Annotated in this window: 52 protein-coding genes (2 of these 52 running past the window's edge); 18 read left to right on the plus strand and 34 right to left on the minus strand. The window is 68.7% G+C overall.

Going from position 1 to position 57671, the window contains the following annotated elements; translation table 11 throughout:
• From IEV93_RS16070 to IEV93_RS16105, 8 genes are all read right to left on the minus strand, one after another.
• Positions 1-1017 carry the 5' portion of a LysR family transcriptional regulator gene (locus IEV93_RS16070; RefSeq protein WP_188490973.1) on the minus strand. The gene continues 66 nt to the left of window position 1, outside the view, so 1017 of the gene's 1083 nt are visible here — the first part of the coding sequence; it begins with the start codon at positions 1015-1017; its stop codon lies off the left edge, out of view.
• 117 nt (positions 1018-1134) lie between these two features.
• Positions 1135-1395 carry a hypothetical protein gene (locus IEV93_RS16075; RefSeq protein WP_188490974.1) on the minus strand — a complete coding sequence of 87 codons (261 nt, stop codon included), beginning with the start codon at positions 1393-1395 and terminating at the stop codon, positions 1135-1137.
• 356 nt (positions 1396-1751) lie between these two features.
• Positions 1752-2447, minus strand: a complete 696-nt coding sequence (locus IEV93_RS16080) for an MspA family porin (RefSeq protein ID WP_188490975.1) — start codon at positions 2445-2447, stop codon at positions 1752-1754.
• A gap of 73 nt (positions 2448-2520) precedes the next feature.
• Positions 2521-3129: an MspA family porin gene (locus IEV93_RS16085; RefSeq protein WP_188490976.1), complete on the minus strand. Its 609-nt coding sequence runs from the start codon at positions 3127-3129 to the stop codon at positions 2521-2523.
• 652 nt (positions 3130-3781) lie between these two features.
• On the minus strand, positions 3782-4459 hold the full coding sequence (locus tag IEV93_RS16090; RefSeq protein WP_229705234.1) for a MogA/MoaB family molybdenum cofactor biosynthesis protein: 678 nt from the start codon (positions 4457-4459) through the stop codon (positions 3782-3784).
• Positions 4459-6141, minus strand: coding sequence for a trypsin-like peptidase domain-containing protein (locus IEV93_RS16095; protein ID WP_188490977.1), 1683 nt, complete (start codon positions 6139-6141; stop codon positions 4459-4461). The genes IEV93_RS16090 and IEV93_RS16095 overlap by 1 nt, the downstream gene beginning before the upstream one ends.
• 189 nt (positions 6142-6330) lie before the next feature.
• The gene (locus IEV93_RS16100) at positions 6331-7749 is read right to left on the minus strand and encodes a HAMP domain-containing sensor histidine kinase (RefSeq protein WP_188491668.1); all 1419 of its coding nucleotides are present in this window, start codon (positions 7747-7749) and stop codon (positions 6331-6333) included.
• 185 nt (positions 7750-7934) lie between these two features.
• Complete coding sequence (locus tag IEV93_RS16105) at positions 7935-8618, minus strand: response regulator transcription factor (protein ID WP_188490978.1); 684 nt, start codon at positions 8616-8618, stop codon at positions 7935-7937.
• Between the two features lie 251 nt (positions 8619-8869).
• Between IEV93_RS16105 and IEV93_RS16110 the strand changes: the two genes are divergently transcribed.
• Positions 8870-9802: a hypothetical protein gene (locus IEV93_RS16110; protein ID WP_188490979.1), complete on the plus strand. Its 933-nt coding sequence runs from the start codon at positions 8870-8872 to the stop codon at positions 9800-9802.
• Positions 9803-9894: 92 nt separating this feature from the next.
• On the opposite strand, the gene rpmF is transcribed toward IEV93_RS16110, so the two are convergent.
• Genes rpmF through mrf form a run of 3 tightly spaced genes read right to left on the minus strand, consistent with a single transcriptional unit; the run spans position 9895 to position 11676 of the window.
• Positions 9895-10068, minus strand: coding sequence for a 50S ribosomal protein L32 (gene rpmF / locus IEV93_RS16115; protein ID WP_188490980.1), 174 nt, complete (start codon positions 10066-10068; stop codon positions 9895-9897).
• A gap of 23 nt (positions 10069-10091) precedes the next feature.
• On the minus strand, positions 10092-10355 hold the full coding sequence (locus IEV93_RS16120; protein WP_188490981.1) for a type B 50S ribosomal protein L31: 264 nt from the start codon (positions 10353-10355) through the stop codon (positions 10092-10094).
• Positions 10356-10380: 25 nt separating this feature from the next.
• A complete protein-coding gene (gene mrf / locus IEV93_RS16125) occupies positions 10381-11676 on the minus strand; it encodes a ribosome hibernation factor-recruiting GTPase MRF (protein ID WP_188490982.1) in 1296 nt (431 codons plus the stop codon).
• An 88-nt stretch (positions 11677-11764) separates the two neighbouring features.
• Between mrf and rpmB the strand changes: the two genes are divergently transcribed.
• From rpmB to IEV93_RS16150, 5 genes are all read left to right on the plus strand, one after another.
• On the plus strand, positions 11765-12001 hold the full coding sequence (gene rpmB, locus IEV93_RS16130; RefSeq protein WP_188490983.1) for a 50S ribosomal protein L28: 237 nt from the start codon (positions 11765-11767) through the stop codon (positions 11999-12001).
• Positions 12001-12171, plus strand: coding sequence for a 50S ribosomal protein L33 (gene rpmG, locus IEV93_RS16135; RefSeq protein ID WP_188490984.1), 171 nt, complete (start codon positions 12001-12003; stop codon positions 12169-12171). Before rpmB ends, rpmG begins: the two co-directional genes overlap by 1 nt.
• Before the next feature lie 3 nt (positions 12172-12174).
• The gene (gene rpsN / locus IEV93_RS16140; protein WP_188490985.1) at positions 12175-12480 is read left to right on the plus strand and encodes a 30S ribosomal protein S14; all 306 of its coding nucleotides are present in this window, start codon (positions 12175-12177) and stop codon (positions 12478-12480) included.
• A 111-nt stretch (positions 12481-12591) separates the two neighbouring features.
• Positions 12592-12849, plus strand: coding sequence for a 30S ribosomal protein S18 (rpsR, locus tag IEV93_RS16145; RefSeq protein WP_188490986.1), 258 nt, complete (start codon positions 12592-12594; stop codon positions 12847-12849).
• A gap of 95 nt (positions 12850-12944) precedes the next feature.
• Positions 12945-13718, plus strand: coding sequence for an acyl-CoA thioesterase (locus IEV93_RS16150; protein WP_188490987.1), 774 nt, complete (start codon positions 12945-12947; stop codon positions 13716-13718).
• A 9-nt stretch (positions 13719-13727) separates the two neighbouring features.
• On the opposite strand, the gene IEV93_RS16155 is transcribed toward IEV93_RS16150, so the two are convergent.
• Together IEV93_RS16155 and IEV93_RS16160 are read right to left on the minus strand one after the other, a co-directional pair.
• Positions 13728-14732, minus strand: coding sequence for an acyl-CoA dehydrogenase family protein (locus tag IEV93_RS16155; protein ID WP_188490988.1), 1005 nt, complete (start codon positions 14730-14732; stop codon positions 13728-13730).
• Positions 14729-15982 (minus strand): acyl-CoA dehydrogenase family protein, encoded by a 1254-nt coding sequence (locus tag IEV93_RS16160; protein WP_188490989.1) that lies wholly within the window; start codon positions 15980-15982, stop codon positions 14729-14731. Before IEV93_RS16160 ends, IEV93_RS16155 begins: the two co-directional genes overlap by 4 nt.
• Positions 15983-16109: 127 nt before the next feature.
• Here IEV93_RS16160 and IEV93_RS16165 point away from each other — a divergent pair, with 127 nt between their 5' ends.
• Entirely contained in the window at positions 16110-17045 is a 936-nt protein-coding gene (locus IEV93_RS16165; RefSeq protein WP_188490990.1) for an AEC family transporter, read from the plus strand.
• 142 nt (positions 17046-17187) lie between these two features.
• A complete protein-coding gene (locus tag IEV93_RS16170; RefSeq protein ID WP_188490991.1) occupies positions 17188-17838 on the plus strand; it encodes a DUF1707 SHOCT-like domain-containing protein in 651 nt (216 codons plus the stop codon).
• Positions 17839-17848: 10 nt separating this feature from the next.
• Here IEV93_RS16170 and IEV93_RS16175 read toward each other — a convergent pair whose 3' ends face one another.
• Genes IEV93_RS16175 through IEV93_RS16185 form a run of 3 tightly spaced genes read right to left on the minus strand, consistent with a single transcriptional unit; the run spans position 17849 to position 22131 of the window.
• Positions 17849-18664: a DUF72 domain-containing protein gene (locus IEV93_RS16175; protein WP_188490992.1), complete on the minus strand. Its 816-nt coding sequence runs from the start codon at positions 18662-18664 to the stop codon at positions 17849-17851.
• Positions 18664-20664, minus strand: coding sequence for a vWA domain-containing protein (locus IEV93_RS16180; RefSeq protein ID WP_188490993.1), 2001 nt, complete (start codon positions 20662-20664; stop codon positions 18664-18666). Before IEV93_RS16180 ends, IEV93_RS16175 begins: the two co-directional genes overlap by 1 nt.
• A gap of 51 nt (positions 20665-20715) precedes the next feature.
• A complete protein-coding gene (locus IEV93_RS16185; protein ID WP_371873851.1) occupies positions 20716-22131 on the minus strand; it encodes a sigma 54-interacting transcriptional regulator in 1416 nt (471 codons plus the stop codon).
• A gap of 171 nt (positions 22132-22302) precedes the next feature.
• Here IEV93_RS16185 and IEV93_RS16190 point away from each other — a divergent pair, with 171 nt between their 5' ends.
• Positions 22303-23205: a type IV toxin-antitoxin system AbiEi family antitoxin domain-containing protein gene (locus IEV93_RS16190; protein ID WP_229705236.1), complete on the plus strand. Its 903-nt coding sequence runs from the start codon at positions 22303-22305 to the stop codon at positions 23203-23205.
• A gap of 84 nt (positions 23206-23289) precedes the next feature.
• On the opposite strand, the gene IEV93_RS16195 is transcribed toward IEV93_RS16190, so the two are convergent.
• From IEV93_RS16195 to IEV93_RS16240, 10 genes are all read right to left on the minus strand, one after another.
• Positions 23290-24006, minus strand: coding sequence for a sulfite exporter TauE/SafE family protein (locus IEV93_RS16195; protein ID WP_188491672.1), 717 nt, complete (start codon positions 24004-24006; stop codon positions 23290-23292).
• Between the two features lie 64 nt (positions 24007-24070).
• A complete protein-coding gene (locus IEV93_RS16200; RefSeq protein WP_229705237.1) occupies positions 24071-24826 on the minus strand; it encodes a hypothetical protein in 756 nt (251 codons plus the stop codon).
• Positions 24827-24891: 65 nt separating this feature from the next.
• Positions 24892-25839, minus strand: coding sequence for an MlaD family protein (locus tag IEV93_RS16205; protein ID WP_188490995.1), 948 nt, complete (start codon positions 25837-25839; stop codon positions 24892-24894).
• Entirely contained in the window at positions 25836-26906 is a 1071-nt protein-coding gene (locus IEV93_RS16210; RefSeq protein WP_188490996.1) for an MlaD family protein, read from the minus strand. Before IEV93_RS16210 ends, IEV93_RS16205 begins: the two co-directional genes overlap by 4 nt.
• Entirely contained in the window at positions 26903-28039 is a 1137-nt protein-coding gene (locus IEV93_RS16215) for an MlaD family protein (RefSeq protein ID WP_188490997.1), read from the minus strand. Before IEV93_RS16215 ends, IEV93_RS16210 begins: the two co-directional genes overlap by 4 nt.
• 1 nt (position 28040) lies before the next feature.
• Positions 28041-29060: an MlaD family protein gene (locus tag IEV93_RS16220; RefSeq protein ID WP_188490998.1), complete on the minus strand. Its 1020-nt coding sequence runs from the start codon at positions 29058-29060 to the stop codon at positions 28041-28043.
• Positions 29057-30046, minus strand: coding sequence for an MlaD family protein (locus IEV93_RS16225; RefSeq protein ID WP_229705238.1), 990 nt, complete (start codon positions 30044-30046; stop codon positions 29057-29059). The genes IEV93_RS16220 and IEV93_RS16225 overlap by 4 nt, the downstream gene beginning before the upstream one ends.
• A gap of 11 nt (positions 30047-30057) precedes the next feature.
• Positions 30058-31149 (minus strand): MlaD family protein, encoded by a 1092-nt coding sequence (locus IEV93_RS16230; RefSeq protein WP_188491000.1) that lies wholly within the window; start codon positions 31147-31149, stop codon positions 30058-30060.
• The gene (locus tag IEV93_RS16235) at positions 31149-32015 is read right to left on the minus strand and encodes an ABC transporter permease (protein WP_188491001.1); all 867 of its coding nucleotides are present in this window, start codon (positions 32013-32015) and stop codon (positions 31149-31151) included. Before IEV93_RS16235 ends, IEV93_RS16230 begins: the two co-directional genes overlap by 1 nt.
• Positions 32015-32848 carry an MlaE family ABC transporter permease gene (locus tag IEV93_RS16240; protein WP_371873852.1) on the minus strand — a complete coding sequence of 278 codons (834 nt, stop codon included), beginning with the start codon at positions 32846-32848 and terminating at the stop codon, positions 32015-32017. Before IEV93_RS16240 ends, IEV93_RS16235 begins: the two co-directional genes overlap by 1 nt.
• A 204-nt stretch (positions 32849-33052) precedes the next feature.
• On the opposite strand from IEV93_RS16240, the gene IEV93_RS16245 reads away from it, so the two are divergent.
• The 3 genes from IEV93_RS16245 to IEV93_RS16255 all read left to right on the plus strand — a co-directional run bounded on the left by IEV93_RS16245 (position 33053) and on the right by IEV93_RS16255 (position 38872).
• Positions 33053-34294, plus strand: a complete 1242-nt coding sequence (locus IEV93_RS16245) for a CaiB/BaiF CoA transferase family protein (protein ID WP_188491003.1) — start codon at positions 33053-33055, stop codon at positions 34292-34294.
• A gap of 78 nt (positions 34295-34372) precedes the next feature.
• Entirely contained in the window at positions 34373-35092 is a 720-nt protein-coding gene (locus IEV93_RS16250; RefSeq protein ID WP_308691298.1) for a TetR/AcrR family transcriptional regulator, read from the plus strand.
• 198 nt (positions 35093-35290) lie between these two features.
• The gene (locus tag IEV93_RS16255; RefSeq protein ID WP_188491004.1) at positions 35291-38872 is read left to right on the plus strand and encodes an nSTAND1 domain-containing NTPase; all 3582 of its coding nucleotides are present in this window, start codon (positions 35291-35293) and stop codon (positions 38870-38872) included.
• Between the two features lie 484 nt (positions 38873-39356).
• Here IEV93_RS16255 and glpK (IEV93_RS16260) read toward each other — a convergent pair whose 3' ends face one another.
• Positions 39357-40874 (minus strand): glycerol kinase GlpK, encoded by a 1518-nt coding sequence (gene glpK / locus IEV93_RS16260; RefSeq protein ID WP_188491005.1) that lies wholly within the window; start codon positions 40872-40874, stop codon positions 39357-39359.
• A 28-nt stretch (positions 40875-40902) separates the two neighbouring features.
• Positions 40903-41673: an IclR family transcriptional regulator gene (locus tag IEV93_RS16265; protein WP_188491006.1), complete on the minus strand. Its 771-nt coding sequence runs from the start codon at positions 41671-41673 to the stop codon at positions 40903-40905.
• Positions 41674-41815: 142 nt separating this feature from the next.
• On the opposite strand from IEV93_RS16265, the gene glpK (IEV93_RS16270) reads away from it, so the two are divergent.
• From glpK (IEV93_RS16270) to IEV93_RS16295, 6 genes are all read left to right on the plus strand, one after another.
• Entirely contained in the window at positions 41816-43330 is a 1515-nt protein-coding gene (gene glpK, locus IEV93_RS16270; protein WP_188491007.1) for a glycerol kinase GlpK, read from the plus strand.
• Positions 43331-43403: 73 nt separating this feature from the next.
• Positions 43404-45140, plus strand: coding sequence for a glycerol-3-phosphate dehydrogenase/oxidase (locus IEV93_RS16275; RefSeq protein WP_188491008.1), 1737 nt, complete (start codon positions 43404-43406; stop codon positions 45138-45140).
• The gene (locus tag IEV93_RS16280) at positions 45137-45886 is read left to right on the plus strand and encodes an MIP/aquaporin family protein (protein WP_188491009.1); all 750 of its coding nucleotides are present in this window, start codon (positions 45137-45139) and stop codon (positions 45884-45886) included. The genes IEV93_RS16275 and IEV93_RS16280 overlap by 4 nt, the downstream gene beginning before the upstream one ends.
• A 26-nt stretch (positions 45887-45912) precedes the next feature.
• Positions 45913-47055, plus strand: coding sequence for an NAD(P)/FAD-dependent oxidoreductase (locus IEV93_RS16285; protein ID WP_188491010.1), 1143 nt, complete (start codon positions 45913-45915; stop codon positions 47053-47055).
• A 106-nt stretch (positions 47056-47161) separates the two neighbouring features.
• A complete protein-coding gene (locus IEV93_RS16290) occupies positions 47162-47494 on the plus strand; it encodes a hypothetical protein (protein WP_188491011.1) in 333 nt (110 codons plus the stop codon).
• A 63-nt stretch (positions 47495-47557) separates the two neighbouring features.
• Entirely contained in the window at positions 47558-49630 is a 2073-nt protein-coding gene (locus IEV93_RS16295; RefSeq protein WP_229705240.1) for an ArnT family glycosyltransferase, read from the plus strand.
• Positions 49631-49740: 110 nt separating this feature from the next.
• Here IEV93_RS16295 and purH read toward each other — a convergent pair whose 3' ends face one another.
• From purH to IEV93_RS16325, 6 genes are all read right to left on the minus strand, one after another.
• Entirely contained in the window at positions 49741-51294 is a 1554-nt protein-coding gene (gene purH, locus IEV93_RS16300; protein WP_188491012.1) for a bifunctional phosphoribosylaminoimidazolecarboxamide formyltransferase/IMP cyclohydrolase, read from the minus strand.
• On the minus strand, positions 51291-51914 hold the full coding sequence (gene purN / locus IEV93_RS16305) for a phosphoribosylglycinamide formyltransferase (protein ID WP_188491680.1): 624 nt from the start codon (positions 51912-51914) through the stop codon (positions 51291-51293). The genes purH and purN overlap by 4 nt, the downstream gene beginning before the upstream one ends.
• Before the next feature lie 81 nt (positions 51915-51995).
• Positions 51996-53525, minus strand: a complete 1530-nt coding sequence (locus tag IEV93_RS16310; RefSeq protein ID WP_188491013.1) for a cell division protein PerM — start codon at positions 53523-53525, stop codon at positions 51996-51998.
• A 137-nt stretch (positions 53526-53662) separates the two neighbouring features.
• Positions 53663-55072: a DUF5336 domain-containing protein gene (locus tag IEV93_RS16315; protein ID WP_188491014.1), complete on the minus strand. Its 1410-nt coding sequence runs from the start codon at positions 55070-55072 to the stop codon at positions 53663-53665.
• A gap of 147 nt (positions 55073-55219) precedes the next feature.
• Entirely contained in the window at positions 55220-56452 is a 1233-nt protein-coding gene (locus tag IEV93_RS16320) for an acyl-CoA dehydrogenase family protein (protein WP_188491015.1), read from the minus strand.
• A gap of 79 nt (positions 56453-56531) precedes the next feature.
• Positions 56532-57671 carry the 3' portion of an acetoacetate--CoA ligase gene (locus tag IEV93_RS16325; protein ID WP_371873853.1) on the minus strand. 867 nt of this gene lie beyond the right edge of the window, so 1140 of the gene's 2007 nt are visible here — the last part of the coding sequence; the start codon falls outside the window, past its right edge; it ends in the stop codon at positions 56532-56534.

The following is a 57671-nucleotide window of genomic DNA, read 5'->3' on the forward strand; positions in this document are numbered from 1 at the left end:
CGGCGGTCGCTTCGACCGCGGCGCACCGGGAGTCGACGCGCCGGGGGCCGACCCGGTCTCGGACCCGCGCTTGGACTCGGCCGCCCGCTTCGTCTCGGCTGCACGGTTGGACTCGGCTTCGGCGCACACGTCGTCGACACACTCGACGAAGGCGTCCACCGCGGAGTTGACCGTCGAGGCACTCCACACCATGTAGAGGTCGATGGTCGGGATCGGGTCGACGAGCTTGACCGCCACTGACGACGCGCCGACCGTCCCCATGCCCACCGCCGCCGCCCGCGAGAGCGACGCGAACGCCACGTACGGCTTGATCGCCACCATGTGCGCGGTGCCGCTGGGGTCGTCGGAGGTCTGCACGATGCTCAGGGTCGCCTGCGCGTCGGCCGCCGCCGAGACGATCGCGTCGTACATCGCCGGGCACTGATCACGGGCGAAGAGCACGCAGCGCTCGTTTGCGAGCTCGGCGCAGCGGACACTGGTCCGTCCGGCCCACGGGTGCGACCGACCGACCACCGCCACGATGGGGACCTTGGAGAGGATCTTGCGCGAGCGGAAACCGTCGGAGTGCGGTCGGCCGTAGACCAGCGCCACGTCCACCGAGCCGTTGGTCAGTCCGTCGAGCTGCGGTCCGGTGCGCTTCTCGCACAGAGACACAACGACTTTCGGGTGCCGCTCGTTCATCTTGGTCAGCGCCGACGGCAGCACGTGCCGGCTGGCCGGGAAGTTGTAGGAGACGTTCAGCGCACCGGACTGTCCGGCCGCGGTCGACTTGGTGACATCGACCGCCTTGTCCATCTGCGCGATGACCATGCGCGCCTGCTTCGCGAACTCGACACCCGAGGCGGTCAAGCGCACCTCGTGCGAGTTGCGGACCACCAGGCTCACGTCGAGAGACTTCTCGAGCTTCTGCAACTGCGCACTCAGCGACGGCTGCGACAGGTGCAGCCGCGCCGCGGCCCGCCCGAAATGCAGTTCCTCGGCCAGAGTTATGAACGAAACCAGATGTCTGAAATCCATGATTGCCCATCCATCACCACGCCCCGATGACGCTGGTTGAGACGGTAGGCGCGACGCGTTACCCGCGGTCAAACACCGGGTGCCCGCATCGTGTCGAGATGGGGCGGTCGGGAATGTTCAGCTCGCGCGGGCCAACCACAGACGCTTGCGGCACACGGCCTTCATCTGCTCGACGACCTGTACCGACATCGAGCCGTCGGCCGACTCGTCGAGGCGCGACCGGAGCCGGGTGAAGAACTCGACGTCGCCGAGGCCGAACTGCTCGCGGATCTTCTCGGCGGGACCGCCGCCGTGCTGGAACCATCCGAGCTCGAAGCCGATGAGATCGTCGTCGATCATCCGCTTGCCGCTCTGCCCGAAAGCGCTGTCCACGCTCATGTGCCTCACCCCGTCCGATTTCTCTGTCGCCGCGCGCCCCCGCCGGGCAACGCCACCATTGTGCACTCGGTCACGCAACCACGCCACCATTTTCGTCTGCATGGAGATTACGTTATCGACGCTAAATTACGGTGAGAAAAACGTTCCGTACCAGTGGGTTACGGACAATTCGGTGACTGCGCACGTCGGCGGCCGTTCCCGTCGGTGAGGGGTCCCAATCGCCGGGTCCGCGCAACCCCAGGTGTTCATGCGACCCACCGTGTCGGATATCGGCAGTAGGAGGAGAAATGCTCCGGACACGCAGTTGGGGAGCGACCCGAAGGTCGCTCCCCAACTGGAGAACTCAGATCAGACGATCAGCCGAGGCTGAACGGCTTGCCGTACAGGGTGACGTAGCCGTCGACCGCGTCGGTCGAGACCTTCACCGTGACCGAGGCCTTGGCCGAGGCGTAGCCCGCGCAACCGTTGACCTGGAAGGTCTCCTGGCTGTAGGCGATGCCGCCGCGCTTGCCGGCGAACGAGAACGTGCTGTCGGCCGTGTCGCCGCCGTTGTACTTGCCGACGCCGCTGTCGAGGACCGGCACGAACTTCGCGGCACCCGGCGCGATGGAGATCGACCCGGTCGGGGCGACGTTAGTGTCGCTGTTGGCGATCGCGTTGTCAGCCGGGTCCGCAGCGGTTCCGGGCTCGTAACCGAAGCTTCCGCCACTACCTGCACTGCCACCGTCGCTGAGATCGACCTGGCAGCCGACGATGTAACCCGCGTTGACGGAGCCACCGGTCGCGCCCGAGCCGCCGACGGTGACGAGCACCTTGCCGGAGGTCCACACGTTGCGGGTGGTGGCGTTGGCCGCACCCGAGCGGGCGCGGGTGACGAACTCGTCCTTGAGCTGCACGGTCACCTTGGTGCCGTCGGCGAGAGTCTGGGTGGTGAAGCCACCGGGCAGCTTGCCCGCGGCCGCGTTACCGGCGCCCAGGCTGGCCAGGGCCACGGCCGAGACGCTGGCGATGGCCGCGGCTGCTGCCACGGAGCGCATCTTGTTGTTCTTCATGATTCCCCTTACGGAATTCAGTCTGCTTGCGGCAGATAAAGTTTCGAGAGATTGGAAGGTTTTATCTGCAGCGTCAGTTCAGGCTGAACGGAGCGCCGTACAGGGTCGACTTGATGTAGTAATCACCCTTGACGGTGACCTGCGAGTAGGCACGCGCGGTGGCGTAGCCGCCGCACTGCTGCACGTCGATCTGCTGACGCTTGTACTGAATGATCGCCTGGCCACCCTTGATGGTCTTGGCGTCGGAGATCGGGACGAACACGGCCTGGCCGGGCTTGACCGGGAGGGAGAAGCTACCGCTCAGGATTGCTTCCGGGGCCGCGTCGAGCGTTCCGGTCAGACCGAGCGACAATGCGCCGATGTTGACCTGGCAACCGACGATGTAGCCGCTGACCAGTGTGGCGTCCGCACCCTTGGGGGCAGTGGCGACGATGGTGCCGCTGACCTCGGCCGCACGGCCGAGGCCGTTGTTGGCCTGCGAGGGAACGGGGTACGCGCTCTCACCGGCGCGCTTGAGGGTGACCTTCTCGCCGTCGACGCCGAAGGTGACCTTGGAACCATTCGGAAGAGGGCCCGCGGCGGCGGTGCCTGCGCCCAAGGAGGCCATACCGACCGCGGCTGCCGCGGCGATGGCGGCCGCGCCGGCCAGGCGGCGAAGGCCGGAGTTGCTCATCTTGCTCATTCGTTCCCTCTCACGGAAGTGCGTTATCCAGACGACATCGGAATGTTAGCCCGGAGTGACCTGACGGTTCTGCGAAATACTGACCTGGGTGATTGACGAGCACATTGCGCGCTGTTACCGCGAAGTTAATTCCCGGCCACTGCTCTGGTTCCCCCACCCGGGAGTGTTCTGCAGGACTCCGCACCACCGTCGGTGTGTGGTGCGTCATCACGGCGAACGTTAGCGGTACGCAACCGCCTGAACAACACATAGACGCGTCGTGTCGCAAAAGCCCAGTACGTTGATCGCAAATCGCGCATTCATCGGAGCGCACTATGTGGGTTCAGGACCGCCTGGGGCATATGTCCGTTGTGACCGCTGTGACGTGGGGCTATTCGTGATGCGGAGGCCGATTGCTGAGAAGCCACTCGTCCGACCTGGAGCCACCAGACCGGTGATCCTTGTCACTGTTGGTGAGGCTAGCCTCATCTGACGTCACGGCGGGCATGTCGTCGCCGAAGATCTCCGCCAGACGGCGGCGCTCGTCCCAATTCGTGCGATCGGTCATCGCCCCATTGTCCACCCGCCGCGGGTCGGCGGAAAACAGAAGAACCCGGACCTCCGCTGGGCGGGGATCCGGGTTCGTCGGTGGCGTGGAGCGCGTCGGCTCGAGTCAGAACTCGCTGATCGACTCGATGACGGCCTTGGCCAGCGGGGTCACGGTGGCCATGCCGTCGCGCACCGCGGCGCGTGAGCTGGCGAGATTGACCACCAGGGTCTGACCGGACATGCCGGCGACACCGCGCGAGAGGCCGGCGTCGGCCGCACCGGCGGCGAGACCCGAACTACGGACGGCCTCCTCGATCCCGCGCAGGTTGCGGTCGAGCAGTCCGGCGGTCGCCTCCGGGGTGACGTCGCGGGGCCGGACCCCGACACCGCCGACCGAGACGACCAGGTCGACACCGCCGATGACCGCCGTGTTGAGCGCGTTGCGGATCTCCACCTCGTCGGCAGAGACCGCGACCGTGGCGTCGACGTGGAACCCCGCCTCGGTGAGCAACTCCCCCACCAGCGGTCCGATCAGGGTCTGGTCCTCGCCGTGGGCGGCGCGGTCGTCGACCACCACCACCAGCGCACGGCCGAGATCCTGCGATTCGAGACTGACCGACATCTTCTGTCCCTCTCCGGTGCCCGCGGCCAGACGCTCGGCCGCGATCTCCGCGGCGACGAGGTCGTGCTGGGTGACGCCAGTGTCGTGGGCGAACTGCTGTTCGCCGTCGGCGATCACACTATCGGTGGTGATCGGGGGCAGGATCCGCAGGATTCCGGTGCGGTCGTCGGTGGTGGACATCAATTTCCCCCGGTGTTGAGAGTGTCGAGAGTGACCTGGACGGTTCGGGTCGAACCGTTGGCCGAGTAGGTGATCGAGACGGTGTCGCCGGGCGCGTTCGATCGGATCGCGGCGACGAGTGCGTCGCCCGAGCTGATGACGCGGTCGTTGACCTTGGTGATCAGCGCGCCTGCGGGGATGCCCGCGCGTGCCGCCGCGCCGCCCGCGGTGACGTCGGAGATCTGCGCGCCGGGCGTGCTGGCCGCGGTTCCGGCCGAGCGCACCGAGACACCGAGTCCGGCCTGCGTGGCCTTGCCCGTCTGCTGCAGCTCCTTGGCCACGCGCATCGCCTGGTCGATCGGGATCGCGAAACCGAGGCCGATGCTGCCGCTCTGGCCGCCCTCTCCGCCCGATCCGCTGGACAGGCTCGCGATGGCGGTGTTGATGCCGATCAGGGCGCCGTTGGCGTTGACGAGCGCGCCACCGGAGTTACCCGGGTTGATCGCCGCGTCGGTCTGGATCGCGTCGATCACCGAGGCGGTGCTGTTGTCCTCGCCTGCCGTCGACACCGGGCGGTTCAGCGAGGAGATGATGCCGGTGGTGACGGTGCCCGCGAGACCCAGGGGCGAGCCGACCGCGATGACGTTCTGGCCCACCGCGAGGTTGCCGGACGTGCCGACGGTGATCGGGGTGAGACCGGTCTTGTCGGCCTTGATCACGGCGATGTCGGAGATGGGGTCGGTGCCGAGGACCCGTGCGCCCGAGGTGCTGCCGTCGCTGTAGTTGACGGTGAGCTGGCCCGTGCCGCCGGACTCGGCGGTGACGACGTGGTTGTTGGTGAGGATGACGCCGTCCGCGCTGAGCACCACGCCGGAGCCCTCGCCCTCGCGGTTGCCCACCCGCACGTCGATGGAGACCACCGACGGCAGGACCTTGGCCGCCACGGCCTGCGTCGAACCGGCCGGGGCCGCGACGGGCTGGGCGGTGTCGCGGTCGCCGGCGATGGTGGAGCCGGTGAGCGAGGAGGAGTTGCTGTCGTTGTCGACGCTGGCGCCGACGACCCCACCGATGCCGCCCGCGAGCGCGCACGCCGCGATCACGGCGACGGCGAGCCCCGCCTTGGATCCGCCGGAGCGCTTCGCGGTATGCGTCGACCCGGGACCGCCCGACGAGCCGCCGGGGAAGTACGCGGGGCCCGCGCCGTAGGGCGACTGGCCGAACGACGACGTCTGCCCGGTCGGCGACGACTGGCCGTACTGGCCGTACGGCGAGGTCTGCCCGTAGGCGGACTGTCCGTAGCCGCCCTGTCCGTGACTGCCCGGCGGGAACTGGCTGGTGTCGGCGGACTCGTGCGCGCCGCCCTGCTGCGAGCCGAACTGTCCGGTCCCGTACTGACCCGATCCGTACTGACCCGAGCCGTACTGGCCCGTCCCGTACTGACCCGATCCGTACTGGGACGAGCCGTACTGGCCCGCGCCGCCCTGGTTCGAGCCGTACTGCGACCCCGACTGCGCGTCGTACCCGTACGGGTTCGCGCTGTAGGGGTTGGTGGTCGACGACTGATCGCCCGACTGATCACCGGACGGTTGGCCGTGAGCCCCGGCGGACGACGCTGTCGCACCGGTCTCGCCGGTCGACTCGCCGTGCTCGGATCCCGACCCACGCTCGTGCTCAGAACCCGGCCCGTATTGGCTGTCGGTCATGGAGAAGTGCCCTTCGACGTGGCGGTGACCTCGCGGTCACGCATGGAGGTGATCAATGAGATTAACCGTGCTCTATCGCCCTGAGAGGGGACTGAGACCAGCCCGCGTTTTTCCATGAGCATCCGAGATACACGGCGCCGGCGCGGTCGATGTCCGGTTTTTGCCGACGTGAAACGGCGTTGTCGCTGCTCAGGCGTCGATGACGGGCGGTTGCGGGTCCATCGGGGTGGGCCGACCGGGGAGCTCGATGCGGATCAACGCGCCGCCGAGATCCGACTCGCCCGCGGAGACGAGTCCGCCGTGTTTCACCACGACCTGCCGCACGATCGCCAGGCCGAGACCGGAACCGGGCATCGACCGGGCTGCGGTCGAGCGGTAGAAGCGGTCGAAGACCAGGGCGCGGTCCTCGAACGGGATACCCGGGCCGGCGTCGCTGACGGTGAGTTCGGCTCGCTCGGTGGATATCTGACGGAGTCGGACCGCCACCGGTCGGCCCGGCGGGCTCCATTTGGCGGCGTTGTCGAGGACGTTGAGCACCGCACGCGAGAGGCCGTTGGACTCGCCGAAGACGAACCACGGGGCCATTTGCACCGAGAACTCGACGTCGCTGCGACGGCGTCGGACGCGCTCGAGCGAACGGTCCACCACCTCCGACAGGTCGACCTCCTCGTGCACCACCTGTGGGGCGTCGTCGCGTGCGAGGTCGACGAGGTCGCCGACCAGGGTCGTGAGCTCCTCGATCTGCGCCATCACGTCGTGTCGCAGATCGGCCATGTCGGACTCCGGGATGGGCGGTGCCCCGGGTGCGCTGGTCGCGATGAGCAGCTCGAGGTTGGTGCGCATCGACGTCAGGGGCGTGCGGAGCTCGTGTCCGGCGTCGGCCACGAGCCGCGATTGTCGGTCCCGCGACTCGGCGAGCGCTCGCAGCATCAGGTTGAAGCTCTGAGTCAACCGCGCGAGTTCGTCGTTGCCGGTCACCGGGATCGGGTTGAGGTCGTCGGTGCGGGCGATGCGTTCGGACGCCTGGGTGAGTCGGGCGACCGGGCGTAGGCCGGCCCGCGCGACCGTCGTGCCCGCGACGGCGGCCAGGATCACCCCGCAGCCGCCGACGATCGCGAGCACCCAGGCGAGTCGGCCGAGGACCTTGTCGGTGGGGTCGAGGCTCTGGGCCATGATCAAGGTGTTGCCGTCCACCAGCTTTCGCGCCAGGACGCGCTGGTTGTTCACGGTGCGCAGGCTCGACGGGGACGTCGTGGCGGCGTCCCCGGCCATCACCACCGACCGCTCGGCGGCGCCGTAGGGCACGTCACCGATCTGGAAGGCGCGCCCGCTGGGCATCACCAGTGCGACGGAGATGTCGGTGGAGAAGACGGTCCCGGCGACGAGGTTCTCCGGCGCGTCGTCGAGGACGCCGTAGCGCGCGAGCTGGGTCATGCCCTCGGCGCGGTTCTCGAGCTGGGCGTCGACGTCGGCGTACATGGCGCGGTAGACCACGGCGTAGGCGCTGACCGCCATCACCGCCACCGCGATGCCCACCACGGTCGCCGCGAGGAGGGTGACGCGCAGTCGTAACGAGATCGACCGCGTCAGCAGCGAGGCGTCGCGCATCGTGCCGTGCGACTTGGTGTCGGTGGACGGGGTCGGTGGGGGGTCGGCGAAGGGGTCGTGCGACACCGGGGTCCAGCCCGGCGGTGCCTGGGTGGGATCCCCCTGACCCGGTTCGTTCTGCCCCAGATCGTGCTGTCCCGGATCGTTCGCCCCGGGTATGTCCTTGGGCGTCGGGCCCGGTGCGGTCACGGCGGCGTTTCGCGCAGGACGTACCCGATGCCGCGGACGGTGTGGATCAGCCGGATCTCCCCCTCGGCCTCGGTCTTGCGTCGCAGATAGCCGACGTAGACCTCCAGGGCGTTGCCCGACGTCGGGAAGTCGTAGCCCCAGACCTCCTCGAGGATGCGACTGCGCGTGAGGACGCGGCGCGGGTTGGCCATCAGCATCTCCAGCAGCGCGAACTCGGTGCGGGTCAGGCTGATGGGACGTTCGCCGCGGCTGACGTCGCGGGTGACGGGGTCCATCGTCAGGTCGGCGAAGGTCATCGTCTCGGAGTCGGCGGCGACGTCGGTGGCGCGGCGCATGAGCGCGCGCAGTCGGGCGAGGAGCTCCTCGAGGGCGAACGGTTTGGGCAGATAGTCGTCGGCGCCGGCGTCGAGGCCGGAGACCCGCTCGGAGACGCTGTCGCGGGCGGTGAGGACGAGGATCGGCAGGTCGTCGCCGGTGCTGCGGAGTCGGCGGCACACCTCGAGGCCGTCCAGGCGCGGCATCATCACGTCGAGGACGACGGCGTCGGGGCGCGAGGAGACGATCTGTTCGAGGGCCTCCACGCCGTCCCCGGCCGTCTCGACGGTGTAACCGTTGAACGACAGGGACCGTCGGAGCGACTCTCGTACCGCACGGTCGTCGTCCACAACCAGGATGCGCATGCGGTCCAGTGTGACGCGAACGTCTGAGAGCCGACTAAGACATGCCGGGCGCGCCGCTTTTTCGACGATCCGCGGCACTTATCTGCAGACGCGGCACCTGCAGGTGCCGCACCTGCGAGGAGCTGCCGCGGATAGGCCTCGAGAGGGGCAATTCCACCGTTCGGCGGCCGTCCACAGAACACCCACCGATCCCCGTGCGGACGCCCGATCGAGTCGGTTGCCGATGACCACCATGGGCCATGGACGAACTCATGAGCAGTACAGGCGGGTTCCTGACCCGTCGGAATGTGGTCGAGTCGGGGCTGGGGACCGACTCAGAACTGGCGGCCGCGGTGTGCAGCGGCGACCTCACGCGTGCGTGGCGCGGCGTCTATCACGCGGCCTCCGACGACCCCGATGGTGATGACGACGACCCCATCGCCGCCGCGTACCGGCGACGCGTGATCGGTGCGGCGATGTCGGGTGGGTCCGAGCGTGTCGTCAGCCACCAGTCCGCGGCGGCGCTGCACGGACTGCCCCTGCTGGGTCGGGAGGAGTCTGTCCACTTCACGGTGGACCGAAAAGCGGGCGGCCAACGTCGCACGGCCGTCATCCACGCCACGCCGCTCACGGGTCAGGACGTCGTCGAGATCCGAGGGCTGCCGGTCACTTCTCTTGCGAGGACCGCCGTCGACGTCGCACGGAGCGGCACGTTCACCCAGGCGGTGTGCGCGATGGACGGAGCGTTGGCGCTCGGTGTCACCGTCTCCGAGCTGACCGAGACGGTGCGACGAGGGTCGGGACGCTCGGGCATCGACACCGCGCGACGTGCCCTGCTCATCGCCGACGGCGACTCGGAGAGCGTCGGGGAGTCGTTCAGCCGGGTTCTCATGCACGGGTTCGCCGATGTCCCGTCCCCGCGTCTCCAGCACGAGTTCCGGACCGAGTCCGGGTTGTTCGTGGCGCGGTCCGACTTCGACTGGGAGGGCTGGCTGGTGGGTGAGTTCGACGGGCGGGGCAAGTACGAGCGCGATCTGCGTCCGGGCGAGAGCATCGCCGACGCGGTGTGGCGCGAGAAGAGGCGCGAGGACCGACTGCGCGACCTCGGGGTGATCGTGGTGCGGTGGACGTGGTTCGAGCTCACACATCCGCGGGCGCTGCACGCGTTGCTCTCGCACGGTCTACGTCGCGCCGGTCTTCTCTAGAGAACGCGAAAACGCGGCAGGTCTCCCGATTCGCGGCACCTGTAGGTGCCGCGTCTGGGGATACCTGCCGCGGATTCGGCGAAAGTGGGTGCCTAGCGGCGGTCGAGATCGACCAGGCCGAGCTTGACGGCCTTGACGAGACGACGAGGGATGCGCTGGCTGACGCCACCGACCTTCACCTCTTGCAAGGCCGGGTTGTCGGCCTTCCACTGCGAACGACGACTGCGGGTGTTGGACCGCGACATCCTGCGCTTCGGTACAGCCATGATTGAGCCCTTCTATCCATTGCTTAAGCCTGTGATGGACGTGCTCGGCGCCCATACCGGCGCTCGAACTTCTCCACTCGTCCTGCCGTGTCCATCACGCGGGTCGCACCTGTCCAGAACGGGTGCGAGTCGGACGTGACATCGACAACCACAAGAGGGTACCGGTTCCCGTCCTCCCACTCCAAAAGCACGTCGGAGGTGACGGTCGAGCGGGTGAGGAAGGTCTTACCCGTGGACGAGTCCTGGAACAGGACGTGATGGTAGTCGGGGTGCATGCCTGGCTTCATGGTCGTGGGCCTCTCCGGTTGATGGTCATTGCAGGTCAGGGTGGATCGACGACGCGCCGGCGTCGGCCTCGTCGGCACCGACATCGCCGTCGACGCACGGATCGCGGTGGAAGCTGCCGAACGGGTCGTCGAACATCGCCCACCCGGCCGGTCCGGCCGCCATCTCGACGTCGGTGAGGCACGCCCCGCGCAGCTTGTCCTGGATGAACGACGCATCGGCACGCAGGCTGAGCACGACGATGCTGGTGTCGCGATCACCGAATTCGGGATGCCAGCGCAGCGCCGCCATCGACACCCGTTCGGGCTCGCACGCGTCGACCTCGTCGTCCGACATCGCCGCCAGCCACGGTCCGCCGGTGGCGACGCGCAGTCCGCCGCCCGCGCTCTCGATCCACAGGGCCTCGTCGGGCTGGGTCGCGAGCCACAGCCGTCCGCGCGAGCAGACGACACCCTCCAGCAGGCAGTCGATGGCCTCGTGGAGCCGGCCGGGGTGCATCGGTCGGTCGGAGTGGAACTCGACCAGGCGCACACCGCAGTCGGCGTCGAGCGGCGGCTGGCCCGGGAGCAGCGGATCGTGGGCGCCGGTCATGGCGCCCCGCCGCGCGGTGTCGGGGACGGCGGCGAGCAGGGTGCCCACGACCGTCTGGGTGATCGGCCGCTCGGGCAACGCGAGCAGCACCGGCGCCCTCGGGGCGAGACGGGCGAGGACCGCCATGAGCAACGCCTCCTGCCAGCCGTCCTCGGCGACACCGTGGACGACGAGGGCATCGGCGTGCCCGACGTGCCCGACCGCGAGTTGCGCCACGGTCCGCTCGTCCGTCTCGTCCCGCACGAGACCCATCTCCGACAACGTCATGTCCCCGGTCGCGTCGGTGAGCCAGGTCCCGGCGTCGACGCAGCCCACCACGGCCTCGATCCGCACGTCCCGTGCGGCGGGGCCGTCGATCGCACCCGGCACGTCGGCGACGACGACCTCGTCGATAGCCCAGCACAGCGGTTCGGGCTCGATGAGCGGATCGAGCTGCAGGACGATCCGCTCGACCCCCTCGCGGCGATGCAACGCACGCAGGAGAGGCAGCAGATCCTCCCGCAGTGCACACGAGACACAGCCGTGGTCGAGATCGATGCGCGTGATCCGTGCCCCGACCACGCCGTCGGCGTCGATGCTGCGGACGGTGCGCGTGATGATGCCCAGAGACAGTTCGACCAGGTCGTGGTGCACGACGACCGTGCCCGGCGTCTGCGCCGAGCGGGCCACCCGGTCGACGGCGACGGCATCGAAGCCGGTGACGACGACCACGGGGGTGCGACGCGAACTCACAGAGACGTCCTCTCAGTTGAAAACGATTGTCGTTTGCGTGTTAGCGTAACCCACTATCGACAATCGTTTCCAACTAGGAGGAGGGCACATGTCGGCCCACTGCCAGGTGACCGGGCGCAAACCCGGCTTCGGCAAACAGGTGTCGCACTCGCACGTGCGCACCAATCGACGCTGGAACCCCAACATCCAGCGGCGTCGCTACTGGGTGCCCAGCGAGGGACGCACGGTCACGCTGACCCTGTCGACCAAGGGCATCAAGACCATCGACCGCGACGGCATCGACGCCGTGGTCGCCCGCATCAAGGCGCGAGGGGAGAAAGTCTGATGGCGTCGAAGAGCACCGATGTCCGACCGATCGTCAAGCTCAAGTCCACGGCGGGAACGGGGTACACGTACGTCACCCGCAAGAACCGTCGCAACGACCCCGACCGTCTGGTGATGAAGAAATACGACCCGAAGATCCGCAAGCACGTCGATTTCCGCGAGGAGCGCTGAACCGTGGCGAAGAAGTCCAAGATCAATCGCAACGAGCACCGGCGGGTAGTCGTCGAGCGGTACGCGCAGCGGCGCGCGGAACTGAAGGAGATCGTTCGCAGGCCCTCGTCGGGCGACGACGAACGCGCCGCGGCCCAGCTCGCACTACAACGACTCCCCCGCGACGCGAGCCCCACGAGGCTGCGCAACCGCGATGCGGTCGACGGCCGGCCACGCGGTTACGTGGGCAAGGCAGGCATCTCCCGCATCCGCTTCCGCGAGATGGCACACAACGGCGAACTACCCGGGATCACCAAATCCAGCTGGTGAAACGAGCTGGTTTTGGGTTCGAGCCCACCCATGCCGCACAATGTTGGTTTGCGCCCCGTGTGAACGGCGGCTCAACGCAACGTTGCACACGATTACCACGAAGGACTGATGATGGCCTCCAAGCCCACCCGGCGCCGCTCCGAGAAGCCGACCAAGGTCGCCGCCAAGCGCAACATCCTGCGCGAGCGCAAGATCTCGCACATCGACTACAAGGACGTCGCCCTGCTGCGTACGTTCCTGTCGGACCGCGGCAAGATCCGCAGCCGTCGCGTCACCGGCCTGAACCCGCAGCAGCAGCGTCAGGTCGCCACCGCCATCCGCAACGCGCGTGAGATGGCACTGCTGCCCTTCACCACCTCCGGACGGTAATTCGCGTCTCCGCGCACACCGAGCTGACCGAACTCGTCGGTCTGCTCGACCTGGCCGACGCCGGACACGATCGCTTCACCGCACGCCACTCGAAGTTGGCGGTCGCGAGCAAGCACGTGTTCGGCGGCCTCGTGCTCGCCCAGGCGGTCGTGGCCGCCGGGCGGTCGGTCGCCTCCGATCGTTCGATCAACTCCCTGCACGCGTACTTCCTGCGTGCGGGTGATCCGTCGATCGCTCAGACCATCGTCGTCGAGCGGATCCGGGACGGTCGATCGTTCAGCCACCGCAAGGTCGAGGTGCGTCAAGGTGATCGGTGCATCGCCGAGATGCTGTGTTCCTTCGCCGTGCCCGGTCCCGGTGTCTCCCACCAGGCCGCGATGCCGGCGGTGCCGCCCGCCGACGACCTGCTCGACGACGCCGTCACCCTCGGGGACCTCGACGATCCACGGTTGTCCGTCACGCGTATGGGGCCCTTCGAGTTCCGCGCCGCCGAGACGCACTCCCGCATCGCCCGCGAACGCGGCGAGAAGACCGATCGTTCACGGATGTGGTTGCGCGCCAAGGGATCGGCGCCCGACGACGCACTCGTACAGACAGCTCTGCTGGTCTACGCCAGCGACATGACGGTCCTCGATCCGACCACCCGTCCGCACGCACTGGCGCTGTCGGCCGGCGACCTATGGCCCACCAGCCTCGACCACGCCGTCTGGTTCCACCAGCCGGTGGCCGTCGACTCGTGGTTCCTGCTCGACCTCGACTCCCCGTGGGCGGGTGACGGCCGCGGCCTGGCCCGTGGGCGGGTGTTCACCGCCGACGGCGTGCTCGCGGCCGAGATCGCACAGGAAGGCCTGCTGCGCGCGGGTTCGTGAGACCTGCGCCTACGAGGCCGCACCCGCCATCGCCAGCCGCGCCACCTCGTCGAACGCGGCGACGTCGTCGCCGAGCAGGAACCGGTCGACCTTCGCGCGACGCCAGTACAGATGCGCGTCGTGCTCCCAGGTGAACCCGATTCCGCCGTGTACCTGGATCAGCGTCTCGGCGGCCAGCTGTGACGCCATCGCCGCGACCCCCTTGGCCGACGCCGACGCCATCGGCAACTCGTCGGGGGCGTTGTCGGCCGCCCAGGCACTCCACCACACCAACGACCGCAGCTCCTCGACCGCGACGTAGGCGTCGACGAGAGCGTGCTTGACCGCCTGATACGACCCGATCGCCCTGCCGAACGCCTGACGCTCCTTGGCGTAGGCGACCCCGATCTCGACCGATCGGGCTGCGGCACCGAGACTCTCGGCCGCGAGGATGACGCGACCGATCTGCAGCGCGCGGTCCCAGCGGGCCTGTGCGTCCGCACCGTCACCGCTGCCGTCGACGACCTCGACGTCGCCGAGGGTGACCCGTCCGAGCCCGCGCGTGGGGTCGATGGGATCGGGCAGATCGACTGTGCCGCCCCCGATCACGATGCGTCCGTCGCGCAGGGCCAGGAACTGCTCGGCGCCGAGCGCGTCGAGCACCGGGCCGTCACCGTCGACGACCGCGACCTTCATCTCACCGGCGGCCAGCGCCCGCAGACGGTCGGTGTCGCCGGCGAGCAACACCGCGGCACGCGCGTAGGTGATCAGCGACGGGCCGGCGAGAACGCGACCGGCCTGCTCGGCGACCACGGCGAGGTCGAGGACCGTCCCGCCGCCGCCGTCGACCTCCTCGGGAAGGGTGATCGTCGCGAATCCACTGCTGAGCAACTGATCTCGCCCCGGCCGGACGGCAATGTCGGTGGCGGCGGCGTCCAACGCGGCACGCACATCCGCCAACGAGGTGGACGAGGCGAGGAAATCGCCTGCCGCCGAGGCCAGGTCGCGCTGCTGATCGTCGAGGTCGAAGTTCATACCGTGGCCCCCTTGGCTGCGGATTCCGAGCCGCCCGTGGCGACCGCGATGGTCTCCCGGAACGGGACGTTCTTGTCGGCGCGCGGTTCGGCGGGCAGGCCCAGGACCCGTTCGCCGATGACGTTGCGCAGCACCTCGTTGGTGCCGCCGGCGATCGCCAGTCCGGGCAGGGACGCCTGCGAGTCCTGCCAGGTGCTGTCGCCACCGGAGTCGCGGGCGAACACCGCGTCGTCGTCGAGCAGGCGTACCGACAGGTCGGCGAGATCACGGGCGACGCGGGTGCCGGCCAGCTTGCCCGCCGACGCCTCCGGGCCGGGCATCTCGCCGCGGCTGATCGCCGAGAGCTGTCGGTACCCGGTGTAGCGGATGGCCAGCGACTCGGCGTAGGCCCGTCCGAACTGCTGACGGGTGACCGCCGCACGGTCGTCGGGCAGGTCCGCGATGCGTGCGGCGACGTGGTCGGCCACCGCTCCCACGCCCACGCCGATGTCGGTGCCACCGCCGCCGAGCGACATGCGCTCGGCCATCAGGGTGGTCAGCGCGACGCCCCAGCCGTTGCCGACGTCGCCGAGGCGCTCGTCGTCGCTGATCTCGACGTCGTCGAAGAAGACCTCGTTGAAGTCCGACCCGCCGCTCATCTGTCGCAGCGAGCGGACGCTGACGCCGGGCGCCTTCATGTCGACCACGAACATCGTCAGACCGCGGTGCTTGGCGACGTCGGGGTCGGTGCGGGTGAGCAGGATGCCGTAGTCGGAAACGTGGGCGAGGGTGGTCCAGACCTTCTGGCCGCTGATCCGCCACGTGCCGTCGTCGGTGCGAACGGCCTTGGTGCGCAACGCGGCGAGGTCGCTGCCCGACCCCGGCTCGCTGAACAGCTGACACCACAGGTCGTCCGCGCGCAGCAGACGTTTGAGGTAGCGCTCCTTCTGCGACTCGGAGCCGTGGGCGATGACCGTCGGCCCGCACATGCCGATGCCGATCAGGTTGACCAGACCCGGCACCTCGGCACGGGACAGTTCCTGGTCGACGATGGCCTGCTGCATCGGCGTGCCACCCTGCCCGCCTGCCTCCTTCGACCACGTGACCCCGACCAGACCGTTGTCGTAGAGCAACGCCTGACGGTCCCGTGCCGCCGGGTCGTCGTAGCCGCGGCCGGCACCTCGACGGCCGAGCGCCTCACGGTTGTCGGCGATGATCGAACGCACCGTGGACCGCCACGATGCCTCCTCCGGGGTGTCGTCGAAGTCCATTCCAGTCCTTTCGCCGAGCGAGTGTTCGGTCTCTCCTTTGCACCCTACTGTTACCGCCGTCACGGCGTCCTCGGCGGACGCCCCGCACTGGTCAGGCCGCCCCGCGACCGACCTCTAGACTCCACGGGTGTCCGGAGTCGTCCAGGGATTCACCGTCATCTTCATCGTGATCGCGGTGGGGTATGCGTTGGGCCGCACCGGCGTCCTCGGACCCGACGCCCAACAGGTGCTCTCCCGGCTGGTCTTCTTCGTCCTCACCCCGGCGCTGCTGTTCAACTCGCTGGCCACCACCGACCTGTCGGTGATCTTCTCCCCGACACTCGTCATCGCCGGCGGCAGCGCGCTGGTGGTGGGGTTGATCTACTTCGTGCTCGCGCGCACCGTCCTGCACCGGGAGATCCCGGAGGCGACGATCGGCGCGCTGTCGTCGTCGTACGTCAACAGCGCCAACCTCGGCATCCCGATCGCGATCTTCGTCCTCGACGACGCGTCGTTCGTCGCGCCGCTGCTGCTGTTCCAGATCATGATCTACTCGCCGCTCGCGCTGACCGCCCTCGACCTCACCGCGCTGCGCGGAGGCACGGGCCGGATCACCCTGCGCGACACCGTCGTCGCACCGTTGACCAACCCGATCGTGCTCGGCGGCGTGGCCGGGCTGATCCTGTCGGTGACCGGCGTGACGCTCCCGCACGCGGTGCTCGAACCGATCTCCATGCTCGGTGATGCCTCGGTCCCGGGTGCGTTGCTCGCGTTCGGACTGTCCCTGACCGGGGTGACCGTGCTGCGCAAGGGCGAGAGTCCGCGCCGTGACGTCGCGCTGGCGTCGGTGCTGAAGATGGTGGTGCAGCCGCTGCTCGTATTCGCGCTCGCCTACTTCGTGTTCGACGAGCGGGGGCACAGCCTGTTCGCGCAGGTCGTCATCGCTGCGCTCCCCACCGCGCAGAACGTGCTGGTCTACGCGTCGCGGTACCAGCGCGGTGTGGTGCTCGCCCGTGACACCGCGCTGGTGACCACCGTCGCGTCGATTCCGGCGATCGCGCTCATCGCGCTGCTCCTGGCCTGACGCGACTGAAATCGTCCGTCCACAGACTCACCTCGGGCACTGTGCCGGAGGCGGCGCTGCAGTCGGACGATTTCCGTCGGACCCGAGCGGTTCATGACATTTGTCGTGTCGCCGGCGGCGGAAATTCGTTACCGTCGGTCACATGACCGATTCGCTGTCCCCCACGCCCGACAACGGGCGTGCCCGGTTGCGCGCCTCCGACGCCGATCGGTCGCTGGTGCACGACATCCTCGCCGCCGCGATGACCCAGGGACACCTCTCCCCCACCGAGTACGAGACCAGGGCGTCGAGTGCGGTGGCCGCGTCGACGTTCGGCGAACTCGACGCCCTCACCGACGATCTTCCGGTGTCCGACATCGCCCGCGCGGGTGGTCCGTCGCCGGATGTCATCGATCTCGACGCGGCCGCCTATTCGATGACTTCGGGGGCGTCGACGTCGCCCGTCACCACCAAGATCGCGGTGATGAGCGGAACCGATCTCGTCGGCAACGTCCCCGTGGGTTCGGAACTCCAGGTGTTCGCGCTGATGGGAGGCGCGGAAATCGATCTGCGCAGAGTCGAGTTCACGGAACCGACACTGACCGTGCGGGCGTTCGCGATCATGGGCGGCATCGAGGTGCTGGTCCCGGAGGACGCCACCGTCGAGATCAGTGGTCTGGGCCTCATGGGCGGCTTCTCTCACAAGGCCGCCGGCCGTGGGCGTCCCGGTGCACCCACCATCAAGGTCGTCGGTCTGGCGCTCATGGGCGGTGTCGAGGTCGAACGCAAGCGGATCTCGTTCACGAAGAAGTGACGCCCCGACGTCAGGTCAGACGGTCGAGCAGCCCGCGCGCGTCGACCGGCGCGCGGACCTTCGCGTCGTTGTCGAAATAGACGTAGACGTCACCGGTTCGCGCACGGGTACCGAAGCGCTTCGCCCAGGTGTCGAGGGCGTCGTCGGTGTAGCCGCTGACGTACAGTTCGGCGTCACCGTGGAGGCGGGCGTAGGTGAAGTCGGCGGTGACCTCGTCGATGACCGGGAATTTCCCGGCCGAATCGGCATGCACCAGAGCGACACCCGCATCCCGCAGAACGTCGGCGACGTCGGAGTCGACGAAGCTCGGGTGACGCACCTCCAGAGCGTGTCGCACCGGGCGGTCGGTGTCGGTGGTGGTCAGCGACCGACCGTCGAGACGCGCGTCGTGGTGGGCCGCCATCCGAGCCGCGTCGGCGGTGGTCGTCGGCAGCTGCGCGAGGAACCGTTGCAGCACATCGCGATCGAACGGCATGGTCGGTGGGAGTTGCCACAGCACGGGACCCAACTTGTGTTCCAGCGCGAGGATGCCCGAGGCGAAGAAGTTCGCCAACGGCGTCTCGACGTCGACCAGCTTCTTCATGTGCGTGATGAAACGCGGTCCCTTGACCGAGAACTCGAAGTCATCCGGGGTCTGGCCGAACCACTTCCGGAACGAGTCCGGCTTCTGCAACGCGTAGAACGACCCGTTGATCTCGACCGAGTTCAACGTCGACGACAGGTGCTCGAGTTCGCGACGCTGCGGCAGCTTCGGCGGATAGAACGTGCCACGCCACGGCGGGTAGACCCACCCGGACGTGCCGACCCGGATCTTCCCGCCGGCCACTACCGCCGACGACCCCGTCGCGAGCTGAGGTAGTCGCCAACCACCGCCGCACCGAGCCCGTCGAGGTCTGGCGCCACGACCCGCCCGCCGATCCGGCGTGCGATCTGGTCGACGAACCGCTCCAGGCTCGGGTCGTCGCCGAGCCGGAAGATGGTGACCTGGGCTCCCATTCGAGCGACGTTGTCGAGTTCCCGCACCGTCATCGCCAGCGTGGCCGGGTGCGGCGGGTAGTAAAAGAACGCCTCCCCGTCGGGCTCGAGGTGCGCGGTCGGCTCACCGTCGGTGACGATGAGGACGACCGGCTGCGCGTTGGGGTGTTTGCGGAGGTGCTTGCCCGCCAGCAGCAGCGCGTGGTGCAGGTTGGTGCCCTGCTCCATGCGCGGCTCGAGGCCGGTCAACTCGGCGATGTCGATGCTGCGGGCGTGCCGCCCGAAGGCGATAAGCTTGAGCTCGTCGCTGCGGAATCGCGTGCTGATCAGATGATTCAGCGCGACGGCCGTGCGCTTCATCGGCGTCCAGCGACCCTCCATCTCCATCGAGAAGGAGGTGTCGACGAGCAGGACCACCGCGGCCTGCGTCCGCGCCTCGGTCTCGGAGACCTCGACGTCGCGGACGTCGATCCGCACGCCGTTGCGCGCGAGATCACCGGTGACGGTGGCCTTGTCGGGGCTCTCGGTGATCGTGCGTCGCACCGCGTTGCCGACGGTGGCGGTGACGTCCCACGGCTCGGTGTCGCCGAACTCCCACTCGCGCGTCGATCCGGTGGCCTCACCGGTGGCGCCGTTGCGGCGGGTCTGTCGGTCGCCGCCGCGCCCGGACAACTGATCGGCGATGTCACGGAAGATGGACTGGCCGAGCTGACGCATCGCCTTGGGCGACAGCCGCAGTGCGCCGTCGGAATCGCGATGGAACAGCCCTTGTTCGCTGAGTGCCTTCTCCAGTTCGGCGAGCGTGCGCGCATCGACGGCGGCCTCGTTGCCGAGCTGCCGGGCCAACGCCTCGAGGTCGATGTCCTCCATCTGAGAGCCGTTGTACTGCTGCGACAGCTGCTCGGACAACGATTCCAACTCGGCGAGGTCCTGGAGGGCGCCGACGCCCTCACCCATCCCCATGCCCTCTTGACCCTCGAACTGCTGGGACTCACCCCAACCGAGGTCGGGACGGGCCTCCCGCAACTGGGAGTCCATCTGTCCGAGCTGATTCATCAGGTCCGGGGAACCGAACGCCTGCTGCGAGAGCTGGTCGAGTTCGGCCCGCTGCTCCGGCGAGAGTGAGTTGTAGAACGCCTGTGCGGCCGCCGCACGCTTGGCCAGCGAGTCGATGAGCTCTTCGGTCGACTGCGGGTTGTCCGGGAAATGCTGGCCGTGCTTGCCCATGAAGTCGTCGAACTTCTCGGTGGTGTCCTCACCCCGATTGTGCGCGGCGAGAAGCTCGTTGAGGTCGGCGAGCATCTCGGTGATGGCCTGACGGTCCTCGTCGGTCGCGCCCTCGAGGGCCTGCTTCATGCCCTCGAAACGCTGATCGAGCATCTCGCGGCCGAGCAGGTCCTTGATCTTGTCGTAGTCGGCCTTGGCCTCCGGGCTGCGGAACTCGTAGTTCGCGAGCTCCTGCACGGCCTGCGCGGTCGACGGGGACAGGTTCTCGATCTGCATCTCGGCGAAACGGGCATCGTCGTCGAGGTCGCGGGCGAGCTGCTTGCGTTCGGCGAGAACGGCTTTGTCGAGCAACTCCTTCACCTCGGCGAAGGTGCCGTCGAGGTTGCGCTTCTTGAGCAGTTCCTGACGTTTGCGGTTGATCTCCTCGCGCAGCTTGTCGAGACCGCGCATGTCCTTCGTGCCGCGCCGCAGGTACTCGCGCATGGCGCGCTGCGGCGACACCCCGGCCATCACGTCGGCGCCGATCTCGTCGAGCGCCTCGCGGAGATCGACCGGAGGCGCCAACGGGTCAGGACCGCCGGTGTACCGGCGATACCGCGAGCGGTGGAACTTGTTGCGGGCCATCAGACCCCCCGTCCGTCGAGATTCACTGCGATCGTTGTGTGCCGAACGCGGTCAGCCGTAGATGGTCTGACCGGAGTCATCGGCCTCCTTGCCGATGCGGCGGGCCAGGAACAGCCCCTCCAGCGCGAGTTCGAGTGCGCTGGCGCGTTCTCCGTCGTCGGTCGCCTCGAGGCGCTCGGCGATGGCGTCGACCACCGGTCCGGTGGAATCCGGCGACGGGATCGAGGTCAGCAGTTCCTTGGCGGTGACGCGGTCGCCGGTGACGATCGGCTCGCCGGACTCGAGTGCCGTGACCAGCGCGGCCATGTCGATGCCGGCGAGGTGGGCGCGCACGGTGTCGGCGGTGGCCTTGCGCAGCAGGTGCTCGAGGATCTCCATCTCACGCCCCTCCTCGCCCGACTCGAACTCGACCTTGCCGCGCAGGACCTCGATGACCGACTCGAGATCGACGACGCGGGCGACGGCCGACTCCTCGCCGACGATCGCGGCGCGATGCAGCGCGGCCGCGGCGACGGTCTCGGCACCGGCGATCGCGAACCGGGCGGAGACGCCGGAGCGCTGGTCGATCGACGGGTGATCGCGGACGTACCGGGTGAACCGCGCCAGGATCTCGAGGATGAAGGTGGGCACGGTGGCGACCAGGTCGGCCTCCTGCTCGATGACGGCGGTCTCGTCGTCGAGGTCGAGCGGGTAGTGCGTGCGGATCTCGGCGCCGAAGCGATCCTTGAGCGGGGTGATGATGCGGCCGCGGTTGGTGTAGTCCTCCGGGTTGGCGCTGGCCATCAGCATCACGTCGAGCGGGAGGCGCAGCGAGTAACCGCGGACCTGGATGTCGCGCTCCTCCATCACGTTGAGCATCGACACCTGGATGCGCTCGGCGAGGTCGGGGAGCTCGTTGATCGCGACGATGCCACGGTGTGCGCGCGGGATGAGTCCGAAGTGGATGGTCTCCGGGTCGCCGAGGCTGCGGCCCTCGGCCACCTTCATCGGGTCGACGTCGCCGACGAGGTCGCCGACCGAGGTGTCGGGGGTGGCCAGCTTCTCGGCGTAGCGCTCCGAGCGGTGCTTCCACTCGATCGGCAGGTCGTCGAGCGAGGCCGCGGCCCGACGGATCGAGGCGGGGGTGATGGGTTCGTAGGGGTGCTCGTTGAGTTCGGCGCCCTCGATGACCGGCGTCCACTCGTCGAGCAGGCCGACCAGGGTGCGCAGCAGTCGGGTCTTGCCCTGCCCACGCTCGCCGAGCATGACCACGTCGTGGCCGGCCAGCAGAGCGCGTTCGAGCTGCGGGATCACCGTCGTCTCGAAGCCGACGATGCCCGGCCAGGGGTTGGTGCCCGACCGCAGAGCGGTGAGCAGGTTGTTGCGGATCTCGTCCTTGATGGAGCGCTGAACGTGGCCCGATGCGCGCAGTTCACCAAGGGTGCGGGCTGCGGGATGGGCGGTCTGAGGAGACGTCACGTACTCCACGCTACGAGGGTTTGCGATGGTGCGCACTCAAAGGTGCTCGAGACCCCCTGCTCGCCCGCCCTTTCCCGCGACACGATTCGACTCCCGCGACGGCGATCTCTGTCGCGGGAGTCGAGTGATGTCGCGCGAGCGTCTACGGATCCGAACTCGCTCCTTCTGCGTCCAACAGACGTGACGACGACGCCCGACGACCCCGACCGTTTGCTCCGCCGCACCGATGCCCAGGCCGCCGGTGTGACCGACCGCCACCTCATGTCGAGAGTCCGCAGTGGCGAGCTCATCCGGTTGCGTCCCGGCGTCTACGCGGCCGGCGTGGAACGCACACCCGAGTCGATGCACCGACTCGAGATACTGGCGACGGAGCATCACCTGTTGACGGTCAGTCATCGATCGGCTGCCGTTCTACACGGCCTGCGGATGCTCAAACCCGATCTGAGCAGGATCGATGTGAGCTCTGGCAGCAGATCAGGTGGTCGGATCCACCCGACGCGGCACATCCACAGCGGTCTGCTCGATGCGGACGACGTGGTCATCGTCGACGGGGTGGCGGTGACCTCGCTGGAGCGCACCGCAGCCGACGTCGCCTGCATGGCTGACTTCGACCGCGCACTGGTCGTGTTGGATTCGGCACTGCGGGCGGGTGCCGACCGTGACGCGATCGGCGAGATCCTGGCTCGTCGTCGACGACAGGGCGTCTCGACGGCACGGATTGCGCTGTCGATGGCCGATCGCAACTCTGAGAGCGTGGGCGAATCGTGGAGTCGGGCGCAGATGATCACCGCCCGGTTGCCTCTACCCAGGCTGCAAGACGCCCGGGTGATCCGAGGGCGACGCGTGATCCCCGACTTCGACTGGGACCGACAGCTGGTCGGCGAGTTCGACGGCCACATCAAATACGGGCGCCTGCTACGACCGGGGCAGACCGTCGTCGACGTCGTGGCCGACGAGAAAGCTCGCGAGGACCTGCTGAGGTGGGACGGCTCGATGGTCCTGCGCTGGGTGTGGTCGGACCTCGAGCGACGCCGCGTCGTCGGGATCGTGGCGCCGTGGCTACACCGGCTGGGCTTGATGTGACCGCCGCTTCCCGCGACATAAATCGACTCCCGCGACGGGGATCCCTGTCGCGGGAGTCGAGCGGTGTCGCGGGAACTGATCGGGTCAGCGGACGGCGAGCCACACGGCGAGGCCCAGGCCGGCGATGCCGATGGCGATACGCAGGGGTGTGGGCGGGAGCCGGCGGACGATCGGCGGACCGAACCACCCTCCGGCCAGGCAGCCGATGCCCATCGCGAGCGCCGCGGTCCAGTGCACCGGGCCCGTCACCGTGAAGATCAGCGCCGCGACGAGGTTGCTGATGCCCAGCAGCGCAGACTTCAGCAGCGACGCCCGCCAGAGCGGGTTGGCCGTCAACACCAACGACAGCGCCAGGAAGATGACGCCGGCCCCCGCACCGAAGTAGCCGCCGTAGATCGACACCGCGAAGATCCCGGCCTCGAAGCTCCGGGGCATCTCGCGGTGCCCGGCCAGGCGTCGGAGGAACGGCTGGGCCAGCACCGCGACGGAGGCGAACGCGACCAGGTACGGGACCACCACCTCGAACGACTCGGCCGGCGAGACCAGCAGGATCGCCGCGCCGACGACCCCGCCGAGCGCGGACAGGATGCCGAGCCGGATGAGGCTGCGCTTGTCGGTGAGCAGCGCCTTCCCCGACTGGGCACTGCTGCCGATCCCGACCGGGACCAGCGCGACGGTGTTGGTGACGTTGGCCTGCAGCGGGCTCAGCCCCGCGAACAGCAGCGCGGGATAGCTGACGATCGACGCCAGACCGGTCACGTACCCGACCAGTCCCGAGGCGAACCCCGCGACGATGAGCATCACGAAGGTTGCGGCGGTCACCGCGTCATTGTGCCCGGCCCCCGGTCGCGACCCGACGGCGCGATCACTTGGTCGCCAGTGGCGCGACCCCTCCGCTGATGTCTGTGATGGCCCAGTTCTTGTTCTTGTCGACCGTGATCGGGTACAGCGCCGTGGTTTTCACGCCACCGGGCGACTGGACGTTGGTGACCTGAACGTCGACGAAGACCTGCACCACGTACTTGCCGTCGTTCTGCGACTTGATGTCGCTGCCCACCAGGGTCCCCTTCGACACCCACTGCAGCTGACCCAGCAGTTGGCGCAACACCGGCTCGGTGTCGGTGAACTGCTTGACCATGGCGTCGTCGACACCGGTTTTCAGAGCCGCGAACCACGGATCGAAGTTCCGGTGGTCGATCTCGGCCGCCTTCACCGCGTAGTCGCTGGCAACGTCTTTCGCCCGCTGCGCCTGCGAGTTCTGCGCCTGCAGATCCCGATAGTCGTCGCGATACCCCAGGGCCGAGAACACGGCCACACCGGTCGCCACCGCGAGGACGACCACCAGCACCGCCGCGGTGATCAGCAAACCCCGTCGCGACGTCGACCCGGCCTTCTCGGCCGACGCGGGCTGCGGTGCCACGGGTTTCGCGGTCGATGCGGGCCTCCTGGCCGCGGCTTTCGCGGTCGGCTCAGCCTTCTCCACGGTCTCGGGCTCGTCGGCGGGCTCGAGTTTCGCTACCGGCTCGGGCTTCTCCACCGGTTCGGACCTGTCGGCCGGTGTGCTGCGCGGTCGGCCGTCGAGTCCGGAGAACTCGGTGCCCGCGCTGTCCTCATCCGACATCGGTCGTCATCTCCTCGAACTCATCTCTCGAACACGATCGCACTCCGCCGATCCGCGGAGTGACCTTACTTGGTGGCCACACGGAATCGGACGACTCCGTTCTCGTCGACGATCTGCAGACCGCGCTGGACGAACGACGCGATGTCGATCTGGGTGACCGGGGCGATCTGGCGGATCAGGGGCAGCAGCACGGCCAGCGGCGGCGTCACCTTCGGCAGGATGCGCTGCAGGTAGTCGCTGAGCTTCGTCACGAACGGGTTGATCACCTGGCTCCATGCGACCGCACCGTTCGTCGCCCGGGCCAACCCCGGGAAGAGCGCGAACAGTTCGGTGAACGACTTCTGTCCCGCGGCCAGTTCCCGCGACCCGGCCGACAGCTTCGGTCCGATGCCGTCGGCCTTGCGCACGAACTCCTGTGCGGTGTCGAACAGATCCGAGAACTCGGTGCGCTGCGTGGTGACGTTGCGCGAGAACCGGTTCGAGAACTCGCCGAGCTTCGTGATGTCGTCCTCGCGACCCAGCCACCCGGCGTTGATCGTGTTCGCGATGCTCGTGAGTCGCTGCGGATCGATCTGCCCGACCAGCCGCTGGAGGTTCGTCAGCGTTTCCCCCACGGTCGCCTGCGTCACCACGTTGCGGCTCAACACCGCGCCGTCGCGGATGTACGGCCCACCGGCCTGCGTCGAACTGAAATCAAGGTACTGCTCGCCGACGAGCGAGAGGTTCGCCACGGTGACCTGCGCGGTGGCCGGGATGTCGTACTCGGACTCGATCGACAGCGTGGCCCGCAAACCCTCCGGCCGCACGGCGATGTCGGTGACGTGGCCGACCTCGATGCCGTTGTACAACACCCGCGACCGCGGCAGCAGCCCACCCGAGGACGCCAGTTCGACGGTCACGGTCTCGGTGGCCGCGAACGGTTTCAGCTTCAGGATGCCGACACCGAGGTAGGCGGCCAACGCGACCGACACCACCACCAGCAGCACCAGCGAGGTGCGCACACCGATCCTCATCGCATGGCCCCGATCATCCGCAGAGTCGATGCGACGGTGCGGATCTGATCGTTTGACGCCGCCGGCGTCGACAGCCCGCGCGGTGAGGTGATGTCGACGATGTTCACCGACGGGCTCGCCAGCAGCGGCAATATCTTGTTGCTCACCAGATCATCGAGCCGGGCGATGTCCGACGGCGCCGACGCGTCCAGCGACACCGCCAGGTCGACCAACGGGTTCGCCGTGGTGATCAGGCCGACCAGCTGCTTGTACCGCGGCCCGAACAGATCCGACACCTTCGTCAGCTGAAATCCCAACGACGTCAACACCTGGGCGAACCCGACGAACGACACCAGTGCCCCGCCGATGCGTTCGGGGCCCACGTCGAGCGCGAAACCGAGATCCTTGCCCTGCGTCTGCACCGACCGCCCCAGGATCCCGAGCGAGTCGATGAGCTGACCGACCGACGACGAGTTCTCCGCGATCCGGGCGATCAGCTCGCGCGAGGTCTCGATGCCCTTGTCGCGATCGGCCCGGTTCTGCGGGAACGCGGTGTTGGCCTTGTCGACGGTCCGCTGGATCTTCTCCAGGGTCCCGCCGTTGGCCAGCGCCGCGATCCCGCCGAGCAGATCCTCGACGGCCGGGGTCACCGTGGTCTGCGCCACCGGGATCGTGGCGCCGTCACCGAGTCGGCCGCCACCACCGGTACCGGACGGGGTCAGCGAGATGTAGATGTCGCCGAGCAGGGTCGACTGTTCGAGAGCGGCCCGGGTGCCCTGGGGCACGACCACATCGCTCTCGAGGTCGACGGTCGCCACCGCTACCGGTGACGCCGCCGACCCGCCGATACCCACCGACCGCAGCACCCCGACCTTCGTGCCGTTCAACAGCACCTTGCTGCGGGCGGGTAGGTTCAACACGTTGCTGAACTCGATTCTCAGCGAACGACTCTCGCCCGACACGCGCGTGCCGGGCAGTGGCAGATCGGTGACCTGGATCCCGCACGCCGCCGACAGCCACGCCACCAACAACATCGCGAGCACCACCACCGCGCGACGTACGCGCACCCGCCGTCCACCCGCGATCATCGGATGCCTCCCGATCCCAGGATCATCTGCAGCAGCTCGGTGTCCACGGATCCGGCCGCACCGGGCGTCGGCCTGCACGACCCGGACAGCACACGGTTGAGGACGGCGCAGGTCGCGCCCGCCGAGGCCACCGGCACGCGCACACGCGGCGGGGCGACCTTGATCGCGAGACCGGCCTGCTTGTCCTGCGCCATCGCAGCCAGCCCCGACATCACCGGCGGCAACGACTTGAGCAGCGCGACGATCTGGTCGGTCGGCAGCAGCTCCACCAGCGGTGTGATGAGGCCGAGCAGCGTGAACAGGATGGGGTCGAACCGCTGCAGGTTAGACGCGAGTTTCGGCACCACCGAGGTCAGTCGGACCAGCGCCGGGTTCAGCTCGGTGGTCAGCTGGCCGAGCGCCTGGGCGAACTTCCCCAGGTTGTCCACCGCGAGTTGCACATCCGGCCACCGCTGGACGAAGAAGTCGGCGAGCTGCTGACCGTTCGAGATCAGTGATCGCAGCTGGGTGTCGCGCAGCTGCGGATCCCCGAGCGCCGCACCGAGTCCGCGGACGGCGCGGTTGAAGTCCTCGGACGTTCCCTTGAGGCTGTCGTCGACCGAGGCCAGTGCCGTGCGCACGGCCTGCTGTTGTTCGGGTGAGCGGCCACCCACATCGGTCAGCTGCGCGGAGAGCTTGTCGAAGGCGGAGAACGCCTCGCTCAGGCTCTTGGGGGTGCGGGTGCGCTCGAGTGGGATGCAGTTCGCGGTGTCGAAGGTCGCTCCGCCGACATAGCTGGTCGGGATCTCCAGGCGTCGATCGGTGACGATGGAGTCCGACGTGGTCACCGCCGACACGTTCGCGGGGAGCGTCACGTCGGATTCCATCGAGAAGTTCACGCGGACATGCCCGTCGGAGGGGGCCACGCCGGTCACCCTGCCGATCGTGACGCCGAGCAGCGTGAGGTTGCTGCCCTCGTACAACCCGATGGAGTCGGACATGATGGCGCACCCGGAACGGTTCGAGGAGTCGTCGGAGGCACGGACCGCGGCCACGGTCGCGACGATCACCGCGATGACGGCGGCGACGATCACGGTGCGGGTGGCCCAGCGGCGCCACCCGGAACTCGCGGACACGGTCGACGGGGTCGTCATGTCAGCACCGCCGATCCGGTGTCGGGATGCACAGGGCGGGTGCGTCGACGACCGTCTTCGACAGGTCGAGGGTCGGTGCGGACCCTGACACCCCGAGCGCCGACCCCAGTTGGTTCGCGATCTGGGTCAGTTTGTCCAGGACGGGTCCGGAGCCGGTCAGCGTCGTCCGCACCCGGTCGACGATGGCCTTGACCTTGTCGATCTGCGGGTCGATGGTGCCCGACAGGGCCTCGACCGGCGGCTGCAGGAACGCGAACAGTGCGTCGACACCGCGCACGGTGTCCAGACCTTGCTCGCGGAACTCGTAGAAGCGGTAGCCGATCACGCCCACCAACCGCAGCAGGTTCAGCAGCTTGGCGCGGCCGTCGTTCAGGGCGCCGATGTACTCCTCGGTGACGGCGATCGCGCGGTCGAGGTCGTCGTCACGGTCGCCGAGCGTGGTGGTGACCTGCGCGACCTGGGAGATGATGTCGCGCACCGAGTCCGAGCGTCCGCGCAGCGCGAGGTTCACCTGCGCGAAGGTCTCGCGCGCGGTCTGGGCATCGACCTTGTCGACCACGGCGCCCGAATCGGTGATGACGTCGGTCAGCTCGTAGGGGGTGGAGGTGCGATCACGCGGGATCGGCCCGTCGAGCGGTTCGGTGCCCTGCGGCGTGACGGCCAGGTAGTGACCGCCGATCGCAGTGGACAGGCGGATGTCGGCGCTGGTCTGATCGCGCAGGTTCACCGAGTCGTCGACGTCGAAGGTGATCTCGACGTGGTCGCCGACGACCTCCACCGACTGCACCGACCCCACCGGTATTCCCGCGACCCGCACCTCGTCGCCGGATCGGATCTGACCGCTGGAGGTGAACTCCGCGGTCACGTCCGTCGATCCGAACGGCACGACGTAGAGCAGACCGGCCACCACGGCGACGACCACGATGACCACCACGCCCCCGAGACCGAACAGCACCTGGCGCCGTCGCACCGCGACCGCGTCGCGGCGGATCGGTACACGATGGGCGAACACGCTTCTCATCGGCAGATCACCACCGGTGCGCCGGCGAGCAGTACGGAGGTGATCGGTCCGGGCACCGACTGCCCCCGACCGCAGCTGTAGGAGGCCTTCGTGGCCGAGTTGACCGACGCCAGCAACGAATCGAGGACGCCGGGGATGCGTGCGAGGAGGTCGGAGGCGTCGTTCGTCGCCGGGATGTACTTGCGCAGCAACCGGTCGATGTCGGCGTAGTTGCCGTAGTAGACGTCGTTGAGGCTCGACAGCACCAGCCGCAGTGGGGTGAGCGCCTTGGCCGCGATCGTCAGCGACTGCTCGGTCTTGTCGAGATCGGTGGCCAACGCGCCCAACGCATCCCCGGTCCGGCTGATCAGTTCGTTCAGGCGCGGCGACTTGTACTCGATCTCCTTCGCCACCGAGCCGAGTCCGGTGACGAAGGCCGCGACCATCTCCGAGCGGTCGGCGACCAGCGCGGTGGCCTGGTTCAGTTTGTCCAGGATGGAACCGAGATCGGGGCCGCGACCCTGCACGACGGCGAGGATGTTCTCGGTGAACTCGTTGATCTCGGCCGGGTCGAGCACCTTGAACACCGGTCGGAGTCCGTTGAACAGCGCGGTGATGTCGAACGACGGGATGGTCCGAGCCCGCGGGATGACCGCCGAGGTGTCCTCACGTCCGCTGCCCGGACCGTCGGTGAACACGTCGAGGTAGCGCTCCCCCACCAGGTTCAGGTACCTGATGGCGATGTCGGTGTTGTCGAACATCGGCACCGAGCGCTGCATCCGGAAGGTGACCCGGGCGACGTCGTCGTGCAGTTCCACCGACGACACCCGGCCCACACGGACACCCATCTGTCGCACGTCGTTGCCCGGCGACAGGCCCGACGCGTCGGAGAAATCGGCGGTCACGGTCCGTTGATCGCCGGAGACCGACGGCGCCAAAGCCTGCACGATGACCCACGTCGCGCCGATCATCACCACCACGAACAACGCCAGCCATACGATCGACATCCGCCGCACCCTCATCGGCCACCCGCTCTCGGGGCGCCGGCTCGTGGTGCGCGCGGCGCCGGGGGCGCCAACGACTGCAGGAACGGCGCCAACTGGGGCATCTGCGCGATCGCGACCCCGACCTGCAGGGTTACCTTGCCGTTCTGGGTGGGCATCGACTTCTCCAACCGGCCCAACAGCTCCCGTGCGTCGGTCACCGCGGGCGGGATGGACCGGAGGGTCTGCCCGAGCGGCGATCCGGTGACGGTGAGGAAGTCGAGCAGGGTGGCCAGTCCGTCGTAGTTGTCGCCCACCAGCCCGCCGAGACCACCGACCGTGCCGATCAACCCCGACAACGAGTCCTTGACGCCGGTGACCACCCGCGGATCGGTGTACTCGGCGGTCGAGCGGGTGAGGTTGATGAGCACCCTGTCGAACGGTCCCTCGAGGTCGGCCACGCCGCGACTGGCCGGCCCGAGGATGCGGAAGAACTCCGCGAGCGGCATCTGCTGCCGCGACGCGGCGAGGGTCAGCAGGTCGAGCCCGGACCGCACGAGCGGCTGGACCGCGGCGACCACCTTGTCGGCGATGTCGATGGTGCGGGTGAACTCGTCGCCGGTGATGGTCGTCGAGATCTCGCCCACCTGTCGCAACAGGTCGGCCACCGACACGTTCGTCGAGTCCGCACCGATGGTGATCCGTTCGCCGTCACGCAGGCCGTCGCCGGGCGCCCCCGGACCCGCCGGGGAGCCGGCCGCCTGCAGTTCGATCCCGGTCACCCCCAACAGGTTCGACGGCGCGTAGGCCGCCGACACCTGATCGGGGATGGCCGACGCCTGATCGGCGTCGATCGACATGGTGATCTCCTGGCGGCCGTCGTCGGCCACCGTCACCCCGTCGACCCGGCCGACGATCAGTCCGCGGTACTTCACGTCGCCGCCGGCGGCGAGCCCGTCGCCGACGGACTCGGCGACCGCCGACACCGTCACGGTCGTGTCGAGATCGCCTCGGGCGTAGAGGGTGAGCGGGATGGCCAGCACGAGTGCGACGACGAGGGTCGCCGCGCCGAGGCCCAGCAACGCCACGCGGGAGGGGCCGCGTCCGGAGGGGTCGTGATACGCCATCAGCCGGAGAACCTGAAGCCGACGTCGGAACCCCAGAAGATCAGCGTCAGCAGCATGTCGAGGACGACGATGATGACGAAACTGTTCTTGATCGCACGTCCCGAGGCGACCCCGACCCCCTCGGGTCCACCGCTGGCGTAGAAGCCCTGATAGCAGTGGATGAGGATGACCGCGACCACGAAGATCACGGCCTTGATCACCGAGAACAGCATGTCGACCGGCGCGAGGAACGCGTTGAAGTAGTGGTAGTAGGTACCCGACGACTGACCGTTGACGGTGTTGACCACGAACGCACACGACAGGTAGCTGAGGATCAGGGTGATCAGGAACAGCGGGATGATGGTGACGATCCCGGCGATCACCCGGGTGCTGACCACGAACGGGATGGGCCGGATCGCCTGCGCCTCCAGCGCGTCGATCTCCTCGGAGATGCGCATCGACCCGATCTCGGCGGTCATGCGGCACCCGGCCTGCGCTGCGAACCCGATGGCCACCACGATCGGTCCCAGCTCACGGGTGTTGACGTAGGCCGACAGAAATCCGGTCAGCGGACCGATCCCGAAGAGCTTCAACGTCGCGAACGACTCGATGCCGATGGAGCCGCCCACCGACAGCCCCAGCACCACCAGTACGACGACCGATCCGCCGCCGACGATCAGCCCGCCCGATCCCCACATGAGATCGGACAGCACCGCGCCGGTCTGCCTGCGGTAGACGCGCAGCGCGTGCGGGATCGACCGCAGGACGTCGAACACGAAGTGCACCTGATGGCCGATGCGTTCGACGGCCGACACCGGGACCTCGGCGGCACGACCGAGACTCGTCGTCCATCGGCGTGACCGGGCGTAGGTCTGCAGACCGACCATCAGCCCGCCCTGCCGACGAACATGGTGACGAGCTGGGTGACGACGAGATTGAGCAGGAACGAGGCCACGACACCGAGGACCACCGCGGCGTTGACCGCGTCGGCGACACCGCGGGGTCCGCCGCGGGCCTCGAGCCCGCGTTGGCAGGCGATGGCGACGACCACGACGCCGAACAGGATCGACTTGCCGACCGCGATCACGAGGTCGCCGACCCCGGCGAACTGGCCGAACCCGCCGAGATAGCTGCCGGGCGCGCCGCCCTGGAACGACACGTTGATGAAGTAGCCGGCGGTCACGCCGACGAAGATGATCTCGATGCACACCAGCGGTGCGACGAGGACGACCGCGAGCAGACGGGGCGCCACCACCCGACGGGCCGGGTCGATACCCATCGTGCGCATCGCGTCGATCTCGTCGCGCACGGTGCGGGCACCGAGGTCGGCGGCGATCGCCGAACCGACCGCACCACCGATCAGCAGGGCCGAGGCGATCGGCGCACCCTGCTGCAGGATGCCCAGGGCGCCGGCCGCGCCCGCCAAAGACGAGGCGCCGAGCTGCTGGGTGAGGCTGCCGACCTGCACCGAGAGGATGACACCGAACGGGATCGCGACCAGCACCGCGGGGATGCCTGCGACACCGGAGAAGAAGATGGTCTGCGAGAGGGTCTCGCGCCAGGGATGGCGCAGCGTGACGATGTCGCGGACCAGGTGGACCAGTGAGGTGATCGTCAGTTCGATGAGCCGACCCAACGTGGCGATCGACGACACCAGCGCGTCGATCGCGCGGGCGGTCGAGGACGAACCGCGCGTGGAGACTCCCACCGATCCCGCCATCACACCGCTTTCTTGATGCTTCCCACACCTGCTTCGCGACGCCTCCGCCGCCATGATCGTCGTCACTGTAATGGCTGCACTGTGACCTGTGACGCATTTACGGTCAACACTGGACGTCTGACCGTCGGTGTCGGATCCGACCGTGACGACGCCCCAACGGCGCGTGCGAGCGGACCCCGGGCGGCGCGGTGGCACCCTTGCACCATGACCGATGCCGAACCCCACGATCCGACGTCGCCGCCCGCACCGACCGGCGCTCTGGACGGTGTCCGGGTGCTCGAACTGGGCAGCCTCATCGCGGGTCCGTTCGGTGCGCGACTGCTCGGCGACATGGGCGCCGACGTCATCAAGATCGAGGCGCCCGGGCGTCCGGACCCGCTGCGCACGTGGGGACAGGCCGAACGCGACGGCCACCGGTTCCTGTGGACGGTCTACGCCCGCAACAAGCGTGCGGTCACTCTCGACCTCCGCGATCCGCGGGGGCGCGAGCTGTTCCTCGAACTCGTCGACACTGCCGACATCATCGTGGAGAACTTCCGGCCGGGCACCCTCGAACGCCTCGACCTCGGGTACGAGACTCTGCGGGAACGCAATCGCGGCATCATCCTGGTGCGCGTCTCCGGATACGGCCAGACCGGACCGGACGCGGGCAAGGCCGGCTACGCCTCGGTCGCCGAGGCCGTGAGCGGACTCCGGTATCTCAACGGCTATCCCGATCAACCGCCGCCGCGCCTCGCACTCTCACTCGGCGACACCCTCGCGGGCATGTTCGCCGCGCAGGGCGCGCTCGCCGCGCTGTACCGGCGCAATGTCACCGGCGAGGGACAGGTCGTCGACACCGCGCTCAACGAGGCCTGCGTCGCCATCCAGGAATCGACGATCCCCGACTACGACATGGGCGGGGTGGTCCGCGGACCGTCGGGCACCCGGCTCGCCGGCATCGCCCCGTCGAACATCTACCCGACCGCCGACGGGACCCTGGTCGTGATCGGCGCCAACCAGGACACCGTGTTCGGCCGACTCTGCGCGGTGATGGGTCGGCCCGAGCTCGCGACCCACCCCCGCTACGCGACCCACGGCGCCCGCGGCGAGAACCAGGACGAGCTCGACGACCTCATCGCCGACTGGACCCGCACCCGGGATCGCGACGCGCTGATCGCCGACCTGTCGGCCGCGGGTGTCGTGGTCGGTCCGATCAACACCGTCGCCGAGGTGATCACCGACCCGCAGCTGATCGCCCGCGGCATGATCGTCGACCACCACGACGAGCGCATCGGAGCGCCGGTCAAGGGCGCAGGCATCGTCCCGCTGATGTGCGGCACCCCCGGATTGGTCCGCAGTGCCGGGCCCGCGACACCGGGCCACCACAACACCGAGGTCTACGTCGACCTCCTCGGCCACGACGACGAAGCGCTGGAGGAACTGCGGCGCGACGGAGTGGTCTGAGCCGCGCCGGGGCCCGCCCGTGTGCAAAGCTGATACGCGCGTCAGTAATCAGTCGGTGCAGGGTCGGGAGGTGCGGTGGTGAGAGCTGAGAACGGATCGGCCGACACCCCGGCCGGCTCGACCCCTCCTGTCATCATGACCCCTCCCGTCATCACGACCCCTCCTGTCATCACGACTCCGTCGACCATCGCGACCCCGAAGGGCCGACGGACCGAGAAGGCATTCCTGGCCGCGGCCCGCACGGTGTTCGCGGACAAGGGATTCCTGAACGCCAAGATCTCCGACATCGCCGAGACGGCGGGGCGGTCGACGGGATCGTTCTACAACTACTACGACAACAAACAGCAGCTGCTCGAGGCGCTGCTCGACGATTTCACCGCGCAGATCCTGGAACGGACCCGCCGCAACCTGACCCCGGACCCGGGCAGCAACATCGAGCAGGCCGTGCGCGCGTATTGGGCGACCTACCGGGACTACCTGCCCGAGATGATCGGCGCCTTCCAGTTGTCGATGACCGACCGGCAGTTCGCCCTGTGGTGGCGCAACCGTCGACAGGAGGGCATCCGGGCGGTCAACGAGGTGTTCCGTTCGGTGGAACGCAGCGGCGTCGACATCGGTCTGGACAAGAACCTGTTCGCGTCGGCGATCGTGTCGATGCTCGAATCCTTCTGCTGGACATGGTTCGTCGCGGGCAAGGACGAACTCGTCGTCGGCCGCGACGACGAGGCGGCGATCATCACGCTGACCGAGATCTGGCGACGCGGGCTGGTCATGCCCGCGTCCATCACGACACCCTGAACGATTCTCGATCGAAAACTCGTAGTTCATTTATCGAAATCGCTGCTGCAGAAACAATTTTCGTGAGCATCGCGTACCACATGCACCATTGGACAAACGCAATCACCTTTTGCACAATGCACGCAGGGGAAGATCGTCAGCCGTCCGGCTGACCGATACAGGGGGCGGTTGTTGTCGCCCCCGAGGGGGAATTCGTGCATGCACGACACTGTGGTCTCGCGTGCCGCATCGCGGTCACACCGTCCGATCGATGAGCTGCCGCCGCAGCCGCTGATCACCGACGAGACATCAACGCCGACTGACGATTCCGTCGGTCAGATCACCGTCGAGACGAGCGGGGCGTCGATCGGTGATCCGTACCGACCGCTGGCACCGTACGGCCGCGGCGACGCCGAGCTGTTCTCCGGGCGCACCGAACTCAGACGGCGTCTGCACATGCGTGCGATCCCCGGCAACGGGCCGGTCACCGTTCTGGGTCCGTGCGGTTCTGGGAAGACTTCGCTGCTGCATGCCGGTCTGATCCCCGCTGTGGAACGGATGGGACTGCGTCGCAACGACACCCGTGTCTCCGCGACGATCGTCACCATGACCCCCGGACCGAACCCTCTGGCCACCCTGGCCGAGACGTTCGGGGTCGAACCGGAACCGCTCGGTGCCGAGCCGGATGCGTGGCTCGGTGCCGTCGCCGCTGCGTCCGAGGCGTCCGGTCGGGCATTTCTCCTGGTGATCGACCAGGCCGAGGACCTGTTCACCCTCTGCGACCGCGCCACCCGCACCTCGTTCCTGGGCGTCGTCGATGCCCTCGCCGCCGACCAGCGTGTCGCCGTCGTGGTGGGACTGCAGGCCGAGTTCTACCCCGACGCCGCCGCCGACCCCGTTCTCGTGCGCACCCTCGAGGATCGCGCCGTCGTCGTCCGCATGATGACCGAGGACGAGATCGTCGAGGCGATCGAGCAACCCGCCCGGATCCGTGGGGGCGCAGTGGAATCCGGCCTCGCCGCCGAGATCGCCCGCGACCTGTCGGCCGTCGGTTCGACGACTCCGCCGCTGATCGCGCTGGGTGTGCTCATGGACCACCTGTGGCGCACGCGTGCCGACACCACCATCACCCGCCAGGCCTACCGCGCCTCGGATCCGGTCGCCGACATCGTCGGTGTCGCGGCCGACCGCGCCATCAGCCGCCTCTCGACCACCGACCGCACCGTCGCGCGTCTGATCCTGCTGGCGACCGTCCGGTTCACCGGGGCGGGTCACCTCGTCGGCACCGGCATCACCGCCGCCGAACTGACGTCGACGTTGTCGGCGCACCCGCACACGGGTCGGGTGCTCGCGCACCTCGTCGACGCGGGTGTCATCGTCGCGGACACACGCGGCGAGGTACGCCTCACGCACGAATCGCTGGTCGGAGCATGGCCGCGTTTGGCCGCTTGGGTCGACGAGCGACGGACGGACACGCCGGTCCTCGCCGCGCTGCAGGCCGACGCCGACGCCTGGGAGTCCGACCGTCGTCCGGACTCGTCGTTGTACGACGACGACCGGCTGCGCGCGGCGACCCGCGCAGTGCAGGAGATCGACACGATCTCCCCCGACGCCGAGAACTTCCTGTCCCGGTCGCGAGAACGTACGGCACTGCTCAGATCTCGCCGGCGCGTCCTGCTCGGTCTGCTCGTCATCGTCGCGGTGGTCGCCTCGGTGCTGGCGATCACCCAGTTCGTCCGAGGTGGCGACGTCTCGACCGGTCGCGACGCGGCCCGCCTCGACGCGACGCTCGCGCGGGTCACCGCGACGACGATCACCGATCCCACGACGGCAGCCACCCTGGCCCTCGCAGCTTTCCGGGAGGCACCACAGGACCCGCGGACGCAGTCCGCGCTGTTGGCCACCCAGTCCTCACCCGTCGCACGACCCATCGGCACCCCGGACCCGTCACTGGCGGTGGCCGCCTCCGGCGACGGTCGGCGGGTCGCACTCACCGGTACCGACGGCTCCGTGCGTCTGCTGTCCACCGCTGTGGCGACGCAGCAGAACCCCGTCCCGGCCGCACTGTCCGTGCCCGCACCGTCCACTCCGATCGTCAGTGCGTCGGTCGCGCTGAACGGTGACGGCTCGCTGCTGGCGCGACGTGGCGACCGCGGATCGCTCGAGCTGTGGCGGGTCACCGGCGCCGCGCCTGCACTCGTCTCGCGGATCGCGCAGACCGCGACCGATCGCGAGTCCGGACCGCAGACCGTGTCCTTCTCCCCGGTCCGCCCGTGGCTGGCCGCGACCGACTCCGCCGGCTCCGTCCGCGTCTGGGACATCTCCGACGCCGCCGCGCCCACACCGGTCGGCACCGTCTCGGGCTCACCGACCTCCGCCCTCGCCTGGAACCCACGACGTCCACAGCTGCTCGCCGGGTCCGCGCAGGGCGCCACACTGTGGGATCTCGCAGACCCCGGCTCACCGGTGTCGGTGTCGAACACCGACACCGCGGGACGGGTTGACTCCATCGCATTCGACACCGCCGGTCGGCGCGCCGCCGTCGGCGACACCACCGGCAGCGCAACGGTGTTCGACGTCGGCGTGAACGGCCTCGTGGCCCGCGGACCCGGCGTCACGGCCGAGTCCGGTGGCGTCGAGTCACTGTCGTTCGCGCCCCGCGGCACCCGACTCGCGCTCACCTCGTCCGACGGCACCGCGCAGGTCTGGGACGTCACCGGTCCCGAGGCACCCCGCCGCGCGTCACCCGCCCTGCGATCACCGACCTCGGCCCTGGCGTCGACGGTCTTCACCGACGAGTCGACCCTGGTCAGTGCGGGCACGGCCGCGCCGCTGGCGTGGTCGCTACCCGCCGGCCTGCTCGACGGCGGGTTCGGTGGGGCGCTGCCGCCGGCGTGCTCGGTGGCGCGCACCGCGTGCGTCACGTCGTTCGCCCGGGGGCCGGTGCAGGTGTGGGACGCCACCGATCCGATGGCACCGCGGGCCATCGCGGCCATCGATGCGCCCGGACACTTCAACGGCGCCACCATGAGCCCCGACGGACTGTGGATGATGACCTCGGACAGCACGCATCTCGCGCAGCTGTGGGACGTCCGCGACCTTCGCACACCTCGCGCCGTGGGTGCACCGATCATGCTCGGACGCCAGGACGTCGACCGCATGGTCTTCAGTCCGTCGTCCTCGCGGCTGGCCACCAGTACCGCAGGCGGGACGCAGGTGCAGATCTTCGACGTCAGCCTCCGCGGACTCGCGCCGTTGGCCACCGTCGGACTCGGCGGTGTCGGTGTCGGCGCCGTTGCGTTCGGGGCGGATTCGGGATCGATCGCCCTCGGCGGCCAGGACGGCGCCGTGCGGCGGTGGGCCGTGTCGCAGACCGTCGCGTCGCCGGTGTCCGGTGTGTTCGCCACCCGCGGGCCGGTCACCGCGATCACCGCCGCCGGGACCACGTTCCTCGCCGGCGACGCCACCGGCACCCTCACCCGCTGGGATCAGCGGTCCGGGAGGCAGATCGGCGCGGGCGTACCGGTCGGTTCGAGCGCGATCACGTCGATCGTGACCGTGGGCGCGAGCACGGTCGTGGCGGATGCCGACGGGCGACTGCACCGTCTCGACCCCGACGGCACCGTCCTCGACGCGGGCAGCCTCTTCGGCCCCAACGACAAGGGCAACACCGCGCTCGCAACGATCACGCCGACCACGGTCGTCGCGACGGGTACCACCGGGCGGCAACAATTCTGGACGATCGACCCGCGCGCGGTCGCGCAGCAGGTCTGCGTCCGCACGTCGGCTGCCGACTGCTGACACCGTCAGCGTTTCTCAAAGCCGCCGACAGTGCCGAAAACACGCACCGAGTGTGCGTCGGTTCGCTCCTTGTCTCACGTGTCGCTGTCAGCACACTCGATGTGTGATTTCGACACGGTCAGCACAAGCTGAACCCCACCAACTGCGTGAGCTGACTGTGTAGAAGATGCCGTCGAGTGTGCTGGCGGCGTGACGCATACCAACACGAAAACAACGCACACTCGACGCGCAACTTCTGCACCGTCAGCGGTCTTAAAAACCGCCGACAGTGCGGAAAGCACGCATCGAGTGTGCGTTGTTCGCTGTACATCTCGCGTCACGCCGTCAGCACACTCGATGGCGCTTTCCACACAGTCAGCCCGTGGTTGCGCCTTCTCGAGAGTTGAGCCCGTGGTTGGGCCTTCTCGAGAGTTGAGCCCGTGGTTGCGCCTTCTCGAGAGTTGAGCCCGTGGTTGCGCCTTCTCGTGGGTTGAGCCCGTGGTTGCTACACCGGACTCCACTGACTTGCCAGTCGCACTGCCGCCGACCAATTGGCCAGGCGACGTTCGCGGTCGGCGGGATCCACATCGGGTTTCCAGACCGCTGCCGCGCGCCAATTCCGGCGCAGCTGTTGCTCATCGGTCCACAGGCCCACCGTCAGCCCGGCCGCGTACGCCGCGCCCAGCGCCACCGCCTCGGCCATCTGTGGCCGCGTCACCGGGACATCGCACATGTCGGCGATCATCTGCATCATCGTGTTGTTGGCCGTCATGCCGCCGTCGACGACCAGCTCGGTCAGCGACGTGTCGACACCGGCCGCGGCGAGGTCGTCATTGACCGCCGTGACCATGGCCGCGGCGGCGAAGGCGTTGGTCTCCAACGCCGCCCGCGCCAGGTGTCCACGGGTGATGTAGGACGTCAACCCCACAATCAGTCCCCGACTCCCCGAGACCCAGTGCGGTGCATGCAATCCGGAGAACGCGGGCACGATGTAGCACCCACCGTTGTCGGTGACCGTCGAGGCGAGCGTCTCGATCTCCGCCGGCGTCGCGATGATCCCCAGGTTCTGCCGGATCCACTCCACCAGCGCACCGGCGGTCGGATTCGACCCCTCCAGGGCGTACCGGATGGGCTGCCCGTCGGACTGGAAGGCAACCGTGGTGATCAATCCGCTGCGCGAACGGACCAGCGTCGTGCCGGTGTTGAACAGCAGGAACCCGCCGGTGCCGAGCGTGTACTTCGACTCCCCCGCCCGCAGCGCCGTCTGCCCGACCAACGCGGCCTGTTGGTCTCCGATCATCGCAGTGATCGGGATGCCCGCGACCGGTGTGGTGGTCACCCCCACGCGGCTCATCGACGGGCGGATCTCCGGCAGGATCGCGGCGGGGACGTCGAACACGTCGAGCAGCGTCGGATCCCACTGTGCGGTCTCGATGTTCATCAGCATGGTGCGGCTCGCGTTGGTGGGGTCGGTGACGTGCAGCCCACCGTCGACCCCGCCGGTCAGGTTCCACACGAGCCAGCTGTCCATGGTCCCGAACAGCACCCGCCCCCGTTCGGCGGCGGCCCGGGAGCCGGTACACGCGTCGAGCATCCAGCTCAGTCGCGGCGCGCTGAAGTAATTCGACAACGGCGCCCCGGTGCGGTGTTCGGCGTCGGCCGCGACCCCCTGGGACCGCAGGTCCTCCACCTTGTCGGTGGTCCGGGTGTCCTGCCACACGATCGCCCGGTGCAGCGGGACCCCGGTGGTCGGATCCCAGATCACCGTGGTCTCACGCTGGTTGGTGATCCCGAGTCCGACAAGCTGGTCGGGTTCGATGCCCCCGTTGCGCAGCGCCTCGGGGATCAACCGCTGCACCAGCTTCCAGATCTCGAGCGCGTCGTGCTCCACCCATCCGGGCTGCGGGAAGTACTGGGTGTGCTTGCGTTGGGCCACCGAGACCATGACCCCGCCACGGTCGTAGATGATGCAGCGCGTCGAGCTCGTGCCCTGGTCGATCGCGGCGACGTACCGTGCCGTCACTGTCGGTGTCCCCTCGTCGTCGACGCCATCACTGCAGCTGCCCGTGACCCATGGACCGCGAGATCGACCGCGCGGCGGCGATCAGGTTGTCCAGCAGGGCCGGTCGTGGGGCACCGGATCGTGTGCACACCTCGTCGATCTCCCCGGACAATCCGACCGCGGCCATCACAGACCCGCCCTGATCCCGGATGGGTGCGGCCAGGGTCGCGACATCGGCCTCGAGATCACCCCGACCGCAGGCCCATCCACTGTCCCGGACCGCCGCGAGTTCGCGGGCGAGTTGGGCGCCGTCGGTGATGGTGCGGTGGGTCACCGCGGGCAGGCCGGACGCGATGAGCTCGCGGGCGAGATGCACGTCGAAGGCGAGATGTATCCGTCCGTGCGCCGTGGCGTGGGCGGGCACGGACTTGCCGGTCCGCAGCACGAGCCCGTCCCCGTGCGCGGCGAGGACATCGTGCACGATCCGCACCTCACGACCCCTCAGCACGCTGATCTGGGTCGCCATCCCGGTCCGCGCGGCCAACGCGTCGGTCCAGTTCATCGCCCGCGACCGGACCTCGTTGACGTCCCAACGGTCCTTGCGCGCGCCGAACGGGTCGTCGGCGAGGTAGTAGCCGGCGGTGTCGGCGGTCTGCTCGACCGCCCCGACCGCGACGAGGGTCCGCACCAGACCATGCGTGGTGGTCTTGGCGAGGCCGAGGGCCGAGGCGATCTCCGACAGCGGTACCGGCTCGGGTCGGGTCGCGAGCAGATGCAGAACGGCCGTCGCTCGCTCCACGGATTGGATCAGACCCGGCATGTGTTCGGACGCTACGCCTGTCGGCGGGTTTGTTCGACATTGTCGAACGACGACCCTCGTCAGGGTGTGACGCCGTGGTTAGCGTGGAGGTTGGATGAGATCCACATCACTCACGATCCACCCTTCGACGAAGCAGGGACACATGACGCAATACATCGGTGCCATCGACCAGGGAACCACGAGTACCCGGTTCATGATCTTCGACCAGGCCGGAGCCGAGGTGGCCCGCCACCAGCTCGAACACGAGCAGATCATGCCGAAGGCAGGGTGGGTCGAGCACGATCCGATCGAGATCTGGGAGCGCACCTCCTCGGTGCTGCAGAACGGTCTGCGCAAGAAGAACCTCAAGGCGGGTGACCTCGCCGCGCTGGGCATCACCAATCAGCGCGAGACCACCGTCGTCTGGAACAAGAACACGGGGCGGCCGTACTACAACGCGATCGTGTGGCAGGACACCCGCACCGACAAGATCGCCTCGGCGCTCGAGCGCTCCGGCGCCGGCGACACGATCCGCGAGAAGGCAGGCATCCCGCCCGCCACCTACTTTGCCGCGGGCAAGGCGCAGTGGATCCTGGAGAACGTCGACGGCGTGCGCGCCGACGCCGAGGCCGGTGACGCCCTGTTCGGCACCATCGACACCTGGGTGATCTGGAACCTGACCGGCGGAGTCGACGGCGGGGTGCACGTCACCGACGTCACCAACGCCAGCCGCACCATGCTGATGAACCTGGAGACCCTCGACTGGGACGACGAACTCATCGCCTTGTTCGACATCCCGAAGCAGATGCTGCCGAAGATCGTCCCGTCGTCCCCGACCGAGCCCTACGGCCACACCACCCGCACCGGCCCGCTGGCCGGCGAGGTCCCGATCGCCAGCGCGCTCGGCGATCAGCAGGCCGCGATGGTCGGTCAGGTCTGCTTCTCCCCCGGACAGGCCAAGAACACCTACGGCACCGGCAACTTCCTGCTGCTGAACACCGGCGAGAAGCTGGTGCGGTCGAAGAACGGTCTGCTCACCACGGTCTGCTACCAGTTCGGCGACAAGCCGCCGGTGTACGCACTCGAGGGGTCGATCGCCGTCACCGGCTCGGCCGTGCAGTGGCTGCGTGACCAGCTGGGCATCATCTCCGGTGCGGCACAGAGCGAATCGCTCGCCCGCGAGGTCCCCGACAACGGTGGCGTCTACTTCGTGCCCGCGTTCTCCGGTCTGTTCGCGCCCTACTGGCGCTCCGACGCCCGCGGCGCGATCGTCGGGCTGTCGCGTTTCAACAACAACGCCCACATCGCACGCGCGACGCTGGAGGCGATCTGCTACCAGAGCCGTGACGTCGCCGACGCCATGGAGAAGGACTCCGGCGTCAAGCTGGAGGTGCTGCGCGTCGACGGTGGCGTCACCGCGAACTCGCTGTGCATGCAGATCCAGTCCGACGTGCTCGGCATCCCGGTCAGTCGACCGGTCGTCGCCGAGACCACCGCCCTGGGCGCCGCGTACGCGGCCGGTCTGTCCACCGGGTTCTGGAAGAACACCGAGGAGCTGGAAACCCACTGGAAAGAGGAATCCCGGTGGGAGCCGCACTGGACCGAAGACGAGCGGGCCGACTACTACGGGCGCTGGCAGAAGGCCGTGACCCGCACCCTCGACTGGGTGGACGTGTGACCGTCGGCCGCATGCCCACCGGACTCGACAATCTTTTCTGCACAACTTCTCTGATCTCCGGAAGGAGAACGTCATGACTCTGCAACCCATAGCGCTCGACCCCGCATCGCGGCGGCGTGCACTGGCCTCGATGGCCGAGACCGAACTCGACGTGCTCGTGATCGGCGGCGGTGTCGTCGGTGGCGGTGCCGCCATCGACGCCGCCACCCGCGGGCTGTGTGTCGGCCTCGTCGAGGCCATCGACTACGGCGCCGGCACCTCGAGCCGTTCGTCGAAGCTGTTCCACGGTGGTCTGCGCTACCTCAAGCAGCTCAACTTCTCGCTCGTCTTCGAGGCCCTGCGTGAGCGCAAGCTGATGCTCAACACCGTCGCACCGCACCTGGTGCGCCCGGTCGAGTTCATCTTCCCGCTCGTGACCCCGATCTACGACCGCGCCTACGCCGGTGCCGGTATCGGCTTCTACGACATCCTCGGCGCGGGACGCGGTGTGCCGCATCACCTCCGCCACATCGGCAAGAAGAGCACCTTCGAGATCTTCCCGGGCGCCAAGCGCGGCAAGATCCGCGGCGGCGTCCTGTTCTACGAGGGACAGGTCGACGACGCCCGGCACACGATGATGCTGACGCGTACCGCGGCCAGCTACGGCGCGCTGTGCGCATCGAGCGCCCGGGTCACGAGCTACCTGCGCGACGGCGATCGCGTCATCGGCGCCCGGGTCGAGGACCTCGAGTCCGGCGAACAGGTCGATGTCCGCGCCAAGCACGTCGTCAACGCCGCCGGCGTGTGGACCGACGAGCTGCAGGAGATGGTAGGCAGCACAAGCGGATTGCGCGTCAAGGCGTCCAAGGGCGTCCACATCGTGGTGCCCCGCGACCGCATCGACTCCGCCGTCGGTCTCATCACCGAGACCGAGAAGAGCCTGCTGTTCGTCATCCCGTGCCCGTGGAGCGACGACTTCTGGATCATCGGCACCACCGACACCGAGTGGAATCTCGACCTGGCCCACCCAGCCGCGAGCAGCGCCGACCTCGACTACATCCTCGCCGAGGTCAACGTGATGCTCGAGAAGCCGCTGGTGCGCGACGACATCGTCGGCGTCTACGCCGGACTGCGTCCGCTGCTGGCGGGCGAGTCCGACCAGACCAGCAAGCTGTCGCGTGAGCACGCCGTGGTGCCCGCCGCCCCCGGTCTCACCGTCATCGCCGGCGGCAAGTACACCACCTACCGGGTGATGGCCGCCGACGCGATCGATGCCGCCGTCGCCGGGCAACGCAGCGTGGAACCCTCACGCACGGCGACCATCGCGCTCGTCGGCGCCGACGGTTTCGACGAGCTGTGGGAGGCGCGTGTGCGCCTGGCCAACGAGCACGACCTGCCCGTGAAGACCGTCGAGCACCTGCTGCGTCGGTACGGCAGCGCGATCTCGGAGATCTTCGAGCTGATCGCCGCCGAGCCCGAACTGGCCACCCCGGTGGCCTCGACGGACAACCGCTACCTCGGTGCGGAGATCCGCTACGCGGTGACCCATGAGGGTGCCCTGCACCTCGTCGACATCCTCGCGCGGCGTACCCGCGTGTCGATCGAGACCAGGGACCGCGGCAAGAGCGCCGCGTCCGACGTCGCCGACATCGTCGCCGACGCACTCGGGTGGAGTGCCGAGCAGCGGGCCCGTGAGATCGAGAACTACAGCGCGCGTGTCGATGCCGAGATCGAGTCGCAACGTCAGCCCGACGACCGGACCGCCGACGCGGCCCGGATGGGTGCACGAGGTGTCCGTGGATCGGCGGCGGTCGCGGACGTGTCCGCATGAGCGCCGTCACGGACGGCCAGATCTGGCTGTGGGAGATCATCGGGACCGCGGTCCTGATCCTGCTCGGCGCGGGCGTCGTGGCGGGCAACAACCTGGTGAAGTCCGGCTTCCACAACAGTGGTGGTCTGTTCATCAACTTCGGTTGGGGCCTCGCGGTTTTCGCCGGTGCCTCCATCGCGTGGCAGTCGGGTGCGCACCTCAACCCGGCGGTCACCCTGGGTCTGGCGATCGCGGACAAGACACCGTGGTCGCAGGTGCCGATCTACATCTGTGCGCAGATGATCGGCGCGTTCATCGGCGCGATGCTCTGCTACGCGGCGTACAAGAAGAACTTCGACGCCGATCCACACCCGGAGGACACCCGTGGCATCTTCTGCACGGGTCCGCAGGTCAAGAGCTACTTCTGGAACACCGTCACCGAGGTCATCGGCACGTTCGTGCTGGTGTTCTGGATCCTGCGCTCGCCGGCGATCTCGCAGAACGGCGGCACCCTGGACCTGGGTAACTCCGGGCTGGGCTACGCCGGTGTGGCGTTCGTCGTCCTCGTCATCGGCAACAGCCTGGGTGGCCCGACCGGGTACGCCATCAACCCGGCTCGCGACCTGGCGCCACGTATCGCGTACGCGCTGATGCCGATCAAGGGCAAGGGCAGTCTCGAGTGGAACTATGCGTGGGTTCCGGTCGTCGGACCGATCATCGGCGGCGCGCTCGCCGGTGGCCTGTTCCTGCTCACCCAGAACGTGTGACCCGACCGGAGTAGATTCGGCTCTCGATGAGCCACGACATCGATGCCACCGCCGACGTGATCGTCATCGGCGGTGGCATCGCCGGTGTGTCGGTCGCCTACGAACTGTCCGACGACCGCCGCGTCGTACTGCTCGAGCGGGAACCGGCGCTGGCGTTCCACACCACCGGGCGCTCGGCGGCACTGTTCCTGGAGAGCTACGGCAACCGGGTGATCCGCGGTCTCACCACCGCCAGTCGGGATTTCCTCACCGACCCGCCCGATTGCTTCGACCGACCGCTGCTCACCCCGCGTCCGCTGCTGCAGTTCGCACGGGTCGGCCGCGGCGACGCGCTGCGGTCGATGTTCGCCGAGGTCGCCACCCTCACCCCCAACGTCGAGTTGCTGACCCCCACCGAGGCGGTCGCGCTGTTCGGCGCGCTGCGTCCGGAGACCATCGACGCCGCCCTGCACGAACCCGGCTCGATGGAGATCGACGTGCACGCCCTGCACCAGGGGTACCTGCGCGGTCTGCGTGCCCGCGGCGGCGCAGTCGCCACCTCGGCCGGTGTCGCCTCCCTGCGGTTCGCCCACGGGCTCTGGGAGGTCGTCACCACCGACGGCGACGTCATCCGGGCCCCGGTCGTCGTCGACGCGGCCGGGGCGTGGGCCGACGAACTCGGTCACTCGGTGGGTGCCACCCCGATCGGACTGACCCCACGCCGTCGGACGGTCTTCATGCTCGCGATGCCCGACGGACTCGCCCGCGACGGTCTGCCGACGATCAGCGACATCGACGAGTCGTTCTACCTCAAACCCGATGGTGCACAGCTGCTGTGCTCCCCCGCCGACGAGACACCGACGCCACCGTCGGACGCGCGGCCCGACGACCTCGAGATCGCCCGCGCGCTCGACGAGATCGCCGAGGTGACCACCATCGGCTCCCGACACGTCCGTTCGTCATGGGCAGGCCTACGGTCGTTCGTGCCCGACCGCACGCCGGTGGCCGGGCCCGATCCGGACCTGCCCGGATTCTCCTGGTGCGCCGGGCAGGGCGGGTACGGGATCCAGACATGTGCGGCGCTGGCGCGGGTCACCGCCGCCCTGATCCGCGGGCAGGATCTCCCCGGCGACGTGACGTCGCGCGGGGTGTCGGCCGGCGACCTCCTGCCGTCACGCGGGCGCGGGTAGTTCGCTGCCCTCGGCAACGAAAATTAGTGTGTTCCAACGACAGACAGGCCCGACACCCCGTTCTACAGTCGACAGAGGGATCGACATGAACAGGAGGTGACGCCGCGTGGACAAGGAAGAACTGATCACGCTCGCGGGAGACGCGGGGTGGACGGTGATCGGACACCGGTGGCTCCGGTTCACGAAGGGCGACACCCGGATCGAGGTCTGGTACGCAGGCGAGCGGCCGCGCATGGTCAGCGCCGCCCTGCACTCCCCGACCGGCGGAACCCGTCGCATCAACATCGTGCGCGACCGAGCGACCTCAATCGCGGACACCGTGCGGTCGTGGCTGTCACCGTCGATGTCGGCGGTGGATCGGTTCTGGCTGCGGCCCATCGCGACACCGGAGATCGGGAGCAACGGGCAGGTTGCCGGAAACGTCGCACTCTTCGCGTGATTCGCAGCGACCTCACAGGTGATCGCCACATGACGCTCAGGTGGGCGCACGACTGTCGGCATCGTGACCATCGACGCGATCAGACGATCTGCCCCATCCGCGCACACCGTTCCATCCTCTGACCTGCCTCCAGCGCGTCCGATCGACCGGATCGCCGTCGCGATCCTGCTCCTGGGCACCGCCGTGTTCTACCTGTGGAACATCACCGTCAACGGCAGCGGCAACGTCTTCTACGCGGGTGCGGCCTGGGCCGGCTCGCGCAACTGGGAGGCCCTGCTGTTCGGGTCGGTGGACCCGTCGAACTTCATCACCGTCGACAAGCCACCCGTGTCCCAGTGGGTGATGGGGCTCTCGGGGCAGATCTTCGGCTACTCCAGTGCGTCCATGCTGGTCCCCGAGGCGCTGATGGGCGTCGCGACCGTCGCGTTGATGTACGCCGCCGGAACGCGCGTCGCCGGACGCGGCGCCGGGCTGATCGCAGGCGCGGCACTCGCCCTGACCCCCGTGGCGGCGATGATGTTCCGCTTCAACAACCCGGACGCCGCGATGGTCCTGCTCATGACCGCGGCCGCGTACTGCGCGATCCGCGCCACGGCCACCGCGTCGGGTCGGTGGTTGGCTCTGGCCGGAGTGGCGGTCGGGTTCGCGTTCCTGGCGAAGATGCTCGAGGGCCTCATGGTCCTGCCCGCCCTCGGGTTGGTATACCTGGTGGCCGCGCCCACCGGCATCGGTAGACGCGTCCTGCATCTGGTGATCGCGACGGCCGCGATGGTCGTCTCGGCCGGGTGGTACGTCCTGCTCACCCTCTGGTGGCCGGCGTCGTCGCGTCCCTATCTGGCCGGCTCGACCGACAACAACTTCATGAACCTGGTGCTCGGATACAACGGGCTCGCCCGGATCGAGGGCAAACAGCAGGGCGGGGGTGCCGCCCGCTCGGTCATCTCGTCGCCACAGGCCCAGGACCTCATCGACCGGATCCGGCAGTCCGGTGCCGGCGGACGCGGGATGTTCGCCGACGGACCGGGCCTCACACGATTGTTCTCCGGGGAGTTCGGCATCGAGATCTCGTGGCTGCTGCCCGCCGCACTGGTGGCCCTGGTCGTCGCGCTCGTGCTGCGGGGGCGCGCACCGCGCACCGACCTCATGCGCGCCGGGGTACTGGTCTTCGGGCTGTGGATGGTCATCGACGGGCTGGTGCTCTCGTACATGAAGTCGAATCCGCATCCGTACTACTCGCTGGCCATCGCGCCGCCGATCGCCGGCGTGATCGGACTCGGCGTCGTCGAATGCTGGAAACAGCGCGACCGGATCGTGGCGATCGTCGGGCTGGCCGCGGTCGTAGCGGCGGCCGGCGTGTGGGGATTCGTGCTGATGCAGCGCCAGTCGAGTTGGCTGCCCGCGGTGCAGTGGGCGACGCTCGTCGTGACCGTCCTCGCGACGGGCTCCGTGCTGGTGGTCGGGTTCATCGGCCGGTCGCGTTCCCGGGCCGGGTCGGTGTCGGTGTCGGGAGTGCCGTCGCGTCGGCGGTTCGTTCTCGGCGGGGTCGCGGTCGCCGCGGTGGTGGGCGCACTGCTCGCACCGGCCGCCTACGCCACCGAGGTCGTGGCCACACCGCACACCGGTGGCGGACCGTCCGTCAGCCCCGCGTCGGAGGACCGGCCGTCGAAGGGCGGCGGGGGCTTCGGTGGGCTCTTCGGTGGCACCTCCGACAAGTCGCCCGAGCTGCGAGCGCTGTTGGGGTCCACCACCAGCAGATGGGCGGCCGCGGTGAGTCGTTCGTCGGCCGCGGCACAGATCGAGCTCGACACCGACAAGCCGGTGATGGCCATCGGCGGATTCAACAACGACCCCGTCCCCACCCTCGCCGAGTTCCGGCAGTACATCCGCGACGGCGACGTCACGTACTACCTCGCCTCGGCCGGCGGATCGCGCGGCCACGGATCGACAGGACGGCGGTCGGCGACATCGGTCGTCCCCGGTCTCGACCCGGCGATGTCGAAACAGGCCACGAAGCTGTTCTCGCAGTACAACTCGACGTCGGTGACGGGCAAGATCCAGGCGTGGGTCGAGGAGCACTACACGCCGCGAACCGTCGGCAGCTACCAGGTCTACGACCTGCGCCACCCGAACAAGTAGCCCTCGCGCTTGCCGCGAACGCGCGTCCACCGTTCGCGCGCGCGCCAACCGGGGCGCGCGGATGAACGGTGGGCGCGCGTTGCCGTCAGACGGAGCGCGCGAGGTGAGGGTTAGTGCGCGAAGTGGCGGGAACCGGTGAGGTACAGCGCGATACCGGCCTCGGCGGCCGCGTCGATGACCTCGTTGTCACGGATCGAGCCGCCCGGCTGGACGATGGCGCGCACGCCCGCTGCGGTCAGCACCTGCAGACCGTCCGGGAACGGGAAGAACGCGTCGGAGGCACCGACACTGCCCGCGGCGCGATCGCCCGCGCGCTGGACGGCGAGGTGCGCGGAGTCGACCCGGTTGACCTGGCCCATGCCGACCCCGACCGACGCACCGTCGGAAGCGAGCAGGATGGCGTTCGACTTCACCGAACGGCAGGCCCGCCAGGCGAACTCGAGATCGGCGAGGGTCTTGTCGTCGACCGCGTCACCGGTGGCGAGTTGCCAGTTGGACGGGTCGTCGCCGTCGGCGTCGACGATGTCGCGCTGCTGGACGAGCAGTCCGCCCGAGATCGGACGCAACTCGGACCCCGCCCGCTGCGGCGGGGTCGCCAGCAGCACGCGGATGTTCTTCTTGCGGGTCAGGACACCCAGCGCGCCGTCGTCGAACCCGGGTGCCACGATGACCTCGGTGAAGATCTCGGCGACCTGCTCGGCCATCGCGACACTCACCGGGACGTTGGTGGCGATGACGCCGCCGTACGCACTGACCGGGTCGCACTCGTGGGCCTTGCGGTGCGCCTGGGCCACGTCGTCACCGATGGCGATGCCACACGGGTTGGCGTGCTTGATGATCGCGACCGCGGGACGGTCGAAGTCGTGCGCGGCACGCCAGGCGGCGTCGGAGTCGGTGTAGTTGTTGTAACTCATCTCCTTGCCGTGCAGCTGCTCGGCACGGGCCAGGCCACCCTGGTCGGAGCCGTCGACGTAGAGCGCGGCCGACTGGTGTGGGTTCTCGCCGTACCGCAGCGACGACGACAGCGTCCACGTGCGTCCCAGCCACGCCGGCTTCTCCTCGCCGGCGATCTCGCCGCTGAGCCAACCGGCGACGGCGACGTCGTACTCGGCGGTGTGCCGGAAGGCCTTGGCGGCGAGCCGGGTCCGCTCGGCAAGGGTGAACCCACCCGCGGCGATGGCCTCGGTGACCGACGCGTAGTCGGCGGCGTCGACGACGACTGCGACCGACGGGTGGTTCTTGGCGGCACCGCGCACCATGGACGGTCCGCCGATGTCGATCTGCTCGACACATTCGTCGAAGCCCGCGCCCGAGGCAACGGTGGCGGCGAAGGGGTAGAGGTTACCGATCACAAGTTCGAACGGTGCGATCTCCAACTCTGCCAGCTGATCTCGGTGCGACTGCTTACGCGAGTCGGCGAGGATGCCCGCGTGCACACGCGGGTGCAGCGTCTTGACGCGACCGTCAAGGCATTCGGGGAACCCGGTGAGGTCGGACACCTCGATGACCGGGACACCCTGCTCGGCAATGGTCTTCGCGGTCGAACCCGTCGACACGATCTCGACACCGGCGGCGGCCAACGCGGTGGCCAACTCACCGAGCCCGGTCTTGTCGTAGACGCTGATCAACGCGCGGCGGATGGGGATGCGTGGGTCTTCACTCACGAGAAACGGGCCTTTCGTCCATCGGACACAACACCTTTGGTGACAAATTTGGCGACAACCTGCACCAGCAGGACACGCTCGACCGATTTGATGCGCTCGTGCAGCGACACCTCGTCGTCGGAATCGGAGATCATGACCGGCGCCTGCGTCAGGATCGGGCCGGTGTCGACACCGTCGTCGACGAGATGCACCGTCGCGCCGGTGACGGTGACACCGTGCGCCAGTGCGTCACCGACCGCGTGCGCGCCGGGGAACGACGGGAGCAGGGCGGGGTGGGAGTTGACGATCGCTCCGCCGAACCGTTCCAGGAACGCCGGGCCGAGGATCTTCATGAACCCGGCGGTCACGACGAGTACGGGCTCGTGGGCGGCGACCGCGTCGGTCAGCGCGCGGTCCCAGGCGGCGCGGTCCGCATGATCGGCCATCGCGACGACGGTGGTGGGCAGGCCGGCGACCTCGGCGACCTGGCGGGCACGGCAGTCACGGTCGACGACCACCGCGGCGACACGGGCCGGGTAGTTCGGGTCCGCGGCGGCCTCGATGAGTGCGCCGAGCAGGGTCCCCGTCCCCGAGGCCAGCACGACGACGGCCGCACGAGGGTCCGATGACGTGGCGTTCAGGGTCGACTCCTGCCAGAGCTGGGCGTGCGTGTGCGTCCGACACAGAGCCGTCGACGGCGTCGGTGAAGGACACGTGTGAGCCTAGTGGTCGTCGTCCGAATCGGTTCTGTGGGTACCGAAAACCACGTCCGCGCGAGCACGCCGCGGCATCTGCGTGACGTTGTCGGCCACGTCGGAGACCGGTTCGTCGTCGGCGGCAGCGACATTCACGACGTCGTCGTCGGGCTCGTCGAGGTCATCACGGTCGGCGTCATCGGGATCGATGCCCTCGCCGTCACCGACACCGTCGAGAACCTCGGCGTCGTCATGTAGTTCATCGTTGTCGACCTCGTCGGCATCGATCAGGTCATCCTGGTCGAGGTCGTCGTGGTCGAACTCGTCCGCGACACCGTCGAGCGGGTCGCCGCGGTAGTACGCCGCACGCGCGGCGCGGGTGCCGGGCAGGACACCGTGGATCAGCACCATGACCATGCCCACCACCGCGAACCAGCCGAACGTGAACACCCCGGCCGCGGGGACGGTGGCGCCCGCCGAACCGAGTTCGCCGAGTTCGCCGCCGCCCAGCCAGGTCAGCGCGACCATCGCGATCGCGGCGAGTCCCGCGGTGGCGGCGACCGTGCGTGTGGCACGCATCGGGTCGACGTGCAGTGCGCGGCGGCCGGCGAGCACGGCCACGACGGCGGTCAGGACGAGCAGGACGGCGCCGTACGGCCCGCCGCCCCCGCTCGGCAGCACCGCGAGCACCGGCAACGGCGGCAGCGATCCGCCGTGCGCGGCGAACAGGTCGCCACCGGCGGTCCCGACATGGGCGTCGGCGCCGACCAGCATCGCGGCCGCGCCGATGATCAGATTCGGCAGGTACAAGATCGAGAGCACGGTCAGGCCCAGTCCGCCGGCGAATCCGTGGCCCGCGTCGATCAGTTCACCGACGGTGCCGTGCGCGACGACCAGGCGCACCGCGATGACGAGGGTCGCAGCAGAGAACAGGCCGATCAGCGCGACCCCGGCCGCGCGGAACGCGGCGGGTGCCCAGGGGGCCACGCCGAGGTGCACACCGACCTCACGCCACCGACCGCGCGCCAACCCGAGTCCGGCACCGAGCGCGTGCAGTCCGATGGTGTACGCGAACGCCACCAGTGCGTTCGGCGAGGCCACGGTGAGAACGGTCGAGCCGTCCATCACCAGGGCGAGACTCAGCACGGTGATCAGCAGCGGGCCGGCGACCGCGGCCAGGAACACCGACGTCAGTTCCGAGCGGGGACGGTGGTTGCCCGCCGCACCCGCGGTCATGGCCGCGACCCCGGCGACCAGGGCGATCGTGGGGGCCAGCGGCAGCACCCCGATGGTGACCTCGCTGATCGTCAGCGGCACCTGGTGCGAGGAGAGCCACATCGCGCCGATCGCGGCGGTGAGGCCGGTCAGTCCGCTGCCCGCCGACAGGAGTGTCGCGAGCGCGATCACCGCGATGACCAGCAGTGCGACGGCGCTGGGCCCGAAAGCGATGACGACGAGTTCGCGCGCCGAACCGGCGCTGTGCGCAGCGGATCGGCGCTGCGCGCGACGCAGTTCGCGGAGGCGTGTGGAGAGCGATTCCCCGGTGGAGGTGACCATCCCTACGAGGGTGACATCGACCTGCCTTCGGAGTGGTCAGGCGCGCCGCAGGCACCCCCGAGCGCACACAGCACGACACCCCGCCGGCAGGCTGCCGACGGGGTGTCGTGGTGAAGATGAATCAGGCGAACCGACGGTCAGCGACCGGTGGTGTCACCGGGCTCCGAACTCGGGAACGCCGTGGTGCGCTCGCCGTAGGGCGACGGACCGGCCTGCTCGCCCGCCGCGGGTGCACCCGTGGCCGACGAACCCGGCGTGGCCGACGAGGTGGACTCGCCCGCCGCCGACGACCCGGCCGAGGGGGTCCCGTAACCGGGGGTCTGCGCGCCGGCGTCGCCGCCCACGGACGACGACCCGGTGCCCGACGACCCGGTACCCGCGGAACCGGTGGAGGAGCTCTCCTCCGGCTTGCTCAGGTTGGTGGTCTGCGCGGACGTGCTCTGTCCGTAGCCGTAGCCGTAGGCCGACGACTGCGACTGGCCCTCCGACGTCGCGCCGTAGGTGCTCGACGCGGTGGTCGAGGGTGCCTGCGACGTGATGGTCGACGCGCCGATGTCATGAGTGCGTGCCGCCGACTCCGGTGCGGTCTTGAGGACACCGCCCTGCACGAGCAGCCACACGACGGCCACGACCGCCTCGATGATGCCGAACACCAGCAGCAGGATGAACCCGATCCCCGCGTCGACACCGTCGGACAGCGTGATGACCTGGAACAACGCCACCAGCGCACCGGTGACCGCGAGTCCGGCCACGATGGGGCTCAGTGTGGTGGTGATCTTCGGGAGCAGCGCCGCGAGCGCGATGAGTCCGGCGGCGGCCAGCGGGATCAACGGGATGCCGCCGATCGACTGGAACAGCGTGCTCGAGTTGCTGACGCCGTCGCTGTAGTTGTAGTCCAGCGCGTTGGCGAACCCGATGAACAGGTTGATCAGACCGAGGGCACCGAGGATGTAGACGAGATAGGTGCCGATCGCCGCGGGCAGACCCTGACCGGCCGGCTTGGCCGCGGGCTCCTGTCCGCCGTAGCCGGACTGGCCGTAGCCCTGCTGGCCCCATCCCTGCTGGGAACCGGTCTGGCCGTAGCCCTGCTGCCCGGTGGGCTGCTGACCGTAGCCCGAGGGCTGCTGACCGTAGCCCTGCTGACCGGCCGGCTGCTGGCCGTAGCTGCCGTATCCCTGCTGACCGGAGGTGTATCCGCCCTGGCCGTAGCCCTGCTGGGTCGAACCCTGCTGGGACGACCCGGGCTGGCCGTAGCCGCCCTGGCCGTAGCCCTGGCCCGCGGCACCGGACTGGCCGTAGCCCTGCTGCCCGGCGGGCTGCTGGCCGTAGCTCTGGCCCCCGTAGCCCTGGCCCCCGTAGCTCTGGCCGTAACCCTGCTGGGACGAACCCTGCTGGCCATAACCCTGGGTCGCGCCGGGCTGCGTTCCGTAGCCCTGCTGCGCCCCGGGCTGCGCTCCGTAGCCCTGCTGGCCGGGCTGTCGTCCCCACCCCGCCTGACTCGGATCGCCCTGCTCAGAGCCGGAGCCCCCGCCAGGTTGATACGTCATTCGTGTCTCCTCACCGAAGTTGCCCCGCACGTTCTCGACGTGCTCACGTCGTGTCCGCGTCACGGTTCCTGCCGCGACACGTCATTGGTCGCAGCCCACGCTAACGTACCGACCCCGGCTGGCAACCCCTCTCGACGCGGTATTCGCTCAGCTGTACCAGGTGGGCTCGGGCAGCTCCCCGATCAACAGGTTGCGCCCCACCTCGCGGCGCTTGTAGGCGACCGGGTCGTGCAGCGAGTGCGTGCGCACGTTGCGGAAGAAGAGGTCGAGTCCGACCTTCGACGCGGTCGACCGGGCGCCGGTGACCTCGAAGATGCGGGTGGTGATCTCGAGCGCGACGTCGGTGGCCTGCGCCTTGGCCGCCGCGACCCGGACCTCGTGGTTGCCGCGCTCCTCGGCGGTGACATCCCACGCGTTGTCGTGGATCGCCTGCTGCTCGACGGCGACGGCGTCGGCCAACGCCTCGGCGGCCCACAGCTTGGTCAGCAGGTCGCCGTAGGTGTCGATCACGTAGGGCTCGTCGACGGCGCGGTCGAAACCGCCGTGCAGCCACGGCCGGGTGGACGAGCGCGTGTAGTCGACCGCGGTCTCCAGCGCACCCCGGGCGATGCCGAGATAGAAGTTGACGAAGACGAGCTGGATGATCGGCACGTTGAGCGAGTTGTAGACGCGGGGCGCGAAGGCCTTGTCGACGAAGCCGGCGGCCGACGCCCAGTCGGTGGTGACGTTGTCGATGGTGACGCTGCCGCTCTCGGTGAGTCGCTGCCCGATGTTGTCCCAGTCGTCGTGGAAGGTGAAGCCCTCGCTGTTGCTGGGGACGATCGCGAACACGTGCTCACCGGTGGTGCTCAGGACACCCTCCAGGACGGTCACGTCGGAGACGTTCGAGCCGGTGGAGAAGGACTTGCGTCCGGAGTAGCTGATGGTGTCACCGTTGTCGGTGACGACGACGTCGCTGTCCCGGGGGTTGACCGCGCCACCGAAGAACCACCTGTCCTGCGTCGCAGCGGCCTCCACGGCCGCGATCTGCTCGCGGGTGCCGACCAGACGGGCCGCCCAGAACCACAGCAGGTGGTAGCCCAGGAGCTGGCCGATGGAACCGTCGCCGGCCGCGACCGCCCGGATCACGGCGTACGCGGTGATCCAGTTCTGCCCGCCGCCACCGTGTTCGGTGGGTCCGAGCAGGGTGACGAGTCCGGCCTCCTTGAGCAGGGCCACCTCGGCGGTGGGGGTGGCGCCGGCGCGGTCGCGTTCGACGGCGTCGGTCGCGAGTATCGCGGCCACCTCGTGGGCACGTGCGATCCATCCGTCCGCGTCGGCGGGCGGCGTCGCCCAGTCGGAGCGGTTGACGGTCAGTTCCTTGGTCAGTGTCGAAGTCATGGCGGTCATCAGACCAGTCGGGACGACTCCTGTGACCCTTTGGAACTGCCGTGGTTTGAAGGGTTGGGCACCCGGCCGATCACCAGCGGTGCGCGGCGCCCTGCTCCCGGTACCAGTCGATCACCGTCGGATCGTCGACCGAACGGGGATCGAGCGCGACGTCGGCGCGACCGGCGAGGATCCCGGTCACCGGGACCTCGAGCTTCTTGCCGGTGCGGGTGTGTGGGATGCCGGGGGCGAGCACCACCTCATCGGGGACGTGCCGCGGTGACAGGCGCCGTCGGACGTCGGAGGCGATCCGGGCGCGGAGATCGTCGTCGAGCGTCGCCCCGGAGACCAGGGTGACGAACAGCGGCATCCAGTACGCCCCGTCGGGGCCGTCGACGCCGACCACGAACGCCTCGGCGATCTCGGGTACGGCCTCGACGACCTCGTAGATGTCGGCCGAGCCCATCCGGATGCCGTGCCGGTTGAGGGTCGCGTCGCTGCGGCCGTGGATGACCATCGAGCCGCGGTCGGTGATCGTGACCCAGTCACCGTGCCGCCACACACCCGGGTCCCGTCCCTGCGTCCAGTCGTGCTCGAAGTACGCGGCGCGGTACCGACTCCCGTCCTCGTCACGCCAGAACCCGACCGGCATCGACGGCATCGGGGCGGTGATGACCATCTCCCCCACCTCGTCGATCAGCTCGCGCCGATCCGGAGACCAACTGTGCAATGCGACACCGAGATATCGCACCGACAACTCGCCGGGGACCACCGGGATGCCGACGGACCCACCGGCGAACGCCGTGACGACGTCGGTGCCACCACTGACCGACGACACCGGCACGTGCGCGCCGACGTGCTCGGCGACCCAGACGAACAGGTCCGCGGCCAGCGTCGAACCGGTGCTCCCCAGGGAGCGCAACCGGGAGAGGTCGTGGTCGGATCCCGGGCTCAGGTCGGCCTTGCGGGACGCCTGCAGCTGGCCGGGACTCGTACCGAAGTAGGTGACGCCCTCGCGCTCGAGCAGCGCCCACAACCGGTCGGCGTCGGGGAACAACGGGCTACCGGTGTAGCAGATCGTGGTTGCGCCACAGAGCAATCCGGCCAACCGGTAGTTCCACATCATCCAGCTCAACGCGGTCTGCCAGAAGAAGACGTCGTCGGTGCCGAGGTCGGAGTGCAGCCCGGCGACCTTGAGGTGTTCGAGCACCACTCCGCCGTGTCCGTGCAC

Origin of the sequence: Williamsia phyllosphaerae (assembly GCF_014635305.1) — a bacterium.
GTDB lineage: Bacteria > Actinomycetota > Actinomycetes > Mycobacteriales > Mycobacteriaceae > Williamsia_A > Williamsia_A phyllosphaerae.

Coding starts and splice junctions, on each gene's coding strand:
- IEV93_RS16075 (WP_188490974.1), bottom strand. CDS start 1,395: ATGAGCGTGGACAGCGCTTTCGGGCAGAGCGGCAAGCGGATGATCGAC.
- IEV93_RS16080 (WP_188490975.1), bottom strand. CDS start 2,447: ATGAAGAACAACAAGATGCGCTCCGTGGCAGCAGCCGCGGCCATCGCC.
- IEV93_RS16085 (WP_188490976.1), bottom strand. CDS start 3,129: ATGAGCAAGATGAGCAACTCCGGCCTTCGCCGCCTGGCCGGCGCGGCC.
- IEV93_RS16090 (WP_229705234.1), bottom strand. CDS start 4,459: ATGTCCACCACCGACGACCGCACCGGAATCCTGCGGATCCTGCCCCCG.
- IEV93_RS16095 (WP_188490977.1), bottom strand. CDS start 6,141: ATGACCGACAGCCAATACGGGCCGGGTTCTGAGCACGAGCGTGGGTCG.
- IEV93_RS16100 (WP_188491668.1), bottom strand. CDS start 7,749: ATGCGCGACGCCTCGCTGCTGACGCGGTCGATCTCGTTACGACTGCGC.
- IEV93_RS16105 (WP_188490978.1), bottom strand. CDS start 8,618: ATGCGCATCCTGGTTGTGGACGACGACCGTGCGGTACGAGAGTCGCTC.
- IEV93_RS16110 (WP_188490979.1), top strand. CDS start 8,870: ATGAGCAGTACAGGCGGGTTCCTGACCCGTCGGAATGTGGTCGAGTCG.
- rpmF (WP_188490980.1), bottom strand. CDS start 10,068: ATGGCTGTACCGAAGCGCAGGATGTCGCGGTCCAACACCCGCAGTCGT.
- IEV93_RS16120 (WP_188490981.1), bottom strand. CDS start 10,355: ATGAAGCCAGGCATGCACCCCGACTACCATCACGTCCTGTTCCAGGAC.
- rpmB (WP_188490983.1), top strand. CDS start 11,765: ATGTCGGCCCACTGCCAGGTGACCGGGCGCAAACCCGGCTTCGGCAAA.
- rpmG (WP_188490984.1), top strand. CDS start 12,001: ATGGCGTCGAAGAGCACCGATGTCCGACCGATCGTCAAGCTCAAGTCC.
- rpsR (WP_188490986.1), top strand. CDS start 12,592: ATGGCCTCCAAGCCCACCCGGCGCCGCTCCGAGAAGCCGACCAAGGTC.
- IEV93_RS16155 (WP_188490988.1), bottom strand. CDS start 14,732: ATGAACTTCGACCTCGACGATCAGCAGCGCGACCTGGCCTCGGCGGCA.
- IEV93_RS16160 (WP_188490989.1), bottom strand. CDS start 15,982: ATGGACTTCGACGACACCCCGGAGGAGGCATCGTGGCGGTCCACGGTG.
- IEV93_RS16170 (WP_188490991.1), top strand. CDS start 17,188: ATGACCGATTCGCTGTCCCCCACGCCCGACAACGGGCGTGCCCGGTTG.
- IEV93_RS16180 (WP_188490993.1), bottom strand. CDS start 20,664: ATGGCCCGCAACAAGTTCCACCGCTCGCGGTATCGCCGGTACACCGGC.
- IEV93_RS16195 (WP_188491672.1), bottom strand. CDS start 24,006: ATGCTCATCGTCGCGGGGTTCGCCTCGGGACTGGTCGGGTACGTGACC.
- IEV93_RS16200 (WP_229705237.1), bottom strand. CDS start 24,826: ATGTCGGATGAGGACAGCGCGGGCACCGAGTTCTCCGGACTCGACGGC.
- IEV93_RS16205 (WP_188490995.1), bottom strand. CDS start 25,839: ATGAGGATCGGTGTGCGCACCTCGCTGGTGCTGCTGGTGGTGGTGTCG.
- IEV93_RS16210 (WP_188490996.1), bottom strand. CDS start 26,906: ATGATCGCGGGTGGACGGCGGGTGCGCGTACGTCGCGCGGTGGTGGTG.
- IEV93_RS16215 (WP_188490997.1), bottom strand. CDS start 28,039: ATGACGACCCCGTCGACCGTGTCCGCGAGTTCCGGGTGGCGCCGCTGG.
- IEV93_RS16220 (WP_188490998.1), bottom strand. CDS start 29,060: ATGAGAAGCGTGTTCGCCCATCGTGTACCGATCCGCCGCGACGCGGTC.
- IEV93_RS16225 (WP_229705238.1), bottom strand. CDS start 30,046: ATGTCGATCGTATGGCTGGCGTTGTTCGTGGTGGTGATGATCGGCGCG.
- IEV93_RS16230 (WP_188491000.1), bottom strand. CDS start 31,149: ATGGCGTATCACGACCCCTCCGGACGCGGCCCCTCCCGCGTGGCGTTG.
- IEV93_RS16235 (WP_188491001.1), bottom strand. CDS start 32,015: ATGGTCGGTCTGCAGACCTACGCCCGGTCACGCCGATGGACGACGAGT.
- IEV93_RS16240 (WP_371873852.1), bottom strand. CDS start 32,848: ATGGCGGGATCGGTGGGAGTCTCCACGCGCGGTTCGTCCTCGACCGCC.
- IEV93_RS16245 (WP_188491003.1), top strand. CDS start 33,053: ATGACCGATGCCGAACCCCACGATCCGACGTCGCCGCCCGCACCGACC.
- IEV93_RS16255 (WP_188491004.1), top strand. CDS start 35,291: ATGCACGACACTGTGGTCTCGCGTGCCGCATCGCGGTCACACCGTCCG.
- IEV93_RS16265 (WP_188491006.1), bottom strand. CDS start 41,673: ATGCCGGGTCTGATCCAATCCGTGGAGCGAGCGACGGCCGTTCTGCAT.
- glpK (WP_188491007.1), top strand. CDS start 41,816: ATGACGCAATACATCGGTGCCATCGACCAGGGAACCACGAGTACCCGG.
- IEV93_RS16275 (WP_188491008.1), top strand. CDS start 43,404: ATGACTCTGCAACCCATAGCGCTCGACCCCGCATCGCGGCGGCGTGCA.
- IEV93_RS16280 (WP_188491009.1), top strand. CDS start 45,137: ATGAGCGCCGTCACGGACGGCCAGATCTGGCTGTGGGAGATCATCGGG.
- IEV93_RS16285 (WP_188491010.1), top strand. CDS start 45,913: ATGAGCCACGACATCGATGCCACCGCCGACGTGATCGTCATCGGCGGT.
- IEV93_RS16310 (WP_188491013.1), bottom strand. CDS start 53,525: ATGGTCACCTCCACCGGGGAATCGCTCTCCACACGCCTCCGCGAACTG.
- IEV93_RS16315 (WP_188491014.1), bottom strand. CDS start 55,072: ATGACGTATCAACCTGGCGGGGGCTCCGGCTCTGAGCAGGGCGATCCG.
- IEV93_RS16320 (WP_188491015.1), bottom strand. CDS start 56,452: ATGACTTCGACACTGACCAAGGAACTGACCGTCAACCGCTCCGACTGG.